The 57,671-nt window shown below is 41.8% G+C and carries 55 protein-coding genes, 4 tRNA genes and 1 pseudogene (1 of these 60 running past the window's edge); 25 read left to right on the top strand and 35 right to left on the bottom strand.

Features of this window, described 5'->3' with window-relative positions; translation table 11 throughout:
* The 3 genes from ptsP to FTU38_RS03455 all read left to right on the top strand — a co-directional run.
* Nucleotides 1-263: the end of a phosphoenolpyruvate--protein phosphotransferase gene (gene ptsP, locus FTU38_RS03465; RefSeq protein WP_180110575.1), read on the top strand. It extends 2,035 nt beyond the left edge of the window; only the last 263 of its 2,298 coding nucleotides appear in the window; its start codon lies beyond the left edge, outside the window; it ends in the stop codon at nt 261-263.
* Nucleotides 264-342: 79 nt separating this feature from the next.
* Nucleotides 343-771 (top strand): hypothetical protein, encoded by a 429-nt coding sequence (locus FTU38_RS03460; RefSeq protein WP_180110574.1) that lies wholly within the window; start codon nt 343-345, stop codon nt 769-771.
* Between the two features lie 67 nt (nt 772-838).
* Nucleotides 839-1,000 (top strand): hypothetical protein, encoded by a 162-nt coding sequence (locus FTU38_RS03455; RefSeq protein ID WP_180110573.1) that lies wholly within the window; start codon nt 839-841, stop codon nt 998-1,000.
* 22 nt (nt 1,001-1,022) lie between these two features.
* Here the strand turns inward: FTU38_RS03455 and FTU38_RS03450 are convergent, their stop codons facing one another.
* Together FTU38_RS03450 and FTU38_RS03445 are read right to left on the bottom strand one after the other, a co-directional pair.
* Entirely contained in the window at nt 1,023-1,223 is a 201-nt protein-coding gene (locus tag FTU38_RS03450; RefSeq protein ID WP_180042069.1) for a hypothetical protein, read from the bottom strand.
* Nucleotides 1,224-1,418: 195 nt separating this feature from the next.
* Nucleotides 1,419-3,080 (bottom strand): acyl-CoA dehydrogenase family protein, encoded by a 1,662-nt coding sequence (locus tag FTU38_RS03445; RefSeq protein ID WP_180110572.1) that lies wholly within the window; start codon nt 3,078-3,080, stop codon nt 1,419-1,421.
* Between the two features lie 91 nt (nt 3,081-3,171).
* Between FTU38_RS03445 and FTU38_RS03440 the strand changes: the two genes are divergently transcribed.
* On the top strand, nt 3,172-3,780 hold the full coding sequence (locus FTU38_RS03440) for a TetR/AcrR family transcriptional regulator (RefSeq protein WP_180002945.1): 609 nt from the start codon (nt 3,172-3,174) through the stop codon (nt 3,778-3,780).
* Between the two features lie 596 nt (nt 3,781-4,376).
* On the opposite strand, the gene FTU38_RS03435 is transcribed toward FTU38_RS03440, so the two are convergent.
* Entirely contained in the window at nt 4,377-4,655 is a 279-nt protein-coding gene (locus tag FTU38_RS03435; protein ID WP_180110571.1) for a hypothetical protein, read from the bottom strand.
* A 1,043-nt stretch (nt 4,656-5,698) separates the two neighbouring features.
* On the opposite strand from FTU38_RS03435, the gene FTU38_RS03430 reads away from it, so the two are divergent.
* Nucleotides 5,699-7,219, top strand: coding sequence for a catalase (locus tag FTU38_RS03430; RefSeq protein WP_111884100.1), 1,521 nt, complete (start codon nt 5,699-5,701; stop codon nt 7,217-7,219).
* An 82-nt stretch (nt 7,220-7,301) separates the two neighbouring features.
* Here the strand turns inward: FTU38_RS03430 and FTU38_RS03425 are convergent, their stop codons facing one another.
* The 9 genes from FTU38_RS03425 to hcaE all read right to left on the bottom strand — a co-directional run bounded on the left by FTU38_RS03425 (nt 7,302) and on the right by hcaE (nt 16,187).
* Complete coding sequence (locus tag FTU38_RS03425; RefSeq protein WP_180110570.1) at nt 7,302-8,357, bottom strand: MBL fold metallo-hydrolase; 1,056 nt, start codon at nt 8,355-8,357, stop codon at nt 7,302-7,304.
* Between the two features lie 60 nt (nt 8,358-8,417).
* Complete coding sequence (locus FTU38_RS03420; protein WP_078192768.1) at nt 8,418-9,359, bottom strand: cation diffusion facilitator family transporter; 942 nt, start codon at nt 9,357-9,359, stop codon at nt 8,418-8,420.
* Between the two features lie 243 nt (nt 9,360-9,602).
* Nucleotides 9,603-10,499, bottom strand: a complete 897-nt coding sequence (locus FTU38_RS03415) for a DMT family transporter (RefSeq protein ID WP_180110569.1) — start codon at nt 10,497-10,499, stop codon at nt 9,603-9,605.
* Between the two features lie 383 nt (nt 10,500-10,882).
* The gene (gene hcaD, locus FTU38_RS03410; protein WP_180110568.1) at nt 10,883-12,118 is read right to left on the bottom strand and encodes a 3-phenylpropionate/cinnamic acid dioxygenase ferredoxin--NAD(+) reductase subunit; all 1,236 of its coding nucleotides are present in this window, start codon (nt 12,116-12,118) and stop codon (nt 10,883-10,885) included.
* An 11-nt stretch (nt 12,119-12,129) separates the two neighbouring features.
* Complete coding sequence (locus tag FTU38_RS03405) at nt 12,130-13,092, bottom strand: 3-carboxyethylcatechol 2,3-dioxygenase (protein WP_180110567.1); 963 nt, start codon at nt 13,090-13,092, stop codon at nt 12,130-12,132.
* 65 nt (nt 13,093-13,157) lie between these two features.
* Nucleotides 13,158-13,976, bottom strand: coding sequence for a 3-phenylpropionate-dihydrodiol/cinnamic acid-dihydrodiol dehydrogenase (hcaB, locus tag FTU38_RS03400; RefSeq protein WP_067763930.1), 819 nt, complete (start codon nt 13,974-13,976; stop codon nt 13,158-13,160).
* A 2-nt stretch (nt 13,977-13,978) separates the two neighbouring features.
* Entirely contained in the window at nt 13,979-14,305 is a 327-nt protein-coding gene (gene hcaC, locus FTU38_RS03395) for a 3-phenylpropionate/cinnamic acid dioxygenase ferredoxin subunit (RefSeq protein WP_067763933.1), read from the bottom strand.
* On the bottom strand, nt 14,305-14,823 hold the full coding sequence (gene hcaF, locus FTU38_RS03390) for a 3-phenylpropionate/cinnamic acid dioxygenase subunit beta (protein WP_078192773.1): 519 nt from the start codon (nt 14,821-14,823) through the stop codon (nt 14,305-14,307). The genes hcaC and hcaF overlap by 1 nt, the downstream gene beginning before the upstream one ends.
* On the bottom strand, nt 14,820-16,187 hold the full coding sequence (gene hcaE / locus FTU38_RS03385) for a 3-phenylpropionate/cinnamic acid dioxygenase subunit alpha (protein ID WP_180110566.1): 1,368 nt from the start codon (nt 16,185-16,187) through the stop codon (nt 14,820-14,822). The genes hcaF and hcaE overlap by 4 nt, the downstream gene beginning before the upstream one ends.
* A gap of 278 nt (nt 16,188-16,465) precedes the next feature.
* On the opposite strand from hcaE, the gene hcaR reads away from it, so the two are divergent.
* Nucleotides 16,466-17,371 (top strand): DNA-binding transcriptional regulator HcaR, encoded by a 906-nt coding sequence (gene hcaR, locus FTU38_RS03380; protein WP_078189744.1) that lies wholly within the window; start codon nt 16,466-16,468, stop codon nt 17,369-17,371.
* Nucleotides 17,372-17,777: 406 nt separating this feature from the next.
* Here the strand turns inward: hcaR and FTU38_RS03375 are convergent, their stop codons facing one another.
* The 8 genes and pseudogenes from FTU38_RS03375 to FTU38_RS16995 all read right to left on the bottom strand — a co-directional run bounded on the left by FTU38_RS03375 (nt 17,778) and on the right by FTU38_RS16995 (nt 26,363).
* On the bottom strand, nt 17,778-18,635 hold the full coding sequence (locus FTU38_RS03375; RefSeq protein ID WP_168377928.1) for an alpha/beta fold hydrolase: 858 nt from the start codon (nt 18,633-18,635) through the stop codon (nt 17,778-17,780).
* A gap of 293 nt (nt 18,636-18,928) precedes the next feature.
* Entirely contained in the window at nt 18,929-20,209 is a 1,281-nt protein-coding gene (locus FTU38_RS03370) for an OprD family outer membrane porin (RefSeq protein WP_180110565.1), read from the bottom strand.
* A gap of 547 nt (nt 20,210-20,756) precedes the next feature.
* Complete coding sequence (gene dmpG, locus FTU38_RS03365) at nt 20,757-21,776, bottom strand: 4-hydroxy-2-oxovalerate aldolase (protein ID WP_180110564.1); 1,020 nt, start codon at nt 21,774-21,776, stop codon at nt 20,757-20,759.
* A gap of 11 nt (nt 21,777-21,787) precedes the next feature.
* On the bottom strand, nt 21,788-22,684 hold the full coding sequence (locus FTU38_RS03360) for an acetaldehyde dehydrogenase (acetylating) (RefSeq protein ID WP_180110563.1): 897 nt from the start codon (nt 22,682-22,684) through the stop codon (nt 21,788-21,790).
* Nucleotides 22,685-22,720: 36 nt separating this feature from the next.
* Nucleotides 22,721-23,518, bottom strand: coding sequence for a 2-keto-4-pentenoate hydratase (gene mhpD / locus FTU38_RS03355; RefSeq protein WP_078189749.1), 798 nt, complete (start codon nt 23,516-23,518; stop codon nt 22,721-22,723).
* Between the two features lie 689 nt (nt 23,519-24,207).
* A complete protein-coding gene (locus tag FTU38_RS03350; protein WP_111884106.1) occupies nt 24,208-24,876 on the bottom strand; it encodes an HAD-IA family hydrolase in 669 nt (222 codons plus the stop codon).
* Between the two features lie 151 nt (nt 24,877-25,027).
* Nucleotides 25,028-25,999, bottom strand: a complete 972-nt coding sequence (locus FTU38_RS03345) for an RluA family pseudouridine synthase (RefSeq protein WP_111884107.1) — start codon at nt 25,997-25,999, stop codon at nt 25,028-25,030.
* 55 nt (nt 26,000-26,054) lie between these two features.
* A pseudogene (locus FTU38_RS16995) lies at nt 26,055-26,363 on the bottom strand (hypothetical protein).
* A 394-nt stretch (nt 26,364-26,757) separates the two neighbouring features.
* On the opposite strand from FTU38_RS16995, the gene FTU38_RS03340 reads away from it, so the two are divergent.
* The 6 genes from FTU38_RS03340 (at nt 26,758) to FTU38_RS03315 (ending at nt 32,990) form a co-directional block, all read left to right on the top strand.
* Nucleotides 26,758-30,186 carry an Rne/Rng family ribonuclease gene (locus FTU38_RS03340; protein ID WP_180110562.1) on the top strand — a complete coding sequence of 1,143 codons (3,429 nt, stop codon included), beginning with the start codon at nt 26,758-26,760 and terminating at the stop codon, nt 30,184-30,186.
* Nucleotides 30,187-30,371: 185 nt separating this feature from the next.
* Nucleotides 30,372-32,213, top strand: coding sequence for a long-chain-acyl-CoA synthetase (locus tag FTU38_RS03335; protein WP_180110561.1), 1,842 nt, complete (start codon nt 30,372-30,374; stop codon nt 32,211-32,213).
* A gap of 140 nt (nt 32,214-32,353) precedes the next feature.
* Nucleotides 32,354-32,429: transfer RNA gene (locus tag FTU38_RS03330), tRNA-Lys, on the top strand.
* A 21-nt stretch (nt 32,430-32,450) separates the two neighbouring features.
* Nucleotides 32,451-32,526: transfer RNA gene (locus tag FTU38_RS03325), tRNA-Lys, on the top strand.
* 49 nt (nt 32,527-32,575) lie between these two features.
* Nucleotides 32,576-32,651, top strand: a tRNA-Lys gene (locus tag FTU38_RS03320).
* Between the two features lie 263 nt (nt 32,652-32,914).
* Nucleotides 32,915-32,990 (top strand) — tRNA-Lys (locus FTU38_RS03315).
* A gap of 137 nt (nt 32,991-33,127) precedes the next feature.
* Here FTU38_RS03315 and FTU38_RS03310 read toward each other — a convergent pair.
* A complete protein-coding gene (locus tag FTU38_RS03310) occupies nt 33,128-33,781 on the bottom strand; it encodes a hypothetical protein (protein ID WP_257225666.1) in 654 nt (217 codons plus the stop codon).
* Between the two features lie 303 nt (nt 33,782-34,084).
* Here FTU38_RS03310 and FTU38_RS03305 point away from each other — a divergent pair, with 303 nt between their 5' ends.
* Nucleotides 34,085-34,342: a PspC domain-containing protein gene (locus FTU38_RS03305; protein WP_078189754.1), complete on the top strand. Its 258-nt coding sequence runs from the start codon at nt 34,085-34,087 to the stop codon at nt 34,340-34,342.
* Nucleotides 34,343-34,460: 118 nt separating this feature from the next.
* Here FTU38_RS03305 and FTU38_RS03300 read toward each other — a convergent pair whose 3' ends face one another.
* Nucleotides 34,461-35,567 (bottom strand): HPP family protein, encoded by a 1,107-nt coding sequence (locus FTU38_RS03300; protein WP_078192783.1) that lies wholly within the window; start codon nt 35,565-35,567, stop codon nt 34,461-34,463.
* A gap of 258 nt (nt 35,568-35,825) precedes the next feature.
* Nucleotides 35,826-36,338, bottom strand: a complete 513-nt coding sequence (locus tag FTU38_RS03295; protein WP_078192784.1) for a hypothetical protein — start codon at nt 36,336-36,338, stop codon at nt 35,826-35,828.
* Between the two features lie 200 nt (nt 36,339-36,538).
* Here FTU38_RS03295 and glyQ point away from each other — a divergent pair, with 200 nt between their 5' ends.
* The 8 genes from glyQ (at nt 36,539) to FTU38_RS03255 (ending at nt 43,630) form a co-directional block, all read left to right on the top strand.
* Entirely contained in the window at nt 36,539-37,522 is a 984-nt protein-coding gene (glyQ, locus tag FTU38_RS03290) for a glycine--tRNA ligase subunit alpha (protein ID WP_067666981.1), read from the top strand.
* On the top strand, nt 37,522-39,591 hold the full coding sequence (glyS, locus tag FTU38_RS03285) for a glycine--tRNA ligase subunit beta (protein ID WP_180110560.1): 2,070 nt from the start codon (nt 37,522-37,524) through the stop codon (nt 39,589-39,591). The genes glyQ and glyS overlap by 1 nt, the downstream gene beginning before the upstream one ends.
* Nucleotides 39,592-39,698: 107 nt before the next feature.
* Complete coding sequence (locus FTU38_RS03280) at nt 39,699-40,172, top strand: hypothetical protein (protein WP_180007118.1); 474 nt, start codon at nt 39,699-39,701, stop codon at nt 40,170-40,172.
* Nucleotides 40,173-40,407: 235 nt separating this feature from the next.
* A complete protein-coding gene (locus tag FTU38_RS03275; RefSeq protein ID WP_078192788.1) occupies nt 40,408-40,764 on the top strand; it encodes a DUF3060 domain-containing protein in 357 nt (118 codons plus the stop codon).
* 106 nt (nt 40,765-40,870) lie between these two features.
* Nucleotides 40,871-41,260, top strand: a complete 390-nt coding sequence (locus FTU38_RS03270; protein ID WP_078189759.1) for a hypothetical protein — start codon at nt 40,871-40,873, stop codon at nt 41,258-41,260.
* A 352-nt stretch (nt 41,261-41,612) separates the two neighbouring features.
* Nucleotides 41,613-42,260, top strand: coding sequence for a hypothetical protein (locus FTU38_RS03265; RefSeq protein WP_180110559.1), 648 nt, complete (start codon nt 41,613-41,615; stop codon nt 42,258-42,260).
* Nucleotides 42,261-42,520: 260 nt separating this feature from the next.
* Complete coding sequence (locus tag FTU38_RS03260; protein WP_180110590.1) at nt 42,521-43,009, top strand: hypothetical protein; 489 nt, start codon at nt 42,521-42,523, stop codon at nt 43,007-43,009.
* Nucleotides 43,010-43,120: 111 nt separating this feature from the next.
* The gene (locus FTU38_RS03255; protein WP_180110558.1) at nt 43,121-43,630 is read left to right on the top strand and encodes a hypothetical protein; all 510 of its coding nucleotides are present in this window, start codon (nt 43,121-43,123) and stop codon (nt 43,628-43,630) included.
* A gap of 38 nt (nt 43,631-43,668) precedes the next feature.
* On the opposite strand, the gene FTU38_RS03250 is transcribed toward FTU38_RS03255, so the two are convergent.
* From FTU38_RS03250 to FTU38_RS03235, 4 genes are all read right to left on the bottom strand, one after another.
* A complete protein-coding gene (locus tag FTU38_RS03250) occupies nt 43,669-44,049 on the bottom strand; it encodes a hypothetical protein (RefSeq protein ID WP_180110557.1) in 381 nt (126 codons plus the stop codon).
* 101 nt (nt 44,050-44,150) lie between these two features.
* A complete protein-coding gene (locus FTU38_RS03245; RefSeq protein ID WP_180110556.1) occupies nt 44,151-45,104 on the bottom strand; it encodes a 2-hydroxyacid dehydrogenase in 954 nt (317 codons plus the stop codon).
* 97 nt (nt 45,105-45,201) lie between these two features.
* Entirely contained in the window at nt 45,202-45,393 is a 192-nt protein-coding gene (locus FTU38_RS03240; protein ID WP_180110555.1) for a hypothetical protein, read from the bottom strand.
* Nucleotides 45,394-45,516: 123 nt separating this feature from the next.
* A complete protein-coding gene (locus FTU38_RS03235) occupies nt 45,517-46,788 on the bottom strand; it encodes an alpha/beta fold hydrolase (protein ID WP_180110589.1) in 1,272 nt (423 codons plus the stop codon).
* Between the two features lie 116 nt (nt 46,789-46,904).
* Here FTU38_RS03235 and FTU38_RS03230 point away from each other — a divergent pair, with 116 nt between their 5' ends.
* A complete protein-coding gene (locus FTU38_RS03230) occupies nt 46,905-47,681 on the top strand; it encodes a class I SAM-dependent methyltransferase (protein WP_180110554.1) in 777 nt (258 codons plus the stop codon).
* A gap of 9 nt (nt 47,682-47,690) precedes the next feature.
* Entirely contained in the window at nt 47,691-48,266 is a 576-nt protein-coding gene (locus FTU38_RS03225) for a hypothetical protein (RefSeq protein ID WP_306670331.1), read from the top strand.
* 128 nt (nt 48,267-48,394) lie between these two features.
* Here the strand turns inward: FTU38_RS03225 and FTU38_RS03220 are convergent, their stop codons facing one another.
* From FTU38_RS03220 to FTU38_RS03210, 3 genes are all read right to left on the bottom strand, one after another.
* On the bottom strand, nt 48,395-48,805 hold the full coding sequence (locus tag FTU38_RS03220) for a GFA family protein (protein WP_180110553.1): 411 nt from the start codon (nt 48,803-48,805) through the stop codon (nt 48,395-48,397).
* Nucleotides 48,806-48,878: 73 nt separating this feature from the next.
* Nucleotides 48,879-50,084: a TIGR03862 family flavoprotein gene (locus FTU38_RS03215; protein ID WP_180110552.1), complete on the bottom strand. Its 1,206-nt coding sequence runs from the start codon at nt 50,082-50,084 to the stop codon at nt 48,879-48,881.
* Nucleotides 50,085-50,090: 6 nt separating this feature from the next.
* The gene (locus FTU38_RS03210; protein ID WP_180026647.1) at nt 50,091-50,741 is read right to left on the bottom strand and encodes an SAM-dependent methyltransferase; all 651 of its coding nucleotides are present in this window, start codon (nt 50,739-50,741) and stop codon (nt 50,091-50,093) included.
* Nucleotides 50,742-50,824: 83 nt separating this feature from the next.
* Between FTU38_RS03210 and FTU38_RS03205 the strand changes: the two genes are divergently transcribed.
* Nucleotides 50,825-51,010, top strand: a complete 186-nt coding sequence (locus tag FTU38_RS03205) for a DNA gyrase inhibitor YacG (RefSeq protein WP_078189771.1) — start codon at nt 50,825-50,827, stop codon at nt 51,008-51,010.
* Between the two features lie 94 nt (nt 51,011-51,104).
* Here the strand turns inward: FTU38_RS03205 and FTU38_RS03200 are convergent, their stop codons facing one another.
* From FTU38_RS03200 to FTU38_RS03180, 5 genes are all read right to left on the bottom strand, one after another.
* Nucleotides 51,105-51,749 (bottom strand): MBL fold metallo-hydrolase, encoded by a 645-nt coding sequence (locus tag FTU38_RS03200; protein WP_180110551.1) that lies wholly within the window; start codon nt 51,747-51,749, stop codon nt 51,105-51,107.
* A 12-nt stretch (nt 51,750-51,761) separates the two neighbouring features.
* On the bottom strand, nt 51,762-52,784 hold the full coding sequence (gene hemH, locus FTU38_RS03195) for a ferrochelatase (RefSeq protein WP_180110550.1): 1,023 nt from the start codon (nt 52,782-52,784) through the stop codon (nt 51,762-51,764).
* A gap of 65 nt (nt 52,785-52,849) precedes the next feature.
* Nucleotides 52,850-53,878 (bottom strand): DUF4062 domain-containing protein, encoded by a 1,029-nt coding sequence (locus tag FTU38_RS03190; protein ID WP_180110549.1) that lies wholly within the window; start codon nt 53,876-53,878, stop codon nt 52,850-52,852.
* Nucleotides 53,879-54,000: 122 nt separating this feature from the next.
* The gene (gene murI, locus FTU38_RS03185) at nt 54,001-54,888 is read right to left on the bottom strand and encodes a glutamate racemase (RefSeq protein ID WP_168377950.1); all 888 of its coding nucleotides are present in this window, start codon (nt 54,886-54,888) and stop codon (nt 54,001-54,003) included.
* 49 nt (nt 54,889-54,937) lie between these two features.
* Complete coding sequence (locus FTU38_RS03180) at nt 54,938-55,546, bottom strand: DUF1285 domain-containing protein (RefSeq protein ID WP_168377951.1); 609 nt, start codon at nt 55,544-55,546, stop codon at nt 54,938-54,940.
* 194 nt (nt 55,547-55,740) lie between these two features.
* Between FTU38_RS03180 and FTU38_RS03175 the strand changes: the two genes are divergently transcribed.
* Nucleotides 55,741-57,453 (top strand): electron transfer flavoprotein-ubiquinone oxidoreductase, encoded by a 1,713-nt coding sequence (locus tag FTU38_RS03175; protein WP_180105932.1) that lies wholly within the window; start codon nt 55,741-55,743, stop codon nt 57,451-57,453.
* The last annotated feature ends 218 nt before the right edge of the window (nt 57,454-57,671 follow it).

Below are 57,671 nucleotides of genomic sequence, written 5' to 3'. Positions count from 1 at the left end.
TTTGTGGGGAAATGGCCGGTGATCCACTCACAGCCATTTTACTGATGGCAATGGGCTTTAACACCCTATCGATGAGTTCGAGTAACATTCTCAAAGTCCGTAAAGCCATCTGCCATGTGCCGATGCCCGATGCAAAAGAGCTCTTGGATCGTGCATTGAGCATGAATAATCCACTGATGGTGAAAAGCATGATGGAGTATTACTTCAAGACTCATGGTCTTGGTGATATGGTGAAATCGGCAACCCGAATCGTGAGTGCTTAAGACCACTCATGTAAAATAATAAAATGAGGTGATGATGGATTTTTTATTTTTTCTGGCTTTTGTCGCCATTGCCTTTTATATGACAAAGATCCATCCGCAACTCAAACAAAAAATGTTAGAGCTGCAACACGACACACCGATTGAAAAAGCATCCTCAACTCGACCTCGACCGTCCCAAACACAACAAGTCAATACACGACCAACTAAGCCAACAAAATCCCAAGCCCCTGTCAGCCGCTCTCGTATTCCCCCCATACTTGGTATAGAAATTACTGCGTCACAGCAGCGCCGCTTAGGTAAAAATGATCCATCGGTACTGGCTGCACAGCGCGCCAAACAGCTAAACCAGACGCATCACACTGACTCAACATGGTTTGAGCAATTGACCAGTCAAGTGGAACACGTACTCCAGCAAACCAATGACGCCTCAAAACATCAAAGTACAGCGTCTAGACCGCAACAAAAATCCGCATTCAACAAAATGTTTGAAGACTTATTTTCAAAATAAGCGGTGTTTTAAGGTTCTACATTTAAACTCAAAACCAATGCTTTAAATACCTCATGGAACCATCTGAATGAACGTCGGTATCTTATTATTCAACGAAGTTGAAGTCTTAGATGATGCGGGGATTTCTTCGGGGATCCATGCATCTCTTTATATTGTGGCCAAATTGCATGGCCTAGAGATTGCGAAGCGAACAGTAAAACGTATGGAATATGATGTGAACTTTGTTTAAGCAGATGCTGAAGCCGAATCGTTTAGTAGACTACAAACTGAGAAAACACACTGAAATAAAAAGGGAGATAATCATTCGAATATCCCCCTTTTTTGTGCTTTGCATAGCCACGTTTTGCATTTTTCTTTCGATCTACAAAAGTTTGGCTTTTGTTAAAATCATTCATGTGTTTTGCCACAAAGTTGCGAACTTCAACTTCAGGCAGGACTTTTTTCTTTGCCATTTACATTCACCTTTTTGCCTATACAGCACCCTCGTGCTGTAGTGCATATATTGGTCTATTTTTAGATTTTTTCAAGCACTTTCCTATGGCTTTTTGATACAGCGTAGTTAGCCCCAGATTCATAAAAACTTTGCTTTGCCACATTATTTCCCTCTCCCTAACCCTCTCCCATTGAGAGAGGGAAATACGTTGTATTTAGCTAGCAAAAGCCCGTTCTAATACTCGCTCTACATCGACCTTTTTAGCATCCAGCATGCCCACCACTTGCCCATGTTTCGCACTATAGCGGCTTTGAATAAAACCATTTGCTACATAATCAGGCGCATAGCGTTTCAATAACACCGCTTGTGCAAGTACCGTTAAACGACTGACCAAACTGCGCCCCATAAATTGTAAATCTTCAGGTGATTGATGGAACAACCTGAACAAGTCCTGCAATTCTGTTTGCAAGCTTTCATCTGTACTTGCTGTACTCGCCAAATCTTTAAACAGCACTTCAATAGATTCAGGGTCACGCCCAATCGCACGCAGCACATCTAGGCACATGACATTGCCTGAACCTTCCCAAATGGTATTCACAGGTGCTTCTTTAAAGATGCGCGCCATGATGCCGTTATCGACATAGCCATTGCCGCCAAAGACTTCCATCATCTCCCCTGTTAGCTCTACGGCACGCTTACAAATCCAAAACTTGGCTGCTGGGGTCATAATGCGTTTCCATGCCACAGACAAAGTATCATCCGATTCATAGCACTGCGCCAAATGGAAACTGAGCTGCGTCGCTGCTTCACTTTCCAAAGCTAAATCTGCCAAGACTGCTCGCATTAGGGGTTGATCAATCAGATGTTTACCAAAAGCCTGACGCTGACGGGTATAAGCAATACATTGCACCAAGGCTTGACGCAGCATGGCACTTGAACCGACCGAACAGGTCAGACGAGTATAGTTCGCCATTTCAATAATGGTTGGAATGCCACGCCCTGCCTCACCAATCATGATGCTCCATGCATTTTTGAATTCGACTTCCGAGCTTGAGTTACTGCGGTTACCGACTTTTTCTTTTAGGCGTTGCACCTGAATATTATTCTTCGTGCCATCTTCCAACCAACGTGGCACAAAGAAACAAGCCAAGCCATCTTGTTCGGTTTTTGCCACCACCAAATGCGCATCACACATCGGTGCAGAGAAAAACCATTTATGCCCCGTGAGTAAATAAGCTTTGCCTCGTCCTGTTTCTGCCACAGGCACAGCTATAGTTTCATTAGCACGTACATCCGAACCGCCCTGCTTTTCAGTCATGCCCATACCGAGCCAAATCGACTTTTTCTGCGCAATCGGTACATCGCGTTCATCATATTCAGTCGATAATAGTTTCTCGCCAATTTTGGCCCACAGTTCAGGTTCACGCTGAATGAGTGGAATACTGCCGAGTGTCATTGAATTTGGACATAAATTGCCGCACTCGACCTGACCTGCTAAATAAAAACGTGCTGCCCACTCCACCCATTTTGCCTTGGAATTTGGCTGATTAAATGGATGCGCATGGGTATCAAACTGACGGTTGAGTCCCATCCATTTATGCCATGAAGGATGAAATTCGATAAAGTCAGTACGGCGACCACGAGCATCGAAGGCATGTAAAATTGGGGTATGTTTGTTGGCTAAAGCCCCATGCTGAAAGTATTCACCCGAACCTGCGACTTTGCCCATTTCGCATAAGATCGGCTGATCGTGGCTGCCATAGCGCTTTAAGATTTCATGTAAAACTGTATCGCTTGAAAATAGATTGTAGTTTTCCAGTTCATCAAATTGGTTGCTGATTTGATGCGTCATCCATGTCTGTTCTAATGTATTCATCGTCTATATTTTCCGCTTGTTCTTGTTGGCTTTTCATTTCAGTATAGAGAAAATTTAAAGCATAGACGTTCGGTTTTCCGCGCTTAAAAATATGAAGCATTCAGCCATTCAAATACGGCGTAAGCCACGTCAATCACGTGCCAAACTGACGCAAGAAGCCTTACAGGACAGTTTTGTTCGGCTTTTGCATGAGCGTCCTGCCAGCCAAATTACCATTCGGGAAATTACCGACCTTGCAGGCGTGGGCTTGGGAACGTTCTATGAATATTTTTCTAAAAAGGAAGATTTGATTGCGCTAACCATTCATTTACATGTGAAACACAATGCGGAAAGCTTAAAAAGTTATGCACATAGCTTGATCAAGTTATCCACAGATTTGAAGTTTCAGACTTATTTAGAGCGGATTATTCATTTTCAAATTGAGCAAATTCAAGCACAGCAGTTTTTATGGTCACAGGTGTTTTTGTTAGAACGGCAGATTTCAGATATTGAAAGTTACCGTAAGAGTTATGCCATGATGGTGCAAATGTGGCGCAGTATGCTTGAGCCATTTATACAGGATGATGAACAGCTCAAACAGATGGCTTTAAATATGCAGCGGGTGTGTTATGGCTTTGTGTCGCAAACTTTATTGATTGAGCCTGATTTTGGGGAGTGGGATGAATTAAAGCGAGATATAATTCATATGTTGCGCGATTAGACTTCGCGGACAAGTCTAATGATGTTTCAAATGCATCGGTGAATAAAATAAAGTCATGTTATTTACAAAAAATCGGCTCTTAAACCAGTTATTTTAGATATTTAGGAAATTCATTTTTACGGTAGAAGAAAATCATTCATCACTTGTTTCATCCGTCAATAAAAGTGCTTTAGAAGTTAAGCTTTTATTGCCAGCTTACTTGTCTCATTTATACGCCTTTGCAATGCTGGCCAGTTGTAAGCTCTTTAAAAATTCAGCCGTATATTTTGGACTATGGCCTAATGCACCACGATGATAGCCATTTGGGATCGCCTGATAGACTACTGGCAATTTTTTATTTGCACACTTTTTGGTAATAACTTTGAGTACCAAGGTGATCGACAAATGGTCTGCGGCGCCTTAAACAAACATCAGTGTTACGGTTAGGGTCATATATTCAATCGACTGCCGTTTTAAATAGCTTGGGGATGGCCTTAAGTCTGAATTTTTTAAAAGATTGGCTGAGGTGCTTATTTTAACTAATTTTTTTATTTCTGATAAACAACGTTTACGGGCCTGATTTAGTAAAGACTGCATATCTGGACTAACCTGTTGATCTACATTGATCGATCTGCTTCGGCTGCTCCCAACAACACGCTGGGGAAAAATGCCGCTACATTGGTATCTGGATTTGGATTGGTTTCTACGTATTCAGCAATACATTCATATTGATAACCACCCGGTGCCAAGGGTATTGCAGCTTTAAGATTCAATTCAAGCGCATCTTTTTGCCCCTGAGCTGCAACCGCAATAGCAGCTGCAGCACATTGACTATGCCCCATCAGCATCCAGTCTTTATTAAATTGCCTCGGCTTCCAAGAATGCAATGCACGCACAGAATGCACCAAATTATAAACTTAACTGACTACATTCATATGAGGGCGCAGTTTTGGCTTACCCAGTCCTTATAATCTGTTGCAACCACTACATAGCCATGCCTCAAACAACTGTCGATTGCACCATCTATGACTAGTTGCAAACTATATACAGGCCCATTGTATAATCACTTGAAGGAGCACTTGTATCAGCCACACAGTCGTGCCATGTGCTCATGCCAATACGGTCCAGTCTTGTTTAAGTGCTTATCCTTTTGGACGTAAAATATATCCCGAGGTCAAAATGGGTTCGCCATTAACCTCCTCAACTACGATATGCGATCACGTAAGGTTGCCTAGTATGTTGATATGATGTAGGAATCGATTCAAGCTGGAGTGACAATAGCTGACCTGACAACAATAAAGATAGGTGTGCCAACTAGCATCACCCCATAAAAAATTTATTTACAATTTTCTAAAACAACTTAGACCACTTGCCAATATCTCTTCAGCTGTATTTTTAGCTTATTTTAAGTATTAAATAATGTTTTTAATGTTAAAAAAGCTCTGCAATATTAACAACATAAAAAAGTCTTTCATTAACTATAATCTGCCAAAAAAAAATATCTGAAAACTAAAATCCATAATAAAAATATGGATTTAGATATTTCGTCCTGTTCTACCTATCATAGCTTTATATTTGAGTTTAATTCATGGATAAAATATTAAAACAAAATATATAAATAAATAATATAAATTCAATAACTTAACCAATCGAATTAACCATTTATTCAAAACTATTTTTCCATTTGTCAAAAGCCACAGAAAGCTTTAGAGTCAATAAGTATATAAAGATTTTTAAGCTTTTAACGGCTACAGTTTTATGACTTCTCTTCGATTGATTGCTGCTTGAAAAATTTTAGAATGAGAGAAAAACTGTTGTCACATTGTCACTTTAAAATGAATTAACAAAACGGTTAATGTCATGTGCTGTTGAGCGTGTTATCAATTGAAGGGTTATAACTCCCAACTTTAATACATGATTATAATAATGGAGATACTCAATGAGCGACGACGTTAAAAAATGTCCTGTCACCCACCTAACAACTGATGCTGGTGCTCCTGTTGTAGACAACCAGAACAGTATGACGGCAGGTGCACGTGGTCCTTTGCTTGCCCAAGACCTATGGCTTAATGAAAAACTCGGTAATTTCGTTCGTGAAGTAATTCCAGAGCGTCGTATGCATGCCAAAGGTTCTGGTGCTTTCGGTACGTTTACCGTGACTAACGATATTACCCAATATACCCGCGCTAAAATTTTCTCAGAAGTTGGTAAAAAAACTGAACTTTTTGCTCGTTTTTCTACCGTAGCAGGTGAGCGTGGTGCTGCAGATGCAGAACGCGATATTCGTGGTTTTGCCCTGAAATTCTATACTGAAGAAGGTAACTGGGATTTAGTTGGTAATAACACCCCTGTCTTCTTCCTACGTGATGCTCGTAAATTCCCTGACTTAAACAAAGCAGTAAAACGCGATCCTAAAACCAATAAGCGTAGTGCAACTAATAACTGGGATTTTTGGACTTTACTACCTGAAGCTCTACACCAAGTTACTATTGTGATGTCTGACCGCGGTATTCCAGATGGTTACCGTCATATGCATGGTTTTGGCAGTCATACTTTCAGTTTTATTAATGCCAATAATGAACGCTTCTGGGTTAAATTCCACATGCGCACTCAACAAGGCATTAAAAACTTAACCGATGCTGAAGCTGAAGCGATTATTGCCAAAGACCGTGAAAGCTCACAAACCGATCTGTTCAATGCAATTGAACGCGGCGATTTTCCAAAATGGAAAATGTACGTTCAAATTATGCCTGAACTTGATGCAGAAAAAGTACCTTATCACCCATTTGATTTAACCAAAGTATGGCCTAAAGGCGACTATCCGTTGATTGAAGTGGGTGAATTCGAACTCAACCGTAACCCTGAAAACTATTTCCAAGATGTTGAACAAGCCGCTTTTGCACCAAGTAACTTGGTGCCGGGCATTAGCTTCTCACCTGACCGTATGCTGCAAGCGCGTTTATTCAACTATGCTGATGCTGCACGTTATCGCGTGGGTGTAAACCATTACCAAATTCCTGTAAATGCACCACGTTGCCCTGTTCATTCCAACCGTCGTGATGGTCAAGGCCGTATGGATGGTAACTATGGTGCAACACCGCATTATGAACCAAACAGCTTCAGCCAATGGCAAGAGCAACCACAATACAAAGAACCACCATTGAAAATTACTGGTGATGCTGACTTGTGGGATTATCGTGAAGATGACAGCGACTATTTCAGTCAACCACGTGCATTATTCAACTTAATGAATGATGAACAAAAACAAGCATTGTTTAATAACACTGCTGGCGCAATGGGCGATGCACTCGACTTCATCAAATACCGTCATATCCGTAACTGTTACGCATGTGATCCAGCTTATGGTGAAGGTGTTGCAAAAGCATTAGGCTTAACTGTAGCGGATGCGCAAGCTGCTCGTGCAACTGATCCAGCTCAAGGTAATCCTGGCTTGCTTTAAGTTTTATCTTTGAATAAAAAAACCACCTTTTAAGGTGGTTTTTTCTTGGCATTAAATATTCCAATTACCTTCTAATTAATCCTTAAACAATCAATTTTTTGCCTTCATGCATGGTTAAAAATGGATTCATTAACTTTGATGTTTTTCGCATTGCATGATGTAAGTCATGTTCTGGTTGGTCTCTAGCTTCATCAGTCAACTGAAACGTCCGATAATGCATTGCCAATGAACATTTTGACTGTAAATCTTTATGCGCCTGAAAAGCTTCTTCGGGATTCATGTGCAAATATTTCATTAAACGACGTGGCTCATAAGCTCCAATCGGTAATAACGCTACTCGTGGTGCACCTAGGCGTGTATGGATTTGTTTGAAATGCGCGGCATAGCCCGTATCTCCAGCAAAGAAGAAATGTCCTGTACTATGCACGATGGAAAAACCTCCCCATAAGGCATGATTTTGATCTCGCCAACCACGACCTGAACCATGCTGTGCAGGCGTATAAACGATACGCAAATCTTCAAACATTTCCGATTGCCACCAATCAAGTTCAATGACATTGAAATGTGTTGGCAAATAATAAGCATTGCCTAAACCAGTATAAATCGGCATAGCGAATTGTTCATGTAACCAATTCAAGGTTGCTAAATCCATATGATCATAATGATTATGGCTTAGTAAAACCCCATGAATTGTAGGTAATTCTTCTAAGGCAATTCCTGCAGGACAAGCACGTCGTGGTCCAGTCCCTTGACGTGGGCCTGCATACTCCGCCCATACAGGATCGGTCAAAAAATTATATGGACCAATTTGAATCAAAACCGTCGCATGTCCGACAAACCAAACTAACCAATCATCCATTTTAGCCAAAGGTCGATTTTGCGGAATGCTACGCGAAGAAGCAAAAAACTGTTGGTATTCTTGCTCACGATCTACTTTCCATGTATCGCTTTTACGCGTCATGATCCATTTCAGCATATCTTTACGCGTAAACGCATCTGGATTTCGAAGGGTATTAAAAAAATTTTCCCCATTAAAATGGTCAGTTGCCAGATAATCAAATACAGGCTTCGTCCACGTATGTTTCATACAGCTTTTAGTACTGATTTGAAACTGTGCTGATTGAGTTTTTTGATTCATGTGTATTTAAAATTCATTCACTATGCTGACAAACCTTGCAAAGTATTTAACCTCGCAGACCTATTGATCAAGACGACCTTTCATGCGCTCAAGCCAAACCTTCCGAGATTGAGGCTTGACAAAGAGTGCCACAATTTCAGGATGAAGCTGTTTAATTTGTGCTTCAATTCTGTTGACACAAGCTTCTATATCATCTGACGTTAAATTATCTTTAAATTCAAGACTCAAAGATGCCAAAACTTGATGTGCACCCATCTGCTCTGTTAACACCCCATTGGCAGAATGCACTGCTGGATCTTGCTCTGCAACCATCAAGACATTATGCCTCAATTGTGGATCAGCAGTTTCTCCCATGAGCAATCCTTTAGTCTCACGTGCAAGTAAAATTGCTGAAATAGCGAGTACAACCCCAATTAGAATTGATGCCAGACCATCAAGCATTGGCATATTCAGCGCGTGTGATAAATAGATACCGATCAGGGCAATAAACAGACCAATCAGCGCTGCTGAATCTTCAAATAACACGGTAAATGTCGTCGGATCTTTACTGCGTCGAAATGCTTCAAAATAGCCCTGTTTCCCTTTGATTTTACGAAATGCTTTCAATGCCACAAACCAAGAGGTCCCTTCACACAAAATCGCAATACCTAATACGATATAGTTAATCATCGGATTTTGCATTTCTTCGGGGTGATAAATATGACTAATCCCTTGATAAATCGACACGATCGCACCTAAAGCAAAGACCATCAACGCCACAATAAAAGCCCAAAAATACAGCTCTCTCCCATAGCCAAACGGATGGCGTGCATTTGCTGGCTGCTGCGATTTTTTCATACCGTAGAGCAGTAAGATTTCATTTAAAGTATCAACCACAGAGTGAATAGCTTCACTCAACATGGCCGAACTATTCGTGATGTAGGCAGCGACAAACTTCACCAGTGCAATCGCTAAATTGCCGAAGAGCGCTGCATATACCACGATTTTGTTAGATTCAGACATTTAAAATTGTCCTAAATTTATTTTTATCAAACAGATCTATTTGATTTTATAGCTCATTCCATAGTACTCAAACTGACTGTAGCTGTTGTTTGTTATTTTGTTGTTTTTACACCAACTGTCGATTGTTTCGACAATGCCATCATGTTCCATGTGAAACACGCTCTTTAGCGCAAAGGTATAGAAAAAAAAGGAAGCCGCAGCTTCCTTATAATTCTGTAGATGTACACGGTTCAACGTACTTTATTAAAATATTGCTCGCCACTCTTTCCAAAAGTACATCACAATACCAAACATCACGACCACGATTCCAACAAAGGCATTGGAGCTAATATGTTCACTGTTCAACGTCGCTCCCAAAACCAATGCTATGACAGGTGTCATCACATTACTGAGTGACACCGTTGATGCGGCCAAACGTCTTATAAGCCAGAAGTAACACAGCATTGCCACAATCGATGACATGATCATGGTAAAGACAAATCCAATCATTGCACGGCCGCTTGGCAATTCGGTTGGAAAATGCTGCCAAATAAATGGAATAATGAGCATCGATCCTAAAGCAGAAACAATCAGGGAACCGGTTGCCTGTGACATCGGCTTTAACGGTGCATTAATCTGCTTCACCCAAAAAATCGAACTAATATACGACACCATGCTGATTAGCATCAGTACAACGCCAATTGGATTGACTTTGCTATCAGCAGAATCTGCAAAGACAAAAGTTAGACCACCCACTGCAACCGCCATGCCCAACCACTGCAAAGCGACCAATTTATGTGTTTTTAAAATTACATGCCCAATCAAACCGGCAATTAAGGGTGAAAAACCAAAAATCAGTGCCATTAAACCTGAGGTGAGATAATTGGCTGCCAGATAAATAAATAACTGTGCGCCAATCAAATTCAAACTCCCTGCCACATAACTTTTTAATGAGGTTTCATCAAACGGCAAAGGATCACGCATCAATTTCAACAGAAACAGCGCAATAATAGATGCGCCGAAGTAACGGATAATCAACACCCACATCGGATGTATTTCCTGTACACTCCACACAATCGCGAGCGGCGTCGTCGCCCAAATCAGCACCAGCAAAGCATAAATACTTGCCGTGACAATCATCGGAGAGGAATTAGAGTTCATAAATGGTTCTATCGCAATATAAATTCAGAAGCATTGCAGCACAGAAAGTCCACCCAAAATCTATTCCGCGTGGCGGCATGGATGCCGCCGATAAGCTGAGATATAGGGATGTACCCTCAAATGCTCAAAAGATTTTTTCACCTTGCGCCATACATGGCTCATCACTCAAAAGTGAGACTTCACTTGCGCGTGAGCAGTTACCCATGACACAAAATTTGAAGTTTTGAGATTCTCATCATCTTTGAAAAGTAAAAATCACCTATATGCAAACTTTACTCAAACACAATGACAATTGAGATCGTGACAGCAAAGTAAATGCATAAAAAAACAGACCTAGGTTGCCCAAGGTCTGCTCCTTTGTAAACTCACAAATAACGCAAAAGTTATTTCACCAGCTTACGAAGATCTTGGCTTAAATCTAAATATTTATCCGCTTCAAACGCTGCATTCTTGCTAATCAATTTTTTAAGATGACGCATTTCTTTCGCAGCATTTACCGTGATACCACCCACGATCACGCCATCAGTCACACCAAATAAAACAAATGATGATTCTGCCGCTAATTCAGGATTCACTTCACCACGTGCGATCCATTCCGCAGCAGCCATATCACCCACAAATTGATAGTTGATATTCAATTGATCTGTCCAGAACCACGCTGGATTTGGGGTTGGATGTTCAACACCCATTACATGACGAGCAAAGATACCTGCTTGCAAGTTCGCATTTTCCCAAGTTTCGACACGACGGTGGTTACCACAGTCACGAAGCTGAGTCGCAACATCACCCGCTGCATAAATATCTGGATGTGAAGTTTGGCAGTTATCATTCACTTTAATGGCAAAATCAACGTCTAAACCTGCATCAACCGCAAGTTGAGCATTTGGCACAATGCCAATACCGTAAACTACTGCATCTGCACGAAGTTCTTCGCCGCCTTCAAGCGTGATCACCACTTCTTCGCCATCAAGCTTACAGTCAGCAATAGAAGTCGAAAGACGAACATCTACACCTGCAAGACGTTGTTGAGCCAATAAGAATTCGCTCAATACGCGTGGAGATGAACGCCCCATCACCATTGGACCCATTTCAATCACGGTCACGATACAGTCTTTAGAACGTGCTGAAGAAGCAAGCTCAAGACCAATCACACCACCGCCGATCAATACAATACGGCGACCCGCTTGTAATACAGGCACCAATGCTTGTGAATCTTCAAGGTTACGTAAGGTATAAACGTGTTTACCCAAAGCATCAAAATTCGGTAAACGGCGTGCTGCACCACCAGTTGCTAGAAGCAACTTGTCAAATGCAATGCTTTCACCATTTTTGAGTTGAACAGTTTTCGCTGCTGCGTCAATGCTGATCACACCATTACCGAGAATATGTTCAACACCGAGTTCTGCCAATTTTTCTTCTGACAGAATTTCGATTTTGGTCTCTTCAGGTTTTAGAATTACGTCTTTAGACAAAGGCGGACGTTCATAAGGAAGATGTGTTTCATCACCCACCAAAATGATTTTGCCTTCATACTTGTTCGCACGGAGTTCTAAAATGGCGCTAGCACCAGCTTGACCAGCTCCAACAATAACGATGGTTTCGATACCATTTTGACTCATGGGTTTGTTCCTTATTTCAATTCTGCAGATACGATGCCGAAGCCCGCAATCCACTCACTAATATCTTCGTAGCAATGTGTTGTCATGTCGTATTCGCCCACTTCATGTAGTGCAGCAAAAGCAGCCATCCAAGAACGAACTTCTTGACCGCCACGACCACCTTCAACACGAATTTCAGCTTCAGTCATTGCTTCAATGGCAGCAAAGTCAGCTTTGGCAAAAGTCTCAAGCAATGCACGATCCCATTCTGGGTTTAAAGGCACTGCGACAGAAGTATCACCCGCTGCGAGTTTTTGACCGACAGCAATGATTTTGCCTTGACGTGTATTACGTGCCTCTTCAGTTGGATTACGACCTGCAATCAGGAACTCTTCCACTTCTGGTGGAACTGAACCCATTTGCGGCGTTGGTGGATCATGAGACAAACCACCTGTACCCAAAACAAGTACACGTTCATTCTCTAAGTTCAATGATTTAATGAACTGACCGACTGCACGACCCAAAGCGACTGTACGCTTGGTTGTTGGCATCGGTGCAGCTGCACCATTGATAAAAATTGGAATCGTTGGATAACGATCGAGTTGACCACCACAAAGGAAATGTAATGGTTGAGTCACACCATGATCTGCTTGCATACGGTATGAGTATGCAACATCAACACCTTCATCCAACACACGACGTACTAAATTCACTGCAGTTTCTTCAGGTACATTGATATGGTCATTGTCTTTACCATAATCCCAATCACCTGCTGCTTTGGCACGAATACCGACGCAGAAAGATGGCATGAGGTCATAGAAGAAACCATTGAAATGGTCTGGACCAAAAGTAATGATCAATGTTGGATTATAGTCTTCAACTTCTTTAGCAAGTTTGGCAAAAGTTTCGCGAACTTTTTCCTCTTTGTATTTCTCTTGCGGAGAAGCAAATTCCATTAGGGGACTGTGCGATGCACAAATAAGTTTAACGGCCATGGGTGACTCCTAAACGGAAGGCAGCCAAGACGGCTGCCGAGTAAGTCCTTTACGTATTTGGCGAATTAAATCTCGTCAAAGAAGCCAGCACGTGGTTGACGTAAACCACGGATACCCAGACCACATTCAGCATTAATTAAAACACCAGTTAATGGGCGGTTGTTTTGACGAGAAGCCAATAACACGTATGAACCAGTCATATCTTCAGGTTCGGGTAAGAAATTGAGCGGCATGCCGCGTGCAATCTTCTCAGGATCACGTGCATCGAGTAGACCGAGGTTTTCTTGGCCTAAAGAAGCAGCGCCTTTGATGTTGACATTCATACCCGACGGAGCAACAGCGTTCACTCGTACTTTAGGCGCAAGCTCATAGGCTAATTCTTTCATAATCCCAACGCCAGCATGCTTAGACGCTGTGTATACAGGGCCTCCGCCTGCCGAATACAGTGCTGAGTTAGACAAAGTAAATATGATAGAACCTTCCGAAGCTATCAATGCATCAAGTGCAGCTTTGGCACCTAAGATGAGAGATTTGGTGTTAATACCCATAATCTCATCAAAAGCTTTTTCCAGCTGTTCACCCGATGTATTGACGATATCTGCGTAATGATCCCAGATACCTGCGTTTCCGACGAAACAGTCAAGTTTGCCATAATGTTCTACAGTTGCTTGAACTGCACGAACATTATCCTCATAGCTGGCTACATCTCCTGCGATCGCAAGCACGCGGTCACCAAAATGTTCTTTCAATGCATCAACTTTCGATTGAGAACGTTGAAGAACGGCAACTTTTGCACCTTCTTCTAAGAAACGTTCAACCAATGCCCAGCCTAAGCCTGAACCACCACCGGTAATAAGTGCAACTTCGCCTTGTAGCCAACCCATGATTACTCTCCTGCCATCTCTACGTATAAAGCACCATCTTCAACAATCACAGGGAATGTCTTGATAGGATCTGTTGCTGGTAAGCATAATGCTTGACCAGTTTTCAAACAGAATCGAGCCGAATGAAGTGGACATTCAACAGTGCCATCATCTTCAAGGTAACCTTCAGACATTGAAGCATTACCATGTGAACAACGGTCGTTCATCGCGAAAAATTCGCCATTGTTGTTGAATACTGCAAGCGCATCGATACCGTTAACGCCGCAATCTACTTTCAATGCTTCGCCTTCGTCTAATTCGTCAACTTGGCAAACAAAAATCTTATTCATTAGAAGAACACGCTCAGGTTATGTGAGTTGTAAGTCACCTGATCAAGGGTAATCTTACGGTTGAAGATTTCGAAACCTTGCTCAGTGTCGACTTTGCGGATCTTGTCGTGACGCTTACCACAGTAGATTGTTACATCTTTCTCTTTCTGGGTACGGTACAACAAGTACGTTACGTAAACGTCGTATTCGCCTTCAACTTCAGTCGCTTCAACAATCACATTTGAAACCATGTGTGTTGTACGTGAAGGAGGTTCTTCAGCCCAAGCCATACCTGTCTCTAAACGAGCTACACGGCGTTCCAACAAATCTTTAGTATCGTTAAATACCCAAGTTGTTGGCGGCTCAATCGAACGACGACGGTCACGAGTTTGAGCGTTCGGTGTAGTACGCAAGGTATAAGAAATATCTTCTGCCAATACGTCTAACCATTCGCGGAATTTCCAGTCGTCAAGCAATTTTGCTTCACGATAGAGGAACTGACTAATTTGGTGATGAAGTTCTAAACTGATTTGACTCATTTCATAAGCTCCTTCTCATATTCGTCAGCCGCAGCTTCAACGTCTTCCCATTTTTCATGAATCAATAAATCTGCCCAACGGCGGTACATACCACGTGCTGCAGTCTCAGAGAAAATATAGTTAGTGATACCCGGGATACCATCTTCACGTACTTTCTCGTTGCCTTTACCCATTTCCATAATTAATTTGTTTTGACGGGCTTTATAACCACGTAAAACTTTTTGAATTTCAATCCAGTTCTCAGAGTCATCTTGCTCAAGGAAACCAGCAGGACCGAATGCGCGAGTCGCAGAACGCTCAAATGCTTCTTTCACTTCTTGAGATGCTTCAGCGTCTGCAATACAGAATGCCCACACTTCAGTTTTGTTTGGACCACGTGGGTGCCATACACGAAGCGTTGCAGTACCGTTCAACCAAGACAATGTTGGGAACATGGTGTTGTGACCAGCAAGACGCAGTGCACGAGTTTCACCTAGGCGTTCTTTCACTTCTTCATACGTTTCACGGAAGTAGTTTGCTACTTCACCATCCACCCATACGTTTGCGTCTGGTTTCTCAGTGAAGAAGAAGCCTGAACCGTGACCACGTGAACCGTATTGGATCGCATCTTTCGCAGTTTCCCAAACTGGACGGGCAGTTTGTGCAGCACCTAATTTCTTAGAAGATTCATCATCTGGTTTAGCACCAAGCACCTGAATCGCAGATGCATGAGAGAACAACGCGTGGTATTGGTCAGAAGCGAACTGTTCAGCTGCAAATTTCCAGTTACAGTCGATTTCCCATTTGTGTACACCACCGATAATTTCTGTACCACCTTCACGACGGTCTACAACGCCGTCCAGGTACCAAGCGATATCGCCCATGTATTCTTCTAGATCTGGAGTTGTTTCATCCCAGCAGCCGAATACTAAGCCTTTGTATGATTTAACGCGGTTAACTTCTACCAGACCCCATTGCTCTTTACATGCACCATGTGGGTAAGCACGATCTTCAAGCGGGATATCTTTTAGAGAACCGTCAATACCGTATGACCAGCCGTGGTATGGGCAAGTGAACGCACGTGTATTACCACAGTCCGCGAAGCTCACACGCATAGAGCGATGACGACATTGGTTTAAGAATGCTTTGATTGAGCCATCTTTTTGACGTGCCACGATGATTGGATCTTCACCCATATAGGTATTGAAGAAATCACCGGCTTTAGGAATTTGGCTCTCATGGCATAGGAATAACCATGTACGACCGAACACACGTTCTAATTCAAGTTCGTAAATGTCTGGATCGGTATAGATAGATGGCGTGATACGTCCATTTTGTGCATCGACTAAAGCATCGATTTCGCGCACATCAATTTTTCCACTCATGAAAAGCTCTCCTGTGACCATAAGGCACAAAGTAATAGACTCAACTTTTCAACGATGATGGATTTTAGAGCGATATTCGGGAAATATTTATTTTGTTTTAATTAAGAGATTTTATGGATTATTACGGTAGATTTTTTTTATAGTATTTTTTTTAAATTACCGAGAACACCATTTATTTCGTGAATGGCAAAATAATCCTCACGCAATAGTTGTTTATAGATTATACTGAACGGACTTCTAAGTAAGACATTTTTTGGATTACTCCACGGGTTGATTATATGGAATTACGACACTTACGCTACTTTATTACTGTCGCTGAAGAACTCAATTTCAGTAAAGCTGCGTTAAAACTTTATACTGCTCAACCTTCTTTAAGCCAACAAATTAAAGATCTTGAAGAAGATGTCGGCGTAAAACTGTTGCACCGTACTAAACGTAAAGTTGAGCTCACAGAAGAAGGTGCCGTATTTCTAGAACAAGCACGTTTAACCTTGGCACAAGCAGACAAAGCTGTGGCTATGGCACGTCAGGTTTCACAAGCCAAACAGCAGATGCTGCGCATTGGTTTTGTCCCTGTTGCAGAGATGAAAATCTTCCCTTATGTGCTGCCAAATTTACGTGTTCAGAACCCAGAACTCAAGATTGAATTACTCAGTTTAAATAACCGCGATCAGATGAAATTGCTGCAAAAAGGTGAACTGGATATCACTTTTACCCGCAATAACTTCCACAGCGACGAAATAGAAAGTCAGTTTGTACTGCGTGAACCGCTGATCTTTATTTTACCCAAAGATCACCCTTTAGCGAAGTACGAGCGCATTCCAGTTAAAGCATTGAATGGGATTGATTTTATTATTCCTGCACGTGAACAATCTGGCACGTTGCATGAAGCCATTTTGGACTTTGCTTCGACCCATGGTATTCAATTTAATATCGTGCAAAAAGCCGACAATATCCTGTTTAACATTAACTCCATCGGCATGGGCTTAGGCTGCACGATCCTACCGGGATACATCGCGCCATTGACCATGAACAATACGGTAATTCGTCCTTTAGATGTCGAATTACCGTATCTAGACCTGTACGTAAGTTACCGAAAAACGGCGAGTTCTGTGGCTGTAGATAAATTCCTTGAACTGCTAACCAAAGTTTTTTATCTCGATATCAATCGCGAACAGCGTTAATTTTCGCCAAGTCATAATTTATAGATATAGCACCATTATTTTTGAAATAAATAATGGTGCTTTTTTTATGGCTAAAAAGTCGCTTTTTTAATCGTTTAAATGTTTTAATCGACGCATTTTATCTATCATGCATATCGACTTGATGGAAAATAACTTATAAATTTTAGTTTAGATATTGATAAAAATTGCTAAGAATAGCCGATTTACAACTTAAGTCTAATAAATAATTCCCCTTCCCCAACCATTTAGATGAGCTTATTTTATGCCTTTTTACTGATTTAGACCGTACACTGTCGACCCATTAATGAGAATAATACTCATTTACAGTATTTCTTTCAAAAGATTTATATAAAAAAAAGGATGGCAAAACCATCCTTTTTTTGAATTTCATGTCAGTGACAAGAAATTACACACCACGCGCTTTTAAATAATCTTTAATCACGGTGTTGAATTCTTCTGCTTTTTCAACTTGTGACCAGTGACCACATTGGCTAAAGATATGCGCATCCGCATTTGGAACTGTGTTCAAAATATCCCACGTACGAGATACTGGAATCACCACGTCTTGTACACCGTGAATCAACAATACTGGCACAGTAATGTCTTTCATTTTTTCAAAGTCGAGTGGGAATTCGAAACGGTCACGGTCGCGTGCGCCAACAACATCCATCAAACGATTTGATGCATAGTCATTTGCAGCAGAAGCGAAACGTACTTTTACCAATTCGTCTGTGATCAAGTCTTTGTTTACAACAAACATAGACAAGGTTTTCTTGATGCCTTCTTCGGTTAATACAGGGTTTGCATGTGCTTTAAGTGCTGCAGTTTGTTTAGCACCGCCTGTACCCATAGACACGATACCCAATACACGTTCTGGATAGTCCAAAGCCATTTGGAATGCTAACCAGCCACCGAGTGAGTTACCCACTAACCAAGTTTTTTCAATACCTAGGGCATCTAACGTACGTACAGCGTGATCAACCCAAGCACGGATACCATAAGCAGTATTCGGTGCAACAACAGTTTGACCATAGCCAATCGTATCGATAGCGATACAACGAGCTTGTTCACCAATTTGTGGAAGGTTTAACCACCAGTTTGCCGCAGCAGATACACCTGTACCTGAACCGTGTAAAAATAGAATTGGTGTGCCTTCACCCACTTCGTGGTAATGCGTTAATTCGCCTTCAGCAGTTTCAATCCATTTATCTTCTAAACCAAAGAATGAATCAGTTGTATAGTCAGGAATCTGAACAGTGCTCATACATGCTCCTCGTATTGCGTAGAGCTTATGTTTCAATCCATAGCGGATTTAAACACAAGGGGGACTCTTTTGGATTTTGTGGTTTTTACAGTCTCATATTACCTGTTCAGCCACTGCTAACTGATACATATTTACGATCATAAACAACAAATAGACTATAATTTAAGTTATTGTTTTTAAATACATAACTCAAAAATATATCCATAAAATCTTTGAGGTATTTCTTTTTTAAATAACCCAGCAAATAAAAAGGGAAGCAATGAATCCACTTCCCTCTTTTTTATCCTGAGAAATTAGAACTTATAGGTATAAGTTGTCGCGACACGGTACTCTTGCAAGTCAGATTTGTAATCGAAATCGGCATCGATATACATTGCCTGGAAGCCTAAGCCCTTCAACTTACCTTCAGGCACGGTGTAGTTCACGATTAAGTTAAGCTCATCAGATTTTTGATCTTTCAGGATGCCATTTGCAGTACCAATTTCTGCATCAGAACCTGTAAAGTAAACCGCTGTAGCATTTAGGCCTTTCGCACCAAGCTCTGCAAAGTCATAACCATACGTAAAGCCCCATGATTTTTCATTTTTTGCAGTAAATGTTGCTATACCCCAGTTGACTAAGTACGGCTGCGGCACCCATCCACCCAGTGTTGGGAATGCATTATCACCAAACATTTGTTGATAACCCAAACCAAAGGTATGCGAACCGTAATTCACTTTCGCACCAACCGATAACGCTTGGTTATCAATTTCGCCATACAGTTTGTCACCCGAATCCGAGTTATCGAAGTAACGGATATGGCTATCCAGTTTGGCTTTGTCACCTAACTTAGTTTTATAGTTCGCGCCGACATATTGCTGTGTGTAAATGTCTTGAACATCGGCATACCAGTAGCTACCACCAATTTCAGGCGTAAATTGGTGATCAATCCCCGCAATATACATCCCGTCAGATGCTGGACCGTTGTCAAAATGACCTATTTTTCCATTCGGCAGCTCTTTACCTGGTGAAAATAAAGTTAAATCACGGAACTGGTTATCATAACGATTATTAATACCGTCAATATAAGCCACGGTCAACTTGGTATCTTTCAGGTCTTTCGACTCCAGCCATGCACCGCTGTAAGTAGTCAGCAACTGACGTGATGGATCAAATACTAGCACTGGAGATACCGGCAATAGCTCGCCCACTTTCAATTCAGTTTTTGACACTTTGGCTTTAAGGGTCACACCCACTTTACCAAAGTTATCTTTTGATTCTTTACCATCGTGCGGCAAAATAAAGTCTGCATTGGTATCACGGCCATTGAGTTTAAAGGCATGCTGTACCAGCAGGTCCGCGCCGACTTGAATGCCCGCGCCAATATCCTGATAACCTGACTTCGCATCCAGCGTAATGCCTTGCGACCATGAACCCCAATTTTTATTTGGAGTATCTTCAATTTGACGATCCAAATAAAAGTTTTTAAATTTCAATTGCACTTGGCTGTCGTCAACAAAATCCGCATAAGTTGCAGATGTTCCTAATGTTGCTGTCGCAGCAAGAATTGCTATCCATAAATTTTGACGACGCATGGCTTATTCCCAGTGATCAAATTAAGCTATGACATCATCATGCTCAACAATACCTTGGAAAAAAATCCGACTACAGTATTAAGGTTTATCAGGCTTTTGTACGACTTGAACTTTGGAAGCTATTTCTGGTTATTTTCCTTAGAGATTAAAACAATAACTCTTTTTTATTATTTAGAACAACTGATTAAATTAACCCCATGTTTTAATAACATAAAATTTAAAGTTTTTTATTTTTTGCAATTACATGCGCTGTATTAATTGCTTTTAAGTTTAAACAAAGTTTTTTACTGAGATTTATCCTTATTTGAGTTATAAAATTTAGCTATGACATGATATTTAATTTATATAATCATCAACAACTTAAAGTTAAATTTTACTACTATGGCTGCTCGAAATCAGCCATTGGTTCGTAAGATATTTCTTATTTCAATCCACTTTTCATGCCTCAAATCAATCTCAACGTAATCTCAAGCCCATCTCAAACCAACACAGCCACTTCAGACATAAAAAAAGCGCCCATTTCGGGCGCTTTTTGATTTAAAGCAAATTAAGCATTGGCTTCTTTTGCTTTAGACATGGTCAATGCCAAATCTTCGATCATATCTTCCTGACCGCCCACCGTACCGCGACGACCAAGCTCAAGTAGAATTTCACGCGCAGATACTCCATATTTTGCTTCGGCACGTTTTGCGAACAATAGGAACGATGAGTAAACACCGGCATAACCTAAAGTTGCTGCATCACGGTCTGCACGAATTTGATGCGTCATCATTGGAATGATCAAGTCTTCAGCAATATCCTGCACTTTAAACAAGTCCACACCTGTTTCCATTTGCATACGGTTTGCGACCGCTACAAACAATTCAAGTGGTGTATTACCTGCGCCTGCACCTAAACCAGCCGAAGCCAAGTCAACACGGGTTGCACCTGCGGTCACAGCCGATACAGAGTTCGCAACGCCCATGCCCAAGTTATGGTGACCATGGAAACCAATTTCGATGTCTGAGCCGAGGTTGGCACGTAAAATACCTACGCGATCAGTCACATCTTGAGGCAACATATAGCCTGCAGAATCTGTTACATAGATACAGTTTGCACCGTAAGACACCATTTTTTGTGCTTCTTCGAGCAATTTTTCAGGAGAAGCCATGTGTGCCATCATCAAGAAGCCCACAGTATCCATACCCAGTTTACGTGCTGCAGTAATGTGCTGTTCAGAAACGTCTGCTTCAGTCGAATGTGTCGCCACACGAATGGTTGCCACACCTACATCATGCGCCATTTTCAGATGATCAACTGTTCCAATACCTGGCAATAACAGTGCAGAAACTTTTGCCTGTTTCAGGTTTGGAATCACTGCTTTCAGATATTCTTCATCAGTAGCTGCTGCAAAACCATAGTTCACAGAGTTACCACCTAAGCCATCACCGTGTGTGACTTCAATTAAAGGAACACCTGCATCATCCAACGCAGTGGCAATGGCAACCATTTGCTCTGGTGTGGTTTGATGGCGCATTGGGTGCATACCATCACGTAAAGTCATATCATTAATAATAATCTTAGACATTTTGGTATTCCTTAAGCTTCAGCAGTTTTGAAAACGTGTTCTGCAAACATTTCTGCAGTACGTGCAGCTGCCGCAGTCATAATGTCGAGGTTACCTGCATATTTAGGAAGATAATCACCTAAACCTTCAACTTCTAAGAAGATTGAAACACGGTTACCGTCAAATACAGGACCATTTACAAGTTTGTAACCTGGTACATATTTTTGAACTTCAAGAATCATCGCATGTACAGATTCAGTGATTGCTGCTTGATCTGGTTCACCTTCAACAAGACAGTGAACAGTATCACGCATCATCAGTGGTGGCTCAGCAGGGTTAATGATGATGATCGCTTTACCTTGTTTCGCACCGCCCACTTTTTCAATAGCGCCAGCAGTCGTACGAGTAAATTCATCAATGTTTTTACGTGTACCTGGACCCACAGATTTTGTTGATACTGTTGCAATGATTTCGCCATATTCAACAGGCTGAACTCGTGAAATCGCAGCAACCATAGGAATCGTTGCCTGACCACCACATGTCACCATATTGACGTTCGGAACTTCACCGGCATCCAATAACGCTTCTAAGTTTACTGGTGGTACGCAGAATGGACCGATTGCAGCAGGTGTTAAGTCAATCATTAACACGCCAAGTTCATTTAATTTGCGGCTGTTTTCAGCATGAACATAGGCAGAAGTTGCATCAAATGCGATTTTAATGTCGTCTTCAATTACGTGTGCAAGTAAACCATCCACGCCTTCAGCAGTGGTTTTTAAACCCATTTTAGCAGCGCGAGCCAAACCTTCAGACGTCGGGTCAATACCAACCATCCATACTGGTTCTAAAAATTCGCTGCGTTGAAGTTTGTAAAGCAAGTCAGTACCAATGTTCCCTGGACCGATCAATGCACATTTAATCTTTTTCATGAATGTGTACTCTTAAAAATTCCGTAAAACCCAAGCTTATTTCGCTGCAAATGCTGCAGTCACAGAACCAAAGCCTTCAATTTCAACTTTGAATTCATCACCAGGATTTGCCACAACCATTGGGCCTAAAGCACCGGTCAATACGATGTCACCTGCAAGCAATGGACGACCACGACGAACCATTTCGTCAGCCAACCACACTGCTGCATTTAATGGGTTAGAAAGACATGCTTTACCCACACCTTGTGAAACCACTTCTTCACCACGAGTCATGACCATTTTGCAATTCACAAGGTCAAGATCTGCAAGTTTTACAGGCTTAGAACCCAGTACAAAACCTGCTGAAGATGCGTTATCTGCCACAGTATCAATCAACGAGATTTTCCAGTTTTCGATACGACTATCGACCACTTCAATGGCAGGCAGTGCATATTCTGTTGCACTAATAATGTCTGCATAGGTGTGTTTTTCTTTGGTCAAATCTTGGTTAATCACCAAAGCAATTTCTGCTTCAACTTTTGGCTGAATCAATAAACCAGCAGGGATTTCTTCACCATCGCCATACGCCATGTCAGCAAACAACATACCGAAGTCAGGTTGATCAACGCCTAACTGCGCTTGTACAACTTTTGAAGTTAAGCCAATTTTACGACCTACAAGGCGACGACCTTCTGCCACCGCACGTTTGGTATTCACTTCTTGAACGGCATAAGCAATATCTACATCAGCACTTTCACCACCAAGTTGTGGACGGATCGGTGCAATCGCAGCCTGATTTACTTCCGCATCGCGTAATGCTTGCGCAACTGATTCAACAACAGCAGAATTCGACATCAATGTTTCCTTAAACTGCAAAAATTGGATGCACAACGTGTTTCATCCCGATCACCATCAAAATCAAAGTGATGAAAGTCATGTCAGGATTCGCCTAAAGCATTTCACTTGACATACTACACGTTATGTTTAGATGCATTTAGCATCGAGATTTTAGAAAGTGAATACCAATACTTATTTTATTTATGACTATAGCTATTAGCTATAAATTAATCATTATTTATTATTAATATTCAAAAACTTAAGTTAAAATAATTAAATAAAATTCACTATTTTTTTCGCCCTTAAATCTGAATCTCTACTAAAAAACTTGGCTTATACGACTAAAAGATAAGATTAAAAGATTATTTTAGCGTCAGGCCAACTTTTACGCATAGGTGTTCAATTTCATATGATTTAGTTTAATAAATTGGAAATTTAAAAATAAATCAATAAACAACAATAAGATAAAACCAAAAATTCAAACAAAAAATCTATTCCAGCTTGTGGTAAAAGGCCAAATAGTTGCGCTCAATTTTTTAAGGTAAATTTGCTAGAAGACTGCTTGTTATTGTAGAAAAATCTAGTGTTATTACTTTTTTAAATAATTGAATTTACTCATTTCATCAAGTAGAGCTGGCATTACTATTCATTTGGTAACAAAAAAGGTGAAAACAAATTTCACCCTTTTTACTCGTTTGTATCTAAAACTATACAGCTAGACGTAATTTCACGTGTTCTAGTAGAAATTCAGTCAAATCACCTACGCTATGTGCAATATGTAAGGGTTGAAAACACTGGAGTGTTTCTACAGTATGCACTCCATAGCTCACGCCTACACGTGGCATCTGAATATTGAGGGCCATTTCTAAATCATACGACGTATCACCAACCATAATGGCTTGATCGGCACGTAGTCCTGTTTCCGCCAAAATTTCTGCCAACATCAACGGATCTGGCTTAGATTTGGTTTCACTGGCTGCACGTGTCGCACGAAACAACTCATGACTTTGCGTTTGAGCCAAGACACGGTCTAGACCTTTACGACTTTTTCCTGTTGCAACAGCCAATTGTAGACCGGCATCGCGTAATTCCTGCAACATATCCGCGACACCATCAAACCACATATCCCCTTTGGAATGGGCCACATAGTGATCGGCATAACTTTGCAAAATGTCGCTGTGCAATTCAGGAACCGTCGGAAATAACCGCTGTGCGACTTCCGGCAGACCTAAACCAATAATACTTTTCGCATCAGCATCGGTCAGCGGCTGTGAATATTGATCTGCTGCAAATTTTAAACTCGCTACAATTTGACCCACAGAATCAAATAAAGTGCCATCCCAATCGAAAATGACTAGTTTTACAGCTGAGTTCATACGTTTTCCTAGATTTGATTCAGTGTTTGGTAATTCAGATTCTGGAGTGCATCAATTTATTTACCTCACCCCGGCCCTCTCCTTAAAGGAGAGGGAGAAAGAAAACTTACGAAGCAGTCCTGCTCAGGGAGAGAAGTCTCGTATTTAAAACTTACTCGTCATCTTCTGAAGACTTCACCACTTTGTCGGCTTTTTGCGCGCGTAGCTGCGCCACAAGGCTTTGCATATCTTCTGGCAATGGCGCTTCAATGGTTTGGTAACCCGGAATTTCTAAACGCATAGCATGTAGACATAAACGACGTGGCTTTGGACCACGGTATTCAGTTTCATGACCGTATTTTTCATCGCCCACCAATGGATGACCAATACTTAAACCATGTACACGGATCTGATGGGTACGGCCCGAAAGTGGAGACGCATACACCAATGTGGCATGCATAAAACGTTCTTTCACGTTCCACAGCGTCTTCGACTCTTTACCTTCTTTAGGTGATACACGAACACGACGCTCGCCATTTGCCAGTTCGTAACGATGCAAAGGCTGATCAATGAGCTGCTTATCCAAACTCACCACGCCTTTCACCACAGCAGCATAAGTTTTTTGGATTTTGTGTTCGCGCAGCATGTCTTGCAAGGTTTTCAGCACACTACGTTTCTTGGAAATCATCACCAAGCCCGAGGTATCACGGTCAATGCGGTGAATCAGCTCAAGGTATTTCTTCCCTGTTGCGGCACGTAAGCCTTCGATCAAGCCATACGCCACACCACTACCGCCGTGAACAGCAATACCAGAAGGTTTGTTTACCACCATTAAGCCTTCATCTTCGTACACCACACGGCTCAGTAAACTTTGTGCCACTTTGTCCGATACGGGAACCGCAGACTCATCTTTTTGCTCATAACGAATTGGAGCAACTCGAACTTGGTCACCAATATTGAGTTTGGTTTCCGCTTTGACGCGTTTTTTATTGACGCGAACTTGGCTTTCACGAATCAGACGATAAATGCGACTTTTAGGCACACCTTTCAGACGACTAAACAGGAAATTATCAATACGTTGACCCGCCTGATGCTCGTCCACTTCAAACCAGGTGACGCTTTGCCATTCTTGCGTAGAATTCATACAGTTACTGTGACCTAAAAAAATACTAAAATTGATTAAAAATTGATCATTTAAGCTATACTTTTCGCAAGAAACATAAGCTTAGCCCATAGGCAGATGATGCAAGGTTTGATATAGTCAGCGCACGGAAACCACCGTAACTGAGTAAAAGTTGATTCATTTCAGTATTTACTGTCATTGAACTTTCAAGCAATTACTCATTTAGCTCGGAAAGGTCCCAAAAGAATTATGCCGACGCCGAAGGCTTATTATATCGGCAAAACTGCAAACTGTTGCGTTTAATTGTGCCGTAGGTACATAAAACAGTTTGCCCCAAAAAAATATGTGCCAACCAAGGTTGGTTTTTAAACGTAAACTGATACACATCAGACCAGTCGCTCCCTGGAAATCGTGTTCAGGCCACAACGTTTGATGCATTGGATCTGCACAGTTTGTAAAGGTACGATGATAATTCCGTATCAAGACGCTCTATCAGATATGAATGGATGCTCTTCGAGCAATGTGACAGTGAAAGTTACTCACATCCAATGCACCGTTTGTCCGCCAGTGAAACGCGTTCAGGTGACTTTAATCATTTAAAAGATTGAAGCCGTATTGCCATCATCAATACGTGAATCAAAAACCGTTGCCCGCCCAAAGAAGGTCGGTACACATGCACAGATGATGTTTTTCGATCTGTGCAACTTGATCCATGCTATCTGATGCTCGCTACGAGTCAGGCGATGTTCTTCTGTGTATCACTATTAGGTGTTACACCCATGAAACGTATGTTGATTAATGCAACACATGCCGAAGAAATTCGCGTTGCACTTGTCACTGGTCAGCGTCTTTACGATTTTGACTTAGAGAATCGTACCCGTGAACAAAAAAAATCGAATATCTATAAAGGTCATGTGACTCGCGTAGAGCCGTCTTTAGAAGCTGTATTTGTTGAATACGGTGCAGGTCGTCAAGGTTTCTTGTCGATGCGCGAAATAGCTAATTCTTATTACAAAGCAGATCCTCGCCAAACTTCAAACATCCGAGAATTGATCACTGAAGGCACTGAGCTTTTGGTTCAAGTGGAAAAAGAAGAACGTGGTAATAAAGGTGCTGCCCTTTCTACATTTATCTCTCTTGCTGGTCGTTATTTGGTCTTGATGCCAAACAACCCGAAAGGTGGCGGTATTAGCCGTCAAATTTCAGGTTCAGTTCGTGAAGAGTTGAAAGAAATGTTGGCGTCTTTAAATGTCCCTCGTGGCATGAGCGTGATTGTACGTACTGCAGGTATTGGTCGTTCTCAAGAAGAACTCCAACTTGACCTTCAACACTTGCTGGACCTTTGGGCACAAATCCAGAGCACTGCAAGTTCTGGTCCATCACCAATGTTGGTTCACCAAGAAGCCGGTGTGGTTACACGTGCGATCCGTGACTATTTACGTGATGATGTTGCTGAAATTTTAATTGACTCTGAGCAAGCGTATAACGAAGCCTATAACTTTGTTAAAGCGGTGATGCCACGTCAAATCGACAAATTAAAAACCTATACGTTAAATGAACCGTTATTTGCTCATTTTGGTATCGAAAGTCAAATCCAAACTGCCTATGAACGTGAAGTAAAACTTCCTTCTGGTGGTTCAATTGTGATTGACCAAACTGAAGCACTGGTTTCAATTGATATTAACTCTGCAAAATCAACACGTGGTAGCGACGTAGAAGATACAGCACTCAATACCAACCTTGAAGCTGCTGAAGAAATCGCTCGCCAATTACGTTTACGTGATATCGGTGGTTTGGTTGTGATCGACTTCATCGACATGACCAAAGACCGTAACCAACGTATGGTTGAAGCTAAACTTCGTGAAGCAACACAAAGTGACCGTGCACGTATCCAATTCGGTCAACTGTCACGCTTTGGTTTGATGGAAATGAGCCGTCAACGCTTACGTCCATCGCTTGAAGAAGCCACTGGTTATGTGTGCCCACGCTGTCATGGCACAGGTATGGTACGTGACCTACGTTCTTTATCACTTTCAATTATGCGTAAAGTGGAAGAAATTGCGCTACGCGAACGTCATGGTGAAGTTCAAGTTGAAGTGCCTGTTGAAATTGCTGCATTCTTATTGAATGAAAAGCGTCACAGCCTTGTATATCTTGAACAAACTTCAAATGTTCGTGTGACTGTACTTCCACACCCTCACCTAGAAACACCACATTACGAAATTTCGTATAACCCTGAAGGTTTTGCACCTACAAGCTATGAACGCACTGAAGCGACACGTTCTAGCGAAAAAGAATTGGGTTACGAAGCATCTGAGTGGCACTTAGGTGAAGAACAGGCCGCTGCTGCTCAGCAACAAGCACCTGTACAACAACAAGAAAAAGGCCACAAAAAGAATAAGCAACAACCCGTTGCTGCTCAACAAGCACCTGCACAAGTTGCCGCTCCTGCAGCATCATCTAGTCCATGTGCATGGTTAGAAAACTTATTTGTTCAAAAACAAGCTGCAACCGTTGACCAGTCGCGTACTGCAAACAATGCCGCTGCTGCAATTGAACAAATGGTAAATAGCGGTGCTGCAAGCCGTGGCCAGTTTGGTCAAATTACCCCTGCATCGGCAGCGCCTGTTGTTGTCGTAGACAATAATGCTTACCTTGCGCCTTCTTCTGTTGTGCACAAACAAGAACGTGACAGCCATTCAGAAAAAGCTGACCGTGAAGAAAAACGTCACAACAAAAAGCGTACTAAGCATAAAGAACCACGTGAACAAGAAGCTCAACCGCATCAAGTTCATGAAGAAGTGTTACAATCTTCACGTCAAGATCGTCAAGAGCAGCGCAATAACGAAGCACGTCAAAACGAACGCCAAGAGCAACGTTCTGAACGTCAAGAACCGCGCCAAGACAACCGTCAAGACCAACGTGAAAACCGTCGTAACTCACGCCGTCAACATAACAATGAACAAGTACAGCACGATGTTCAAAACAATGAACAACCGCAGTCTGTTCCACGTCGTGACCGCAACAACCAACAACGTCCAAATCGCCCAAATCGCCACCGCGATCAAAGCGTATTGAACGAGCAAGTGATTGCTCAGGAAGTTGCAACTGAGCAACAATCTGAAAACCGCAATCAACGTCAACCTAAAGTTGAAGTTGTTGATGCACCACGTCAAGACGTGATACCAACAGCACTTGTAGTAAATGTTGATCAAGCTCAAAGCGAAATCGTAGCGCTAAATACTGCCCCAGCAGTTGAAAAACCTGTAGAAACCCCAGTAGTCCAAAAAGCCGCTGTCGTTGAAGCAGAAAAAGTGGAAAAACCTGCGACTGAAACAAAAGAAGTAGGACATAAACCACAGCATGCTCAGCAAAAACCGTCTCGTGCAAGCAATGACCCACGTCAACGCCGCCGCGAACAACGTGCAGCTCGCGCTCAACAAGCACAGGCTACGAAAATTTCGCCATCTCAAGTGCCGACACTGAGTCAATACACTGTAAGCAGCTTGATTAAGCATGTATACGGTGAAGACTGCTCAGTACTGATTGAGCAATTTGGCTTAATTCCAACATTCAACCGTGCATTGCAAAAATTCACGGAAGAATATGCCGCGACTTTGACTGCACCTGCAGCTGAAGCAGCTGTAGAGAAAAAGCCTGTCACTCGTGATGTTCAAGTTGCAAAAGCTGCACCTGAAGCTGAACCAGCGCCAATGTTGGATTTGACACCACCAAAGCCTGTGTCAGATAAACGTGTTGCTAATGACCCACGTGAGCGTCGTCGCCTTGCTAAACTTGCCGCTGAACAAGCGAAACAAGACCAAGCAAAAGCACATGCTGAGGTGGAAGCTACGCCTGTCGCAGACACTGCTGTTGAGGCGCCTGTAGTTGCAGAAGCTAAAGCTGCTACAGTTGAAGTCAATGTATCCGACGTTGCAGTTCAAACTGAAGCACCTGTGCCCGCTCAAGCTGAAGTACCGACACCCGTTCAAGCTGAACTGGATGTGAGTGCGCAGCCTGAAAAGACGGAAGAAGTGTCTGAAGCTCCTACTAAACCAGTAGAAGAAAAAGCTCAAGCCGTTGAAACGGAAAAGAAAGTTGAGGGTCCTGTAGACGAAAACTCGGCCGCTGAAGGTGAAAAACCTGCACGCCCTCGTCGTCCTCGCGGTCGTCCACCGAAAAAAGCAAACACCGCAACTGAGCAGTAATTTGCTATTTTGCAGGTGAATAAAAAAATCCAGTCATTTCGGTGACTGGTTTTTTTTTGATACTTTTGTCAAATTAGGTTGATTGCACTAGATCGAAACGATTAAAAGACAATTGTAGAATTTGCTGCAAATTTCATTGCAAAGAAATAGACCGTATCGGATTACGAAAAATAAATAGGATTCACATGAGCCAAACTACACAACACGACCTTATTGGGATTGCTGATGTTGCAGCAAAAATTCCCGCGTTCATTAGCAAAGTACCCAACCTGTTGAGTGGTCTAAAGCAAGCCTATTTACGTACCCCAAATACTTCCGCAGGCTTAGGAATTGCATTTGAAAAAGCCGTAAAGCGTAATCCTAAAGGTTATGCGCTTTATTTTGAAGAGCAAAAATATACCTATAACGAACTCAATGAATGGGCCAATCAAATTGGTCACTATTACCTTGCACTCGGTGCAAAAAAAGGTGATGTGATTGCGGTGATGATCGAAAACCGATCTGAACTCGTTGCAACCATCGTGGCTTTAGCCAAAATTGGCGTCACCAGTGCCTTGGTCAACACCTCACAAGTCGGCAAAGTCCTGACACACAGCATCAACTTAGTAAACCCAATTGCGGTAATTGTGGGCGAAGAATGCCGTCAAGCCGTAGAAGAGATTCGTGGTGATCTCAGTGTAGCTGCAGATCGTTTACATTGGTTCGCAGATCAAGCCACTCGTGTAGATGCCGGTCAAGCACCGAAAGGCTTCTTAAACCTTGCAGAAGCGATTGATGAATTTCCAAAGTTCAACACACCCACCACTGCAAGTGTAAAAGGCAAAGACGGCCTATTTTATATCTACACCTCTGGGACAACAGGCTTACCTAAAGCGGTGATTTTCACCAACAGCCGTTGGACTTTGGCTTATGGAACATATGGTCACGTCCTTAATCTGAATAAAGATGATGTGATGTATGTGACCTTACCGCTCTACCATGCTACAGGTACTGTGGTTTGTTGGTGTGGGGTGATTGCCGGTAGCGCCACCCTTGCCCTGCGTCGCAAGTTTTCAACTTCTTCATTTTGGAAAGATGTACAAAAATTTGATGCGTCAGCCATTGGCTATGTGGGTGAGCTTTGCCGCTACTTGATGGATGCCCCACATTCAGACCTTGAAAAAGGCCATCGTGTGAAAAAAATGATTGGTAACGGCATGCGACCAAACATTTGGGATAAGTTTAAAGAACGCTTTGGGGTTGAGGAAGTCCTTGAACTCTATGCGTCAAGTGAAGGCAACGTCGGCTTTAGTAATGTGTTTAACTTCGACAATACCGTTGGTTTTTCACCAACGCCTTATGCGATTATTCAGTTTGATAAAGGAAAAAATGAAGCTGTACATGATGCTAAAGGTCGCTGCATTAAAGTGAAAAAAGGCGAAGTCGGCTTACTCATCGGTAAAATTACCCGTCGCTCACCTTTCGATGGCTATACCGACACGGAAAAAAACAAATCCGTCATTATGAAAGATGTATTCAAACATGGTGACTCATACTTCAACACAGGTGACTTGGTTCGTGACATTGGCTTCCGTCATGCACAATTTGTCGACCGTCTAGGCGATACTTTCCGCTGGAAAGGTGAAAACGTTTCAACCACTGAAGTTGAAAACATGGTGAGTGAGTACGATAAAATTGCTGAAGCTGTGGTTTATGGCGTAGAAATTCCAGATACCAATGGCCGTGCAGGTATGGCTGCCATTACACTGACTGATGGTGCCGAACTCAACGAACAAGATTGTAGTGAAATGGTTCTACAATTTAAAAAATGCTTACCCGCTTATGCTGTGCCGGTATTTTTACGTGTACAGAAAAAAGTCGAAACCACAGGTACGTTTAAATACCAAAAAAATAAGCTGAAAGAACAAGCCTTTGATCCTAAGCAAACTGATGAACGTTTATTGGTATTGCTGCCAAATGCAACTGCTTACTGTGATTTAACTCCTGAAATTTATGCCAATATTCAGGCATATAAATACCGTTTTTAAGCAAATAGCGCTCATTTTAGCGACAGATATCCGCTAAAATGAGCTACTTTGTTGTATTTATAATCAAACACAAGCAAGTTTATGAATTTTTACTTGCGCTTGAAGCAGATCTTGCTACAATACGCACCATCAAGCGAAATGGGTCGTTAGCTCAGTTGGTAGAGCAGTAGACTTTTAATCTATTGGTCCCGCGTTCGAGTCGCGGACGACCCACCATTTCCTTCGATACCACAAGATGGGTCGTTAGCTCAGTTGGTAGAGCAGTAGACTTTTAATCTATTGGTCCCGCGTTCGAGTCGCGGACGACCCACCATCTTTCTAAAATGCCAGTTTTAGATTACAATCTTGTGCATACCCCCTAAGGGTCGTTAGCTCAGTTGGTAGAGCAGTAGACTTTTAATCTATTGGTCCCGCGTTCGAGTCGCGGACGACCCACCATTCTTTCTTAGGGCTTCTTTCTTCCGGCAGTTGAAGAAAAAGAAACCTGCAGGTTCCGACCAAGACAAACCATCACCATTATTGGTTTTGATTCGCCATTCTCGAAATTTTGCTATAGCGATGTTGCGAAGTATCATTCTTGTCTTGCTAGATGAAGTATTTGACCTGAAAAATTTTAGATAACAAATATTCCCTAGTATTCAAAACTACGCGCTTCGTTTATCTTGCTAAAATTTTAAAAATGCTCTTTTAAAATTTTCTCAGGGTTGTTAGCTCAGTTGGTAGAGCAGTAGACTCTTAATCTATTGGTCGTGGGTTCGAACCCCACACAACCCACCAATTCTGTTTTGTCTTAACTATATCGTATTAATAATTCAATTTTTTATAAGCTAGTTGCATTCGATTAGCCAATGTCTGCGAATTTCACGCCGACACTCAAACGCAATTTATAATTTTATTTACTTCATTCGCAGTATTTAATTTGGGTCTTTCACCAAGGTATAGGCATGTTGAGGCTGAGGATAGCCTTTAGAAAATAATTCCTGATTTCGGTCGACTTCACCTTGACGAATTTTGTCTAAATCCATGGTGATTTTATTTTCATTAATCACATGATAATAGAAATTCACGCCTTCTTTTCGATGAACCACCAGCTCGGTATGTGCTTCATTAACACTCCACGTATCCTTACGGTATTTCACATTAATGCCTGGCGTATTGGTTTTTTCAGCAAACACTTTACCAATTTGAATAATACTGCGGTGTACCGTGCCATCTGGCAATAAGTTAAGAATGAACTCCGCATCGCCTTCTGGGCATGGAATAAAACTGTCATCGCATTTTACTTTGGCATGAAAACGTCCAATAAAAATTTTGGCATGCTCAGGAACAGGAGCTGACTTTATTTCATCGTCATTCGGCAATGTCGCCTGCCCTGCCACTTGGGTTAATTTTTTTCCATGATCTTGCTTCGCTTGAACTTCCGATGCGACAGTTGATGCCGAACTTTCACCCTTATCCGCTGCGGGTTGAGGCGTTGGACTACAACCAATAAAAGAGAGGCTGAACACTCCTGCAAATACTGAAAGATATGCAAATTTCATCAAAAAAGGTGAAGCCGATGTTTTCATATAATGTGCCAAGACCAATCATTCATTGGTTTTTTCAGTTCTTGCTGACTTAATATTGTAATCAAATAATCAACGCTGTATACATATATTTGCGATATATGTTATATCATATCTCATTGTTATCGTTGATATTTAATTAACACTCAAGCTATTTTAAAGGCAAACTAATCAAACCAATTCTTCAAATTACATAACTTTACTTAATTTTTTTTCTGCACCCTTTAAATCGCAAAGCTTGTCACCATTTCTATAATATGAATTTGGAAATATTCAAATTTATTCTTTTTTTTGAAGGAGACCTGAATGGCCAATGTTGGTTTATATCGCTCAAACCGCTCTAACATGATTGCTGGTGTGATGGGGGGTATTGCTGAACGTTTTGGTTGGAACGCAAATTTACTGCGTATTATTTTTATCTTTGTATCATGCTTAAGCGCAGCCTTTCCCGGTATTTTGGTGTACTTGGTTTTATGGTTAGTCATGCCTAAAGCACAAGATAACTTTTTCCGTACCAATGGCTATTCAGACCCTATTCGTACTGTGAATGATGACAGACGTTAAAATCCTTTGACCCAGTTTGGTCGCTACGGTTTCTCCCCCAAGATTCCGTAGCTTTTTTTTGCCTATATATTGGCAAAGCCATATTTAAGTCTGATGAATTTAAATCAAAGTTTAAGGCTTAAGATTTTGTTTGCTGATTTAGCTGTTGATATAAGGCGGCAATCATATCGGCACGGCTAATCATTCCCACCAACCGTTTTTGCTCAACAACTGGAATATAATTAAAAGATCTTTCCACAAAATATGGCACCAAGTCTTCAATCGGCTGATCCGGCTGCACGGTCACCACTTTGGGATTCATAATTTGATAAACGTGATTTTCCCAACTGGCTTTGGGGTCTGCGGCACGTTTAAACCATTCCACTACATCATATAAAGCCAAATTTCCCACCAAGCGATCTAAATCACTCACCACAGGCAAACTCATCAAATTGACTTGTTTAAACTTTTCCAATGCTGACTGAATATCATCTTCTGCACGCAGGGTAATCACTTGCTGACTCATGATGTCACGACAATGAAACTGGCTTAGGCCACGACGACTGGCTAATTGCTGTGCTTCTAAAATAATTTTTTGTAAGTCATATTCACTAATATCAAGCAACTGACTTTGCTGTTCTAAGACTTGCTGAATATCCGCTGGCTGAATCGACACTTTTTGTGTCGGTGTTGGATCTGTCGTCCGAGTATTGACTTGTGCTTTTTGTGGATACTGCTTGCCTAGTAATCGGTTATAAATGATAGCAACCACCATCAAGAGGACCGAATTTAAAAGGACTGGATAAAAAAGAAAGGCATAGCCTAAATCATGGACTGCCTCTCCGCCCAATACCGCTGTAATCGCCACGGCTCCACTTGGTGGATGCAATGAGTCTGTGGTCATCATTAAGATAATCGCTAATGCAACCGCGATACTAAATGCTTCGGTTAAATTAGGAATAAACATCGCACACGTCACACCAATCAAGGCCGCAAGACTATTACCGACTACCATATTCCACGGCTGTGCCAATGGGCTGGCAGGTACAGCAAAGAGCAGTACGGACGATGCGCCCATCGGGGCGATATACCACGCATTTAAGTCATCTAGCGCCAGCCAACTGATCAGCGAAGAAATACTCAGGCCCAGCAAAGCACCTACCCCACACAGGATGCGGTCTTTTAAAGGCAGAACTTTAAAGTTGGGTTTAAGCGTATTGAGCCAAGCTGATTTTGCGTGAAACACGAGATACCTTGTTTGTTGTTTTGCGAGATGTGGCAATTATAAAGCCATGCAAGCAATAAGATGTATTCAACTTACATCTTTATCTTATAAATTTTACTTTTGATTCTTTTGAATGATGTATACGCCGCTTACTTGCGTAGTTTTATCCCAAGAAATGAGCCTAAAATTCTCATTATATGTTACTGATAATTAAAATAAAAAATCTATCAGCGCTCACATCTGTACTCACTAAAACAAAGGAACATTTAGGCGGTCAGCTTATTCATCTTGATCAATTAAATCTTCACTGCCATAAATAATTTTCTGAGCTGTTTCATCATACACAATAGGAAACCATTCATAATAAGCCGAAGGGATTCGTTCAACTCGAATACGTCCAATCACATAATTATGCCCACCCAATAAATCAACAGTGAATCGAGCTGGACGAGCGATAACTAGCTGTGAATTATGATCAATGACGAGCTCAGTTTTTCCCTGTTCTACCGCGGTGGTAAACCGTCCGTGAATAGGTGAGTCAAAAGCCATTCCTCGTGTGACTTTTCGCGTCCCCTGCTGACCATTGACCTCAAGCAAAAGACCTTCGCTCATTTGATACTTTGAGCTGACCACTAACTGCTGTTTAATCAAATTCTTACATTCCGCGTTGCAAGAATTTGTAATAGTCGCAATTTTTGAAGCGTGAAGTGATGAATCTGAATACAAAGCTACAGGCGTCGTACTACAGGCAGATAGCACCATACTTATCACAATAAAAGACTTCTTAAACATTGTTATCGCTCATCATTCAATTTATTCATCCACTTTATGCCACAAGTAACTTCGTTTTTATTCTGTACAATAGGAAAATATAAAATTCTGCGCATCATTAAAACATCAAAGCTTGATTCAAGAATGATTAACCCTTTGCCACACACCCCCAAAATCCTTATAATTGAGCACAATTTTTATCTAATTTTAAGTGGATGACCATGAGTCGCGCCATATCGCATATTGATACCTTCCAAGGCTTAATTCTTGCCTTACAAAACTACTGGGCTGAACAAGGCTGCGTCATTCTTCAACCTTACGATATGGAAATGGGTGCAGGTACTTTCCACACTGCAACTTTCCTACGTGCTTTAGGCCCTGAAACTTGGAACGCTGCTTATGTTCAGCCTTCTCGTCGTCCTAAAGATGGCCGTTATGGTGAGAACCCAAACCGCCTACAACACTACTACCAATTCCAAGTCGTATTGAAACCAAACCCAGACAACATCCAACAGTTGTACTTAGATTCATTAAAAGCCATTGGTATTGATACCCTTGTTCACGACATTCGTTTCGTGGAAGACAACTGGGAATCTCCAACACTGGGTGCTTGGGGCTTAGGTTGGGAAGTTTGGTTAAACGGTATGGAAGTGACTCAGTTCACTTACTTCCAACAAGTCGGTGGTGTTGAGTGCTACCCTGTGACAGGTGAAATCACTTACGGTCTAGAACGTCTAGCGATGTACCTCCAAGGTGTAGACTCTGTTTACGATTTGGTTTGGACTAAAGGTCAGTTTGGTACAGTGACTTATGGCGACGTGTTCCACCAAAACGAAGTTGAACAATCAACCTATAACTTTGAATATGCCAACGTTGAAAAAATGTTTGAATTATTCGACTTCTATGAAGCTGAAGCGACTCGTTTAATGGAAGCTGAACTTCCACTGCCTGCCTATGAACAAGTGATTAAAGCATCGCATAGCTTTAACTTACTTGATGCACGTGGCGCAATTTCAGTAACTGAACGTCAACGTTATATTTTACGTGTACGTACATTGGCTCGTGCTATTGCACAGAGCTATGTCGCTGCGCGTGCGAAGCTTGGCTTCCCGATGGCAGAACCTGCTTTACGTGACGAAGTATTAGCTCAGTTAAAAGCACAAGTTGAAGCGGAAGCAAAAGTAGAATCTAAGGAGAGCAAATAATGTCTAAACATACAGTATTGTTCGAATTAGGCTGCGAAGAACTTCCACCAAAAAGCTTAAAAAAATTACGTGATGCGCTTCATGCAGAAACGGTAAAAGGTTTAAAAGACGCAGGTCTTGCATTTGATGCGATTGAAGCTTATGCAGCACCACGTCGCCTTGCATTGAAAATTGTCAATGTAGACGGTGCACAAGCAGACACACAAAAACGTTTTGATGGCCCTGCTAAACAAGCAGCGTTTGATGCCGAAGGCAAACCAACTAAAGCGCTTGAAGGCTTTATGCGTGGTCAAGGCATCACTGTTGATCAAGTATCGACTTTCCAAGCCGGTAAAGTTGAAAAAGTGTGCTACTTAAAAGACGTGAAAGGTCAAAGCCTTGATGTTTTACTTCCACAAATTTTACAACACGCTTTAGATAACCTCCCTATCGCAAAACGCATGCGTTCTGCTGCAAGCCGTACTGAGTTTGTACGTCCTGTAAAATGGGTTGTGTTGTTGAAAGACAGCGATGTGATTGATGCAACCATTCAAGATCACCAAGCAGGCAACGTGACTTATGGTCACCGTTTCCATGCGCCTGAAGCAATCACACTTGCAAATGCCGATGCTTATCTTGATGCCCTGCGTACTGCAAAAGTGATTGCAAACTTTGAAGAGCGCCAAGCCATCATCGACCAACAAGTCAAAGCTTTAGCTGATGAAGTAAATGCCATTGCGATTGTCCCTGCGGACTTACGTGACGAAGTAACAGCATTGGTTGAATGGCCTGTTGCGCTGCGTGCAAGCTTTGAAGAACGCTTCCTTGCAGTGCCTCAAGAAGCACTCATCACGACGATGCAGGACAACCAAAAGTATTTCTGCTTAGTGAATAGCGACAATAAACTTCAACCTTACTTCATTACCGTGTCAAATATTGAGTCGAAAGATCCGTCTCAAATTATTGAAGGGAATGAAAAAGTTGTACGTCCGCGTTTGTCAGATGCTGAATTCTTCTTCCTGCAAGATCAAAAGCAGCCGCTTGCGTCTCGTAAAGAGAAATTGGCAAACATGGTGTTCCAAGCAGAATTGGGTACGCTTTGGAACAAATCTGAACGTATTGCCAAGCTGGCTGTGGCGCTTGCGCCGATTACTGGCGCAAACCCAGCTGATGCAGAAAAAGCTGCACTCCTTGCAAAATGCGACTTAACTTCTGAACTTGTGGGTGAGTTCCCTGAGCTTCAAGGTATTGCGGGTACTTACTACGCACGTATTGAAGGCGAAAATGATGAAGTTGCTGAATCTTTAGGTGAACAATACTTACCTAAATTTGCTGGTGACGTTTTACCAAAAACCAAGACCGGTACAACGCTCGCGCTTGCAGACCGTTTAGATACGCTCACAGGTATTTTTGGTATTGGTCAAGCGCCGACAGGTTCGAAGGATCCGTTTGCACTGCGCCGTTCTGCAATTGGTATCTTGCGTCTTGTGACTGAAAATGATTTAGATGTTTCGATTGAAGATCTAATCAAACTTGCACTTGCTGCTTATGGCGATGTATTGAAAGATCACGATAAGACTTTAGCGGATGCTGTTGCATTCCTTGAAGGTCGTTACCGTGCTAAATACGAAGACCAAGGCGTGGCTGTAGATGTGATTCAAGCGGTTCAAGCACTTTCTCCAAAATCGCCACTTGATTTTGATAAACGTGTAAATGCGGTAAATCATTTCCGTGACCTCCCTGAAGCTGCTGCACTTGCCGCTGCCAACAAGCGTGTTGCAAACATTCTTGCGAAAGAAGCTGCACCTGAAGGAAATGTCGTTGAAGCAAATCTAGTTGAAGATGCTGAAAAAGCATTGTTCGCTGAACTTGCGAAAATCACACCTGTGGTTGAGCCATTATTTGCTGCGAAGGACTACACTGCTGCATTGTCTGCACTTGCTGCACTTCGTGCGCCAGTCGATGCGTTCTTTGACGGTGTGATGGTGATGGCAGATGATGCTGACTTAAAAGCGAACCGTTTACGTATGCTTGCACAGCTTCGTGACTTGTTTACGAAAGTGGCTGATATTTCAGTGTTACAGCACTAAGTTTAAGCATTAATTAAAAACTCGCTTTAAAGCGGGTTTTTTTATGCCGTTTGAAATCTAGGTAAAATCCTGTTAGAAATAGCGGGATTTTTTGATAAGAACAATATATGAAAAGTATTACAGTCAATCATCCTTACCGCCCAGATCTCTATCTTTTTATCTTACATACAGTATTGATGGCATGCAGCTTTTACCTTTGGAAGGTTTATCCATACATTCCAAACAAGCCAGATATGGGTGCTTTATTCTTTTTGATTATTTCTGTTTTGGGTGGATTTATTGGAATCGTCATCCTTGCGGTGACTTTGCCAAGATTAGACCGCACTGTGCGTTACTTAACGCTTTCAAAATTTGTTTTAAGTTTGGTGTATTGGTTGTCGAGCACAACCATTTTCGTTTTATTGGGCAGTACTAAATTTATATTCAATAATCCCCTCGTGCTATTTGTCTTCGTTTTTCTATTTTTTAGCAGCCTGTATTTTTCAGTAATTCGTGTTGCAGATATGCGTAAGAAAGATTGGCTCATTATCGGTGGAGTATTGGGTGGCCTTGTGTTGTTGTTCTTTTTGCCAAAACTTTAATCGCTAAATAAACCAGCTAAGGCCTCATGGGTTATTTAGAATAACGTCCTGATAATTCAATGAGACGGTTTGAAATACGAGATCAATCACCAAGCTAAATCACTTCTTAATACATCAATGTGAAAAAGATCTGCTGTTGCACTCAATATCTCGTTTTAAATAAAGTTGAATAAGACTTGAGCAAATAAATCTCGGCATGCTAAAAATAACTCAACCTGAATAAAATGAAATACCTATGATGAATAAAAAATTACTTAGCTTTGGATTATTGATCCTATCTATTTCTTCTGCAAATGCTGGAACGGAAATGACTCATTCTCAAATCATCATTTCTTCACCTGATACCGTTGCAAGTTATGATTGCGCAGGACGCTCAGTGAATATTCCTGCTCCAGATAGCCGTATTACTCTAAAAGGCAGTTGCCCGATGATTACGGTTGCAGGTCCAAATACAACGGTCTATGTAGAATCAGTCAATAAAATCAATATTTATGGACCAAATTCGAAAGTGTATTATCAAAAAAGCACCCATCCATCACGCCAAGTCAGCATCAATGCCGTTGGTCCAGGAAGTGCAGCCTATAAACGTTAAATATTAAGTGAATGAAGTTGAATTTAGGCTTAAGACTTAAATCTATAGCCAATAATTCACCAATTCCCTATACTCAATCCAACAACACTCAACAAGAATGAAACTTATGAAATTGAAAGCATTCCTTTTGACTGGTCTTGCGGGTCTAACACTTTCTGCATGTACATCTGCACCAACGATTCCACAACTTGAAACAGGTGTATTACAAGAGGTTCAAAACATTGATGTCTACCCAGATACCACAGATAACAAAGCAAAACTGACTAAATTTGTAGATAAATGCGTGATTGAATTTACAGGCAATTTAGAAGAAGCAAAATCTGTTGAACAATGGTCATTTAAAGGCTTAACCCTAATTTCAGGTGGTACAGCAACCTTTGCCAAAGATGGTACAAGTTCAGCGCACAATTTTGATTTAAATGCGGCGGATGTACAGAAAAACTTCCTTGCATTACGCGGTCATTTTGCAAAAGATGCGCTTACACAATGTGAATAAATAATAAAAACCATATCTCCAAAATGGAGGTATGGTTTCATTTTTCGTTTAATCTTGAATCATAATCAGTTCAAACCCATAATTTTTAATCATGAAAATCGTAACTAGAACCACACCACAGCAACGCTCAAAACACATATAAGCCACTGTATTTTCATAAAATTACAATAATGCATTAACTTAACCATGTTTCCACACTTCAAACTTCCGCGTATCTGAGCTGTTATTGCATTGTGTGACTTATCGCACAAAACCACTTTTTGCTTTTTTTTACTCTTAAGATGTCCTCTGCTCCAAAAGCGCAAATACTGAGTGCAACAGCAGCGTTCAATAAAAGAGGACAATTGCAAAGATGAAACCTTTATTTAAAACAACACTGATCACCGCAGCATTATTCACAACCACTCCACTATTTGCGAACACCGCAGTAGAAGCCAATGCGAAAGTTGAAACACATCAACCGTCTGTACTGCAAAATCTAAAACAAGACATTAATCAGTCTGCTCATACAGCGGGTGACAAAATTGAAAAAGGTGTCGATAAGACCAAAACATTCACCCAAGAAAAATGGCAAGACACCAAAGAATTCAGTGCTGACAAAAAGCAAAATGCAAAAAATAAATGGGCTGAGCTAAAACAGTCTAAAGATGAAAAGTCGGATGCAGCGAAAGCCAAGATCGATGCTAAGGCTGAGCAAAACAAAGCCAAGCTTGATGAGCGCAAAGCACAGCTCGATGAAAAAGCTGCAAAAGACAAAGCAAAACTTGATGAACGTAAAAGCAATGTCGACAACAAAGTTGATCAAACCAAGAGCTATTTAGGTGAAAAAGCTCAGGAAGGTCGCCAATTTGCCAGTGAAAAATGGCAACAAACCAAAGCGAATTTCCAAAAAGGTCAAGAAGCCAATGTGAGTGGCAGTAGCAATGTACAGTTGCAAACGCCTGTCGCACAAGCTGAAGTCCATAGCTCACATGAAGCCAGCTTAGGTGCTCACAAATAAGTAAACTGGCTTTCATACCCTCTCCTCCAGAGAGTAGGCTCACCCTTCGGTGGGCCTTTTTTACCTTATGCAAAATACAAACGTGTACAAAGCTGTCATTTGCTGTATTGATTTTGCTAAGGCAAGTTTTTTTCGCTGCAATTTTTCCTATAATGCGTTAAAACCATTCATCAGATAGAAAATCTATAAAACTCAGAGGTGAAGCTGTGAAGATTTCATTAAAAGCAACGTTATGCCTAAGCTTAATATTCACGACACCCATGCTTTGGGCACAAGAAAACACGGCAGCGCAAAGTACTGAGCAACAAGCGAAAAAACCTGTGAGCCCTTATGGCGATAATCCAAATTTATTGCATGTGTGGGCCTATAAAGCCCAAGAAGGCGTGGTCGGTGCTGCTAAAAATATTGGTGAAATGACTGAACGTGGAATTTCTAAAATTAAGCCTTCGGTCAACCAAGCTTGGGACAATACGAAAACTGCTACTCAAAATACAGTACAACAGGTTGATCAGGGCGCAAAGCAAGCTACTCAAAACGTTAATGAGAAATTGAAGCAAACCCGTGAAAATATCACAGGCAAAACCAGCCAACCTGCGCCCATTAGCCAACAGTCGTTGAGTGAACCGTCTTCAGGCAATACAATCAATACGGCTCCGAGCAACAATGCGGGGCAAAATAACAATCAATATCCACAAAGTAGCTATCCATCGAGTTCAACGTCTACGACCTATCCAGTGACTGATTTATAATTTAGCACCACATTTAAAAGCTCAACTTTGGTTGGGCTTTTTTAAAACCAAAATTAAATACTTTTGGTCTTTGGCCTATGCCTATAAAAACAATGAATTAATGAGAAAAAAATGCGAATTTTATTTGGTATCTTGCTTGGCATTCTGCTCTGTGTTGGCTCTATGATTGGCTTACAACGTTTTCCACAATTGTTGAAAAGTTATCCACAGTTGCAAACTATTTTTCCCCAATTGTACGATTCATACCAATATAATCATGATGCCGAAGGTAAATTATTACAAACCTTAGAGATGCTAGATGACGAAGAATACAAATCGACTGAAGGCAATGAAGCGACGTTGTATCAACTCGATGATCAATGCAAAATTAATCTTTATCTTTTTGGAGAATCCAATCAATCCCTAACAAGTTATTATTTTCACAATGATCAGATTTTACGTGCCTATGAGACAAATTTGATCTACCCAAATGGTGGCTTTAATCCTGTACCCAATACCAAAGAGCCTTTTAAACTCGAAAAAAGTTATTTACGAATCATGATGCCAAACAGTATCAAGACTGAACTTGAATTTGAGCGGATCAAAAATCATTTCAATGCTAAATTTTTGAAAAAATGCTGAAATTTAACTATTAAATTAAGCATTAATGCATTAATGCATTAAGCAATAGGCTTGAGATATCGCCTACGTACAAACGATGTTGTACAGATTTGAATAAGCATCAACAGGCAAAATGGATAGTCAACCCAGACTGATAAATGATCAATATGAGCAACCTCTCCAAAGACAGAAAAATAGACCTGTCCCACAATAATAGGCGCCACAATAAGCCATAGCTCCCAGTACCAATAGCGATTTAAAAAATCAATAAGCGCCAAGACGAAATGCGCAATAAAAAATACCGAAACCAGCACAACTTGTAAGGTCGGCATGAATTTATGAACTTCAAAATCAGGATTCTGGAATAAATAATTTTCACTGATATTCAGTACATAACTGTACCGTGCCCAAGTAATGCATGCGGTAAAGAGAATCAGCATGCAAAATATTCTTAAACTTTTTTTATTGGCAAGATCGACCTGTATAGACATCCCTATTTATATGGAGCATTGTTCAAAAATAATGTTCCTTAAACTCGATTTTAATTGACCTGTCGAATGACCATTCCCGCTTTAAAGGCTTCTACATTTTCCACCAATTGCTGCACAATGCGTTGTCGCGCATCGACGCTTCCCCATGCACTATGTGGGGTAATAATTAAATTTGGAATACTTGGGTCGAGCAGCACATTACCCTGCTTGGGTGGCTCAACCGTCAAGACATCGGTTGCTGCGCCTGCGATCGCCCCTAATTTTAATGCCTCGGCTAATGCAGTTTCATTGACAACACCACCTCGTGCACAATTGATAACAAAGGCCGATGCTTTCATTTGAGCCAAGCTTTCATGATTGAGTAAATCACGGGTTCCCTCTGTTAAAGGGCAATGCAAACTCAGAAAATCGACCTGCGCTAACATCTCAGAAAAGGCCACTCGTTCAGCCGCCATGGGGCGATTCGGTAGTCCACCAATCATAATTTTCATGCCAAAAGCTTTAGCTAAATGTGCCACGGCTTGCCCCAATTCGCCATAGCCGACAATCCCCAAAGTCTTACCAGCCAGCTCAATAATTGGAAAATCTAGTAAGCAGAACTGATCTGCTTTTTGCCAATCTCCCTGTTGGACTGCCCGATCATACTGTCGAAATGATGTCGCCAAGTTCAACATTAACATCAAGGTATGCTGTGCGACTGCAGCGGTGCCATAAGCTTGGCAATTACACACCACGATGCCTTGTTGCTGTGCGTGTACAAGGTCAACATTATTGGTGCCAGTGGCAGAAATTAAGATCAGTTTTAATTGCGGATTGAGCTGCATGTGCTCAGCATTAATGTGTACTTTATTGCTGATAATCACATCAGCCCCTTGTATGCGCTGGGCAACCTCTGCAGCCGTTGTTGCGGGATAGAGTGTCAATTCATCAAACTGTGCTTCTAGTCCGCTAAAATCTAAGTCCTGTTTATCTAGAGACTGATAATCTAGAAATACCGCTTTCATGGCTGCTTCCCTTCTGGTCGATTATAAAGATTCGATTGTGGATGATTAAAACCTGTGATGCACCAAAGTGCAATCGAACAGCATATAAAAAAACCCGCTATTTCACGGGTTTATCGAGATGATGTTGCAGTGAATTTCGAATTTTGAGTATGACATAAATGGTCAGTATCGTAAGTAACAACATACTGCTGCTAAAAATCAGTATGCTTGAACTAACCCCCTGTGCATAGGCTGAACCCATGGTCAGCACTAAGATGAATAATACAGCAAGCATCTGTGTTGAATGCATACTGATACCCCTCATATTCCTTATGATGTTTTGGGCAGTAGATTGTTTTTTATACTACCTTTCTCTCATCATAATCTCTTCCTACAAATTAGCAAGCTTTGGATTTTCAAACAAATGCCTAGCTTAAATCTGTTCGGGCTGCACCACGAACTGGCAAGACGCATCGGGGTTTTCGACAAAGAAGACTTGACCAAATTCATCGCTACTCAAACGCAGTTCTTTATAGTTGAGCGTGTAATAGCCCACATATTTCTGCATTAAAATCGGATGCATACCTGTCGCCAATTCATCTTGAGCTAAGACCAGTTTCATTACCTGACGGTCATTCATCACCACCATGTAACGCTCATCTTGGACTTGTACGTATACCAGGCCTGTGCCCTTCGGCTGCAAAGGGATCAAAAACTTGTGATTCAGTGCAATCACACCGGCTGCATAGCTTTCAATTTTTTGGCTAATCACGTTAAACACTAAACCATGATCAAACTGATCGAGTAACAGGCTACGATTTTCCTGAGGTAAAAAGGTCGTGATTCCCAACTTTTGCAGATCTTGCTCACTGACTTGTTTGTTATTAAACAATACTCGTAATAAGGTCTGTTTTTGTTTGGCATCAAAAAATTGAGGGTCAAGCTGAAACGAATTGCTTTTTAAAATTTCACCCAAGGCATCACGATGGCGTGTCAGTAAATTTTCGATGACTTTTCGATAGTAGAATTTACTGTTTTTCTTAACCCGACGCATTTTTTGATAAAAATACGGCGCATCAAAAGGATGTCTCAAGAAATCATTTAACAGTTCTGAACTCGCCAATACCGCAATGGCATCATGCCCTGTAAACGGCAGATGCAACACATGCACATGCGGAATTAAAGCCTGTAGTTTTTCAAAGTGAGCGCGATCTTCTGGACAATAAGGATCATACACCACGATATATTCGCGTGTAGTCGATACATCTTCAGCAAGTACTCGCATATTGGCATGCAGATTAGGTTGAAAGAACATGCCATAGCGTGTATCGACAATGTCTTCAGGGTCTATGGAGAACTGTGGCACCATACTCACCACGCGCTGGAATCCAAATAAATTGGCATATTTAATGGCAGCATAGCCACCCATGGAACCACCATAGGCAATTCGCAGCTCAAATTGCTCTAGGATCGGCTTGATGGCTTGATACATCGGTTGCATTGACGATGCTGGAAACCACGATTTTTGTTTCGGCATCACACCGATCACATTAAAATTATATTTTTGCAAAGACTTCTCGGCATTGATGCTCAAGCCCTTGGCGCGGGTAATCAAATCACCGAAGGAGAAAATAAGCTCACGAGAACTACCGGGCTGAAAAATGACACGAATTTGATCATCTTCAAAAATGATGTGCTTTTCCATTGTGCTTTGCTCCAGTCCTTGTTGCGTCACGCTTTTCCTTCCTTGTTGCATTCAAAGTTTATCTTGTTCCGAATATGCTATTTTATAGAGGCCATACAGATTAAAAAGTGCAGAATATGACACATTCAATACATCCTGCCGCACAACAAGGCTTTAGCTCAGCAGCTGAACTCTATCAACAAGCCCGCCCTGACTACCCGATTGAAATCAGTGCATGGCTACAACAACATTTAGCTTTAGCCCCTCAAGCCCATCTGGTGGACTTAGGCTCAGGTACAGGAAAATTTCTCGAGTATATTCGTCCACTCAGTGAAAATATCACCGCAATCGAACCTGTGCATGAAATGCTGCAACAATTGCAGAAAAAACATCCGCATATTGCAACTTTATCCGCCAAAAGTGATCAGATTCCACTGCATGATCATTCTGTAGCAGCCGTATTTTGTGCTCAATCTTTTCATTGGTTTGCCACACCTGAAACCCTCAATGAAATCAGTCGTATCTTAGTCCCCAATGGTGATCTTGTATTGATTTGGAACCAACGTGATATTCAAGTCAATTGGGTCAAACAACTCGCTGATGTCTTGAGTGAACTCGAAGGTGACACACCACGTTATCATAGTGGGCAATGGCAAAAAGTGTTTGAGCAGCAGCAAGTATTCAAATTAATTGCCGAAACCACCTTTCAACAATTGCATCATGGTACAGTGGAACACGTGGTTTCTAAACGATTATTGTCCACCAGTTTTATTGCAGCGCTAAGCACGGATGAACAACAAAAACTGAAACAACAATTTGAAAATATCGTGGCTGAATCAACCCAAAAGACTGCACAGGATTTCATTGATTTTCCGTATATCACGCATGTCTACATCTTTAGAAAAACACATTAGGACACGATTATGCTCATGCCTATCTCTTTTAAAAAACTCAGTGTCATCTTCCTCATGGGTACAGTCTTAGGACTCTCTGCATGTGAAAAATCATCAAAAACGGTGGAACAAAATAGTGAAATCAGTTCCGACGATCAAATCATGAAAGAGCTAAATAGTGATCCTATTAAAAACTTTGCCAAGACCCCAGATGATCTACACGACTTAACGCTACTGACACAATATGACGAGAGCTTTAGTCAAATTAGCGATGAGATGGAAGATGAGCTGATGAAACTGCGTGAGGAAGGCAAATTCACCGATGAATTTGCCACACAGCGTAAGCGTGACAACATCCAGTCGGCGCTGAATATGCTCAAAGAACTCGAAATGAAAACTGAGCAAGGCCGTTATATTCAAGGCTTGATGTATCAGTACTGGGACAATCAATCACAAATTTATCGTGAGAAAAATCAAGCAGCCGATGGTGAGTTAAAAAATCCTAGTGATAGTGTCAAAGGTCTCGGTCAGTTTATTCATGCACAAGAACAATTGGGACATTGGCAGGAACAATATCCTGAACTACAAAAAACTCGACAGCCTTAATCTTCCAACCCTGTTGCAATCTATTCACCCAAATTCAACGTGGATGAATGAGAGAGCGATACGAGCTTATTACTTAACATCAAGGGTGCAAACCTGCCCTTGATGTGATTGCTCAATCTTGATTTTCGCTATGGTCGTTCAGCATATTGTGGTAAATCACCTGCGATATCATCCCATTCTGCTTTGGATGCGACAAAGATATGACAGGTTGGTTTCTGCGTCAGAGGTGTATCTAAGGTGCCTATACGTAAGCGGTAATAATCAGGCGTTTCAGCCTTTATACTGATGATCGGCGAACCACACTCACTACAAAAACAGCGCTGTGTGGTAGCGGTAGACGCATACTGTTTCAGAAACTGCTCACCGGCTACAATTTTAAAATCTGCTTTAGCAATCGGGGCATTGGTCGCAAATGCTGTACTATTGGCTTTGCGGCACCGAGAACAATGGCATTGCATGATCTCACCGACCGGACCATTGATCTCATAACAAACCGCTCCACACAAGCAGCTTCCGGTATATTGTTCTTGTACGCGCATAGTGGTCTTTCTTAGAAGAATTTCATCTCAAAATATCACAACTCCTCAGCAAGATTGTGACAATTTGAAGCGCTTAGTTCTGCAAAGAAACCAGATAGTTTTGAACCCCTTCACCCGCTGCACGACCGGTCGCAAGGCATGCTGTTAGCAAATAGCCTCCTGTAGGCGCATCCCAATCCAACATTTCTCCGCAGACAAATACAAAAGGATTGCTCTTCAATTGTAAGCCATCATTTAGGACTGAACGCTTCACACCACCTGCGCAGCTAATCGCCTCATCTATCGGGCGAAATCCATCAAGTTGAATATCTAAGTGCTTAATTTTCGCAGCAAGTAAGGCCGGCTCATACCATAAAGATTTATCAACCAGTTCGCGGACCAGCGCAGCTTTCGCCACATCTAAACCGGCTTTACGCCAAACATTGGTTAAAGACTGCTTCTTTGAAGGCTGTAGTTTCTTTGCCAATTGCTCAACACTTTGATCTGGCAATAAGTCCAAAGTCAGCTGCATGAGCTGAGCAGATTTCACCTGTTGACGCAGAGCTCGACCTTGTTTGTAGATTAATCCACTTTCTAGTCCATAGTGTGAAATAATGATATCGCCTTGGGTCGGCTCGGCTTGATCGACCCATGCATTGACTCGCTTTAAGGGCTGTCCAAACACAGGCTGCATGAACTTCGACCAAACGCATTCCACACCTGCATTACTGGCCTGAAAAGCTTCAATGCTCTCAGGCTGCAGCCATTTTTGCCATGCACCATCACTGCCTAAACGTGACCAAGACACAGCCCCACATGCCATAATAATCGCATCAAAACCAAGTACTTGACTTGATTCATCAACAAGGTTTTGAATCGTTAGCTGATTGGACTGCAAGTCCAAAACTTGATGTCGATAATGAAACTGCACCCCATCGAAACTGAGGCGTTTTAACCATGCTCGTAGCAAAGGCGCAGCTTTCATTTCAATAGGAAAGACCCGACCTGATGAACCAATATAGGTTTCAATACCTAGCCCCATCATCCATTGTTGAATCCATGCGGCATCCCACTGCTTAACCCATGGACTCAGCCATTCTACTTGATCATAGCGCTGTACAAACTGTTCAACAGGTTCTGCATGCGAAATATTCAGCCCCGTCTTGCCAGCCATTAAAAATTTACGGGCTGCCGATGGTTTTTGCTCATAAACATGAATGTCATAGTCAAATTGGCTAAGCACTTCCGCCGCCATCAATCCCGCAGGACCTGCCCCAATGATTGCAATACGCTGAGTCATGCCCAATTATTCCGCAGATGCTTCAGTGGGTTGCTTGCCTTGTAGCGGCTGAAAATCATCAAAACGTGTGGTGTAATCTACAGGCTTGGTAATGATTAGCTGCTGACAGAGTTCACCACGTTCAAGATATTTAATTTCAAAATGCGTGCGTGCTGAAGTCTCTGCAATGCGTTCTTTGACAAAAGGCAGCTTCCAAACATCAATTAACTGCTGCTGCGCTTCCTCAATATATTCAGGAATATTACTGGCCAAGGTAATCTGACCACCCGGCTGCAAACGCGACAATAGAAATTCAAAAAATGGCATATTTAACCAGCGCTGTGCAGGATTATGCGGTTCAGGGTTTGGATACAAAATAAAGAATTGCTGTACTTGCGCAGGATGTAAGGCATGTACTACCCAAGGCAATGCATCAGCATGAATTGGAGTTAAATTACTTTGCCCTTCAAGTTGATGCTGCTTTTGCATTGCCACAAATTTTTCACGTGTCCGCTCAACAGCAATCAATTGAAATTCAGGGTGATTGGCTGAAAACAATAATGCATGTTTACCTTTACCAGCCCCAATTTCCACACAAATCGGTGTGGAATCAATCGGCTGAAAATCACGGGGAGCTCGCATACGCTGCGCTTGAAATTGACGAATAGGCATAAACAGATCAAACTAAACAGAACGGCATAAGTCTAACAACTGCGACTGTATTTGCCTAATTGAATCATCCGTTTTTGCTGGAGTTAAGCATGCCCACCACCATGAATTGTCCACGCTGCGGCGCATTGACGACTTGGGAAAATAATGAATATCGCCCGTTTTGCTCAGATCGTTGTAAATTGATTGATCTCGGTGCATGGGCCAATGATGAATATCGTCTGCCGACACAAGATGCGCCTCAGGCCGATGGTGGCCGTGAAGAAGACCAATTCTAAGGACTCAAGTGCATAACCCTATTATTTAGGTAAATAAAAAAGGAATCCAAACGGATTCCTTTTTTTGTTAATTCAATTTTCTCTATCTTGTTGCTTAACCCGCTTTACCAGCAACGAAAGGGTTATGTTGTTTTTCATAACCAATGGTACTCATTGGACCATGCCCTGAAATAAACTGAGTATCGTCAGGTAAACTAAAGCATTCGCGTTGAATCGAGTCTAATAGCTGCTGATGATTGCCACGCGGAAAGTCAGTACGGCCGATAGAACCTTTAAATAACACATCACCCGTCCAAAGCACGGCATATTTTGCGTTATAGAACATGACATGACCCGGTGTATGCCCCGGTGCAAAACGAACTTCAAACTCTTCTGCACCCAACTTCAAGGTTTCGCCGCCTTCCAACCATTGGGTCACATGGACATTGTCAGGGATCGGGAAACCATATTTCGCAGAAACTTCCTGAATCATGTCCAACCAAAATGCATCTTCTTTATGCGGGCCGATCACCGGAACATTCCATGCTTGGGTTAATGCCCCAACCGCACCCGCATGGTCTAAATGCCCATGCGTCAGCCACAATGCTTTTACCGTTAAGCCCAAAGCCTCAACTTCCGCTTTCAGCTTTTCAGCTTCCCCACCCGCATCAATTAAAATGGCTTCTTTGGTTTCGGAATCCCAAACAATGGAACAGTTTTGTTGAAATGCCGTAACGGGCACGATTTTAACTTGCAACATAGGGCGAAAACCTCAAGGCGATGAATGGGCTAATGTTTGCTTTAAGGCATCAAGATTAGCTTGAAGTAATAAATTGAGCAATGCGACATGATCATCCCGCGCGTTTAATGCAGGAATATAACCATATTCACCACCGCCTGCAGCTTGGAAAATTTCAGCATTTTGCAGCGCCAACTCTTCTAGCGTTTCCAAACAATCCGCTGAAAATGCAGGGCTCATAACCTGTACCGATTTCACGCCTTGTTTGCCCCATGCGTCCAAAGTGGCATCAGTATAAGGTTTCACCCATTCTTGCTTACCAAAGCGCGATTGGAAACTGATTTCATATTGATCTTCAGTTAAACCAAGCGCTTGCGCGACTAAATGTCCTGTTACACGGCAACGGTCAGCATAGGGATCACCCTTGTCTGCATAAGGCTGTGGAATGCCATGAAAAGACATCAATAACTTATCCGCGACCCCATGCTCCGCTTGATAATCACGCACACTTTGCGCTAAAGCTTGAATAAATAGCGGGTGCTGATAGTAATCACGAATAATGCTCAGACCCGGCAAATTACGCTGCTGTGGAATCCATTTAGCAATGGCATCGTATAAAGGTGCCGTAGATGTTGCTGAATACTGTGGAAACAACGGAAATAATAGAATGTGGTCTTGAGGCTGCTCAGCCAATTGCGCTAAAGCGGTAGAAATCCCTGGATTACCATAAGTCATGGCCGGAATCACATTCAGTTCAAATTCTGGATATTTTGCTGTGAGATGCTGTTTTACTGCGGCAACTTGCTCAAATAAAATTTCACGCATGGGCGAATCATTACCCCAAACCATGTCATAGGCATGCGCCACACGCTTTGGTCGAAATGGCAAAATGAACAAACGCAAAATCAATTGCCAAATCGGTTTCGGGATTTCAATCACCCGCTGATCTGACAAAAACTGTTGCAGAAAACGACGCACTGCGGGCACAGTTGGCGCATCAGGCGTACCTAGATTCGCCAGAATAATGGTGACTTTAGCTTTCTCGACAGGCAACATTACGCTTTTTCCATCAATTTGAATGACGCTAATGTAGCAGCTTTTTATCTATTTAATAAAATAGATTAATATGCAGATTTAAATTGAAAAACTCGATCATTATCTAGCAAATTACTTTCTAGTAATTTTTGACCTTTACTGGTCACTTGCCACAACATCCGCTGACGGTCATCTCGGCCATTGGGCACAATCCAGTCATTCTGCCGCATCTGGCTTTTAATGCTGTGTAAAGCACGAATATTCACTTGTGCCCGCGCAACCGCATGTGCACGCGGCATCTCAATACGAGCATCATCCAAACCTGTTTCATTCAAAAACTCATTCATTCGTTTAGAGAAGAATTCTTCAGGGGTTGGATTAACAAAGGTTGCGCCTAAAATCGACAAGAGCTGCGCCCACGTCATTTTCTTCTGTACTTTTAATTCTTTGAAATTACCATCTTGATAAGCGTGCATGCGGTATTCAAATGAAAATAGTTCATGCATCGACACTTTTGGTAAAGATAGGAATGGATCAACTTCGCGTTTTCCAGACTCTGTTTCGAGTTGAACTAACTGGGCTTTTAAACGATCAATTTCATCATGTAAAGCTTGAGTATTCTGTGGGCGCACCCAACCTGTAACAGGATAGCGTTCTAGCATTTGTGGCATGTTCAATCGAACTGCCATTTCTAAATCACGCAAGGTTCGATAGCTAAAGACTTGATCAACTTCATTTTGTAATAGTTTTCTAAATTCTTTAAATTTTTCACGAAGTTCAGGTTTAGCATCATGTAACGCATCATCACGTGAATCTGGATCATCATGCATAAACACAATGACAGGTTTTTGCTTGGTCACCGCATAGATGTATTCAAGGTGCATATAGCCCACACCAGACACAGACTGCTCACCGTATTGACTGCCCAATAAAATCATCACATAGTCACAATCGTCAATTTGACGACGTGCAAAAGCAGTGCTCAATGGTGTGCGTTGTTCTAGCCCCCATGAGAAAAACCCCATTCCTACAAGCGTCTGAGCCAAAATGATCCGTTCTGGCTGCATTTCACTGCCAGATGTGGAAATGAATACTTGATAACGCTTATCGAGCATTAGAGATCCTCTTCCCGTTGCACGCTATATCCAGCACTCAAAAAAGTGGTTGCTGAAACATACAGCATGACTACCCCAAATAGATTTAAATTGTTTTATCTAAAATCGTTCAATCACAATGATTAAAATTCTAAACTTGCCGCCTGAATATTGCAGATTTTCCAAGTGATTTGATCATCTTGAATTAAGCGTGCTACCACAGGTGTTAAGTTTTCCGCATTATTTCCACTGACATAACATTCGATACGCAGTGAATCTTGGCGGTTATGCTCAAATAATAACTCATTTTTAATCAAAATTTGGGCTGTTTGTCGTGCAACCGCAAATCCTGAGTCAATTAATGTCAGCTTCTGACCAAAAATATACTGAATTGCCGATTTTAGGAAGGGGTAATGCGTACATCCAAGCACTAAATAATCTGCACCTGCATCTACAACTGGCTGTAATATCTCAGTTAATGTCTGCAGGCAAGGCTCAGTCATTTGCGCCCCCGCTTCAACAAAGGGCACCAATTCCAAAGAAGTCACTGACAAAACTTGCACCCCTGCAGGTTCAGCAAATCGCTGCATGACATCTTTGATTAATTTACCCCGAAAAGTCGCAGGCGTTGCGAGGACAGCCACAGTTTTACTTTTGGTCTGTAATACCGCAGGTTTTAAGGCTGGAACCAAGCCAATAATCGGAAAATTTTCACCGTAGTGTTCACGCAAATAATCCAAACTAAATGCCGATGCCGTATTGCATGCCACCACCGCGACTTTACACCCCTGACGGTATAACCACTCAATCGCATGTGCAGTCAGTTCACGGATGTCCTGATCTTGACGCGGGCCATAAGGGACATGTGCCGTATCTGCAAAATAAACAATCCGTTCATTCGGTAAATAACGTGCAATTTCCAACGCAACAGACAAACCACCAATACCTGAGTCAAATACCCCAATAGGCGCATCAGCAGTCGCTTTTGGCATGGGTACATTTAAGGGGTAAATGGGATGAATGGCGGTCATAGGGTCACTTTAATTTAGATTCAGAATGACAAGGTGGAAAGCTTAAACCTCAGGTGCCTAATTGCAAGTGCAAATCACCACTTTGTAACACTAAAATGGACTCCCCTTGCTCATTTTCAAGCAGCTCACCCATCTCGACTAAATGAAAAAATGCAGCACGTTGAATTAAGGCATTTATACCAAAACGAACATGCACATAAGGACGTAGTTCACCCTGATATTCACGCATAAAAATCGGATGTTCCTGATCAACAATAATCAGGTCTTGGGTGGTTGTGGTGAATTGAATATAGTTTTTAGCGTCAATCTCAACGTGATCCACCTGATTGACAAATAAAGGCTCATCTTCCACCTGTATTTCAATTTGTTCCACAGGGGTTTTTAAATAGAATTTCCCATCTTCTTTCCAAAGCACGGTTGAGAACAGATCAATGAGTGCTTGCCGCTTGATCAATTGACCATCGTGCCACCATTCTCCATTGGCTAAAACCTTCAAATCCATTGCACCACAATGCTTTGGATGCCATTGATCTAATGGGGGGATTGACCTTTTGTGACCGGACTGTCCATCTTTTAAGTATTGTGCAATGTTCATTAAATTTCTATCATCCCTATTAATGAATTTTTTCGTCGGGTTTTCGTTCAATTGCTGCTTCATCCGCCTAATAAATACCTTAGTGACGGAAAAATAATATGATTCAGCCAATTGGCTAGAACTCGGTTTAAAACTATACTAGCCCACAATATCAAAGACACGATAGAAAAATTGTGTCTGGGCATTAAGAACACTCATGGCAGCACCATTTAAATGAATTGAATGGATGCCACCTTCCGAAATATGAGGAGTCCTACATGGAACACATCGAACGTGAATCGATGGAGTTTGACGTAGTTATCGTCGGTGCAGGTCCTGCCGGCCTATCTGCTGCGATTAAAATTCGTCAACTTGCAATTGAAAATAACCTAAACGATCTGTCCGTTTGTGTCGTGGAAAAGGGCTCCGAAGTGGGTGCGCATATTCTATCGGGTGCTGTGCTTGAACCCCGCGCGATGAATGAATTGTTCCCAGATTGGAAAGAACAAGGCGCACCGTTAAATGTGCCTGTGACTGAAGATAAAACCTTCTTCTTATTGTCTGATGAAAAATCACAAGAAGCACCGCATTGGATGGTGCCTAAAACCATGCATAACGATGGCAACTATGTTATTTCGTTAGGTAACGTTGTTCGTTGGTTGGGCGCTAAAGCTGAAGAATTAGAAGTGTCTATTTTCCCAGGTTTTGCCGCTTCTGAAATCCTTTACCATGAAGACGGGACTGTGAAAGGTATTCAGACTGGCGACATGGGTATTGGTAAAGATGGCGAACCAACGCACAACTTTACCCCTGGCTATGAACTTCATGCGAAATACACATTATTTGCTGAAGGCTGTCGTGGTCATTTAGGTAAACGTCTGATTGCTCAGTTCAACTTAGATAAAGATGCTGATCCGCAACATTACGGTATTGGTATTAAAGAACTTTGGGAAATCGATCCTGCTAAGCACAAACCAGGTTTGGTGATGCACGGTGCAGGTTGGCCTTTAAGTGAAACAGGTTCTTCAGGCGGTTGGTGGTTATACCACGCTGAAAACAACCAAGTGACATTAGGTATGATCGTTGACTTGTCATACACCAATCCACACATGTATCCATTTATGGAAATGCAGCGCTGGAAAACACATCCACTGATCAAGCAATATCTTGAGGGTGGTAAGCGTATTTCTTATGGCGCACGTGCGGTTGTAAAAGGTGGCTTCAACTCACTACCTAAATTCACTTTCCCAGGTGGTAGCTTAATTGGTGATGACGCAGGTTTCCTAAACTTTGCGAAAATCAAAGGCTCTCATACAGCAATGAAATCAGGCATGCTGTGCGGTGAAGCTGTATTTGAAGCGATTGCTGCGGGTGTGGAAAAAGGTGGTGACCTTGCCATTGCACGTGTGACTGAAGGTGAAGACTTCTTCGCTAAAGAGTTAACTGCGTACACAGACAAGTTCAACAACAGTTGGTTGAAAGAAGAGTTATATAACTCTCGTAACTTCGGCCCTGCTATGCATAAGTTTGGTCAATGGATGGGTGGTGCGTTCAACTTTGTTGATCAAAACATCTTTAAAGTGCCGTTCACGCTGCATGACTTACAGCCCGACTTCAGCGCTTTAAAAACTGTCGATGCTGCGAACTTCAAACCGAATTATCCAAAACCAGATGGTAAAATTACATTTGACCGTTTGTCTTCAGTATTCGTATCAAATACGGTACATGAAGAGAACCAACCTGCTCACTTGAAATTGACAGATGCTTCTATTCCTGTACATGTGAACTTACCAAAATGGGATGAGCCTGCTCAGCGCTACTGTCCTGCTGGTGTTTATGAAATTATGGAAGAGAATGACGGTTCTAAACGTTTCCAAATTAACGCGGCCAACTGTGTACACTGTAAAACGTGTGACATCAAAGATCCGTCTCAAAACATTACTTGGGTAACACCTGAGGGTGGCGGTGGTCCTAATTATCCTAATATGTAATCTCTTTTGAGATTGAAATAAACCCGCTTAATGCGGGTTTATTTTTTAATAGACAATCACACTCTTTAAATAAATATTATTACAAAAAAACGGCTTTGTTGCATAAAGGCTTTAAAGATAGAGTTTCCCTAAGTAACTCAAATTTAAGTGACAACTTGGGTATGAGGGCGACCTAATTCTGTGAATTTGTTCAAAACTGCTACACGTGCATGAATCTC

It is taken from the genome of Acinetobacter sp. YH12098, from assembly GCF_013419235.1.
GTDB lineage: Bacteria > Pseudomonadota > Gammaproteobacteria > Pseudomonadales > Moraxellaceae > Acinetobacter > Acinetobacter amyesii.
Note: the sequence above shows the minus strand (reverse complement) of the source record. Positions and strands in the feature narration are given on the sequence as shown.

Coding starts and splice junctions, on each gene's coding strand:
- FTU38_RS03460 (WP_180110574.1), top strand. CDS start 343: ATGACAAAGATCCATCCGCAACTCAAACAAAAAATGTTAGAGCTGCAA.
- FTU38_RS03455 (WP_180110573.1), top strand. CDS start 839: ATGAACGTCGGTATCTTATTATTCAACGAAGTTGAAGTCTTAGATGAT.
- FTU38_RS03450 (WP_180042069.1), bottom strand. CDS start 1,223: ATGGCAAAGAAAAAAGTCCTGCCTGAAGTTGAAGTTCGCAACTTTGTG.
- FTU38_RS03445 (WP_180110572.1), bottom strand. CDS start 3,080: ATGAATACATTAGAACAGACATGGATGACGCATCAAATCAGCAACCAA.
- FTU38_RS03440 (WP_180002945.1), top strand. CDS start 3,172: ATGAAGCATTCAGCCATTCAAATACGGCGTAAGCCACGTCAATCACGT.
- FTU38_RS03430 (WP_111884100.1), top strand. CDS start 5,699: ATGAGCGACGACGTTAAAAAATGTCCTGTCACCCACCTAACAACTGAT.
- FTU38_RS03425 (WP_180110570.1), bottom strand. CDS start 8,357: ATGAATCAAAAAACTCAATCAGCACAGTTTCAAATCAGTACTAAAAGC.
- FTU38_RS03420 (WP_078192768.1), bottom strand. CDS start 9,359: ATGTCTGAATCTAACAAAATCGTGGTATATGCAGCGCTCTTCGGCAAT.
- FTU38_RS03415 (WP_180110569.1), bottom strand. CDS start 10,499: ATGAACTCTAATTCCTCTCCGATGATTGTCACGGCAAGTATTTATGCT.
- hcaD (WP_180110568.1), bottom strand. CDS start 12,118: ATGAGTCAAAATGGTATCGAAACCATCGTTATTGTTGGAGCTGGTCAA.
- FTU38_RS03405 (WP_180110567.1), bottom strand. CDS start 13,092: ATGGCCGTTAAACTTATTTGTGCATCGCACAGTCCCCTAATGGAATTT.
- hcaB (WP_067763930.1), bottom strand. CDS start 13,976: ATGGGTTGGCTACAAGGCGAAGTTGCACTTATTACCGGTGGTGGTTCA.
- hcaC (WP_067763933.1), bottom strand. CDS start 14,305: ATGAATAAGATTTTTGTTTGCCAAGTTGACGAATTAGACGAAGGCGAA.
- hcaF (WP_078192773.1), bottom strand. CDS start 14,823: ATGAGTCAAATCAGTTTAGAACTTCATCACCAAATTAGTCAGTTCCTC.
- hcaE (WP_180110566.1), bottom strand. CDS start 16,187: ATGAGTGGAAAAATTGATGTGCGCGAAATCGATGCTTTAGTCGATGCA.
- hcaR (WP_078189744.1), top strand. CDS start 16,466: ATGGAATTACGACACTTACGCTACTTTATTACTGTCGCTGAAGAACTC.
- FTU38_RS03375 (WP_168377928.1), bottom strand. CDS start 18,635: ATGAGCACTGTTCAGATTCCTGACTATACAACTGATTCATTCTTTGGT.
- FTU38_RS03370 (WP_180110565.1), bottom strand. CDS start 20,209: ATGCGTCGTCAAAATTTATGGATAGCAATTCTTGCTGCGACAGCAACA.
- dmpG (WP_180110564.1), bottom strand. CDS start 21,776: ATGTCTAAGATTATTATTAATGATATGACTTTACGTGATGGTATGCAC.
- FTU38_RS03360 (WP_180110563.1), bottom strand. CDS start 22,684: ATGAAAAAGATTAAATGTGCATTGATCGGTCCAGGGAACATTGGTACT.
- mhpD (WP_078189749.1), bottom strand. CDS start 23,518: ATGTCGAATTCTGCTGTTGTTGAATCAGTTGCGCAAGCATTACGCGAT.
- FTU38_RS03350 (WP_111884106.1), bottom strand. CDS start 24,876: ATGAACTCAGCTGTAAAACTAGTCATTTTCGATTGGGATGGCACTTTA.
- FTU38_RS03345 (WP_111884107.1), bottom strand. CDS start 25,999: ATGAATTCTACGCAAGAATGGCAAAGCGTCACCTGGTTTGAAGTGGAC.
- FTU38_RS03340 (WP_180110562.1), top strand. CDS start 26,758: ATGAAACGTATGTTGATTAATGCAACACATGCCGAAGAAATTCGCGTT.
- FTU38_RS03335 (WP_180110561.1), top strand. CDS start 30,372: ATGAGCCAAACTACACAACACGACCTTATTGGGATTGCTGATGTTGCA.
- FTU38_RS03310 (WP_257225666.1), bottom strand. CDS start 33,781: ATGAAAACATCGGCTTCACCTTTTTTGATGAAATTTGCATATCTTTCA.
- FTU38_RS03305 (WP_078189754.1), top strand. CDS start 34,085: ATGGCCAATGTTGGTTTATATCGCTCAAACCGCTCTAACATGATTGCT.
- FTU38_RS03295 (WP_078192784.1), bottom strand. CDS start 36,338: ATGTTTAAGAAGTCTTTTATTGTGATAAGTATGGTGCTATCTGCCTGT.
- glyQ (WP_067666981.1), top strand. CDS start 36,539: ATGAGTCGCGCCATATCGCATATTGATACCTTCCAAGGCTTAATTCTT.
- glyS (WP_180110560.1), top strand. CDS start 37,522: ATGTCTAAACATACAGTATTGTTCGAATTAGGCTGCGAAGAACTTCCA.
- FTU38_RS03280 (WP_180007118.1), top strand. CDS start 39,699: ATGAAAAGTATTACAGTCAATCATCCTTACCGCCCAGATCTCTATCTT.
- FTU38_RS03275 (WP_078192788.1), top strand. CDS start 40,408: ATGATGAATAAAAAATTACTTAGCTTTGGATTATTGATCCTATCTATT.
- FTU38_RS03270 (WP_078189759.1), top strand. CDS start 40,871: ATGAAATTGAAAGCATTCCTTTTGACTGGTCTTGCGGGTCTAACACTT.
- FTU38_RS03265 (WP_180110559.1), top strand. CDS start 41,613: ATGAAACCTTTATTTAAAACAACACTGATCACCGCAGCATTATTCACA.
- FTU38_RS03260 (WP_180110590.1), top strand. CDS start 42,521: ATGCTTTGGGCACAAGAAAACACGGCAGCGCAAAGTACTGAGCAACAA.
- FTU38_RS03255 (WP_180110558.1), top strand. CDS start 43,121: ATGCGAATTTTATTTGGTATCTTGCTTGGCATTCTGCTCTGTGTTGGC.
- FTU38_RS03250 (WP_180110557.1), bottom strand. CDS start 44,049: ATGCTGATTCTCTTTACCGCATGCATTACTTGGGCACGGTACAGTTAT.
- FTU38_RS03245 (WP_180110556.1), bottom strand. CDS start 45,104: ATGAAAGCGGTATTTCTAGATTATCAGTCTCTAGATAAACAGGACTTA.
- FTU38_RS03240 (WP_180110555.1), bottom strand. CDS start 45,393: ATGCATTCAACACAGATGCTTGCTGTATTATTCATCTTAGTGCTGACC.
- FTU38_RS03235 (WP_180110589.1), bottom strand. CDS start 46,788: ATGGAAAAGCACATCATTTTTGAAGATGATCAAATTCGTGTCATTTTT.
- FTU38_RS03230 (WP_180110554.1), top strand. CDS start 46,905: ATGACACATTCAATACATCCTGCCGCACAACAAGGCTTTAGCTCAGCA.
- FTU38_RS03225 (WP_306670331.1), top strand. CDS start 47,691: ATGCTCATGCCTATCTCTTTTAAAAAACTCAGTGTCATCTTCCTCATG.
- FTU38_RS03220 (WP_180110553.1), bottom strand. CDS start 48,805: ATGCGCGTACAAGAACAATATACCGGAAGCTGCTTGTGTGGAGCGGTT.
- FTU38_RS03215 (WP_180110552.1), bottom strand. CDS start 50,084: ATGACTCAGCGTATTGCAATCATTGGGGCAGGTCCTGCGGGATTGATG.
- FTU38_RS03205 (WP_078189771.1), top strand. CDS start 50,825: ATGCCCACCACCATGAATTGTCCACGCTGCGGCGCATTGACGACTTGG.
- FTU38_RS03200 (WP_180110551.1), bottom strand. CDS start 51,749: ATGTTGCAAGTTAAAATCGTGCCCGTTACGGCATTTCAACAAAACTGT.
- hemH (WP_180110550.1), bottom strand. CDS start 52,784: ATGTTGCCTGTCGAGAAAGCTAAAGTCACCATTATTCTGGCGAATCTA.
- FTU38_RS03190 (WP_180110549.1), bottom strand. CDS start 53,878: ATGCTCGATAAGCGTTATCAAGTATTCATTTCCACATCTGGCAGTGAA.
- murI (WP_168377950.1), bottom strand. CDS start 54,888: ATGACCGCCATTCATCCCATTTACCCCTTAAATGTACCCATGCCAAAA.
- FTU38_RS03180 (WP_168377951.1), bottom strand. CDS start 55,546: ATGAAGCAGCAATTGAACGAAAACCCGACGAAAAAATTCATTAATAGG.
- FTU38_RS03175 (WP_180105932.1), top strand. CDS start 55,741: ATGGAACACATCGAACGTGAATCGATGGAGTTTGACGTAGTTATCGTC.